This window comes from Pseudomonas sp. NPDC090203, assembly GCF_044746765.1.
Lineage (GTDB): Bacteria > Pseudomonadota > Gammaproteobacteria > Pseudomonadales > Pseudomonadaceae > Aquipseudomonas > Aquipseudomonas putida_AD.
The window spans coordinates 311,251-362,934 of sequence record NZ_JBIVCV010000007.1 but is presented as its reverse complement, the minus strand read 5'-3'; the positions used below and the strand labels follow the sequence as shown (position 1 = coordinate 362,934).

General features: G+C 61.1%; 49 protein-coding genes (1 of these 49 only partly in view). 28 read left to right on the top strand and 21 right to left on the bottom strand.

What is annotated here, in order from left to right; all coding sequences use genetic code 11:
• Positions 1-167: 167 nt before the first annotated feature.
• Together ACIPO9_RS15135 and ACIPO9_RS15130 are read right to left on the bottom strand one after the other, a co-directional pair.
• Positions 168-773, bottom strand: a complete 606-nt coding sequence (locus ACIPO9_RS15135) for a hypothetical protein (protein WP_274136510.1) — start codon at positions 771-773, stop codon at positions 168-170.
• Positions 774-845: 72 nt separating this feature from the next.
• Positions 846-1,301, bottom strand: coding sequence for a PAS domain S-box protein (locus ACIPO9_RS15130; RefSeq protein WP_400781777.1), 456 nt, complete (start codon positions 1,299-1,301; stop codon positions 846-848).
• Between the two features lie 105 nt (positions 1,302-1,406).
• On the opposite strand from ACIPO9_RS15130, the gene ACIPO9_RS15125 reads away from it, so the two are divergent.
• The 4 genes from ACIPO9_RS15125 (at position 1,407) to ACIPO9_RS15110 (ending at position 4,710) form a co-directional block, all read left to right on the top strand.
• A complete protein-coding gene (locus tag ACIPO9_RS15125; protein ID WP_274136512.1) occupies positions 1,407-1,862 on the top strand; it encodes a flavodoxin in 456 nt (151 codons plus the stop codon).
• A gap of 193 nt (positions 1,863-2,055) precedes the next feature.
• Entirely contained in the window at positions 2,056-3,030 is a 975-nt protein-coding gene (locus tag ACIPO9_RS15120; protein ID WP_400781775.1) for an alpha/beta fold hydrolase, read from the top strand.
• 55 nt (positions 3,031-3,085) lie between these two features.
• Complete coding sequence (locus tag ACIPO9_RS15115) at positions 3,086-3,997, top strand: SDR family oxidoreductase (RefSeq protein ID WP_400781772.1); 912 nt, start codon at positions 3,086-3,088, stop codon at positions 3,995-3,997.
• A gap of 188 nt (positions 3,998-4,185) precedes the next feature.
• Positions 4,186-4,710, top strand: a complete 525-nt coding sequence (locus ACIPO9_RS15110) for a hypothetical protein (RefSeq protein WP_400781770.1) — start codon at positions 4,186-4,188, stop codon at positions 4,708-4,710.
• A 214-nt stretch (positions 4,711-4,924) separates the two neighbouring features.
• On the opposite strand, the gene ACIPO9_RS15105 is transcribed toward ACIPO9_RS15110, so the two are convergent.
• Positions 4,925-5,107: a hypothetical protein gene (locus ACIPO9_RS15105; RefSeq protein WP_400781767.1), complete on the bottom strand. Its 183-nt coding sequence runs from the start codon at positions 5,105-5,107 to the stop codon at positions 4,925-4,927.
• Positions 5,108-5,191: 84 nt separating this feature from the next.
• Between ACIPO9_RS15105 and ACIPO9_RS15100 the strand changes: the two genes are divergently transcribed.
• A complete protein-coding gene (locus ACIPO9_RS15100) occupies positions 5,192-8,647 on the top strand; it encodes a dermonecrotic toxin domain-containing protein (RefSeq protein ID WP_400781765.1) in 3,456 nt (1,151 codons plus the stop codon).
• Here ACIPO9_RS15100 and ACIPO9_RS15095 read toward each other — a convergent pair.
• Positions 8,644-9,447, bottom strand: coding sequence for a SirB1 family protein (locus ACIPO9_RS15095; RefSeq protein ID WP_400781763.1), 804 nt, complete (start codon positions 9,445-9,447; stop codon positions 8,644-8,646). The two genes, ACIPO9_RS15100 and ACIPO9_RS15095, sit on opposite strands and share 4 nt — an antisense overlap.
• 205 nt (positions 9,448-9,652) lie before the next feature.
• Between ACIPO9_RS15095 and ACIPO9_RS15090 the strand changes: the two genes are divergently transcribed.
• The 4 genes from ACIPO9_RS15090 (at position 9,653) to ACIPO9_RS15075 (ending at position 14,010) form a co-directional block, all read left to right on the top strand.
• On the top strand, positions 9,653-10,675 hold the full coding sequence (locus ACIPO9_RS15090; RefSeq protein ID WP_400781760.1) for a Glu/Leu/Phe/Val dehydrogenase dimerization domain-containing protein: 1,023 nt from the start codon (positions 9,653-9,655) through the stop codon (positions 10,673-10,675).
• 97 nt (positions 10,676-10,772) lie between these two features.
• Positions 10,773-11,873 (top strand): pyruvate dehydrogenase (acetyl-transferring) E1 component subunit alpha, encoded by a 1,101-nt coding sequence (pdhA, locus tag ACIPO9_RS15085; protein WP_400781757.1) that lies wholly within the window; start codon positions 10,773-10,775, stop codon positions 11,871-11,873.
• A complete protein-coding gene (locus tag ACIPO9_RS15080) occupies positions 11,863-12,879 on the top strand; it encodes an alpha-ketoacid dehydrogenase subunit beta (RefSeq protein WP_400781755.1) in 1,017 nt (338 codons plus the stop codon). The genes pdhA and ACIPO9_RS15080 overlap by 11 nt, the downstream gene beginning before the upstream one ends.
• A gap of 18 nt (positions 12,880-12,897) precedes the next feature.
• Positions 12,898-14,010: a dihydrolipoamide acetyltransferase family protein gene (locus tag ACIPO9_RS15075; RefSeq protein WP_400781753.1), complete on the top strand. Its 1,113-nt coding sequence runs from the start codon at positions 12,898-12,900 to the stop codon at positions 14,008-14,010.
• A gap of 206 nt (positions 14,011-14,216) precedes the next feature.
• Here ACIPO9_RS15075 and ACIPO9_RS15070 read toward each other — a convergent pair whose 3' ends face one another.
• Positions 14,217-16,139: an acyltransferase family protein gene (locus ACIPO9_RS15070; protein WP_400781750.1), complete on the bottom strand. Its 1,923-nt coding sequence runs from the start codon at positions 16,137-16,139 to the stop codon at positions 14,217-14,219.
• Between the two features lie 538 nt (positions 16,140-16,677).
• On the opposite strand from ACIPO9_RS15070, the gene ACIPO9_RS15065 reads away from it, so the two are divergent.
• The 7 genes from ACIPO9_RS15065 (at position 16,678) to ACIPO9_RS15035 (ending at position 21,178) form a co-directional block, all read left to right on the top strand.
• Positions 16,678-16,953 (top strand): DUF2282 domain-containing protein, encoded by a 276-nt coding sequence (locus ACIPO9_RS15065; protein WP_274136522.1) that lies wholly within the window; start codon positions 16,678-16,680, stop codon positions 16,951-16,953.
• Positions 16,953-17,393 carry a DoxX family protein gene (locus ACIPO9_RS15060; protein ID WP_400781748.1) on the top strand — a complete coding sequence of 147 codons (441 nt, stop codon included), beginning with the start codon at positions 16,953-16,955 and terminating at the stop codon, positions 17,391-17,393. Before ACIPO9_RS15065 ends, ACIPO9_RS15060 begins: the two co-directional genes overlap by 1 nt.
• Positions 17,394-17,444: 51 nt before the next feature.
• Positions 17,445-18,221: an alpha/beta fold hydrolase gene (locus ACIPO9_RS15055; RefSeq protein WP_400781746.1), complete on the top strand. Its 777-nt coding sequence runs from the start codon at positions 17,445-17,447 to the stop codon at positions 18,219-18,221.
• A gap of 50 nt (positions 18,222-18,271) precedes the next feature.
• Positions 18,272-18,547, top strand: coding sequence for a hypothetical protein (locus ACIPO9_RS15050; protein ID WP_274136525.1), 276 nt, complete (start codon positions 18,272-18,274; stop codon positions 18,545-18,547).
• Positions 18,548-18,979: 432 nt separating this feature from the next.
• A complete protein-coding gene (locus tag ACIPO9_RS15045; RefSeq protein ID WP_400781743.1) occupies positions 18,980-19,822 on the top strand; it encodes a DUF692 domain-containing protein in 843 nt (280 codons plus the stop codon).
• Positions 19,819-20,562, top strand: coding sequence for a putative DNA-binding domain-containing protein (locus ACIPO9_RS15040; RefSeq protein ID WP_400781740.1), 744 nt, complete (start codon positions 19,819-19,821; stop codon positions 20,560-20,562). The genes ACIPO9_RS15045 and ACIPO9_RS15040 overlap by 4 nt, the downstream gene beginning before the upstream one ends.
• A 31-nt stretch (positions 20,563-20,593) precedes the next feature.
• Entirely contained in the window at positions 20,594-21,178 is a 585-nt protein-coding gene (locus tag ACIPO9_RS15035; protein WP_400781737.1) for an alpha/beta fold hydrolase, read from the top strand.
• Positions 21,179-21,310: 132 nt separating this feature from the next.
• Here the strand turns inward: ACIPO9_RS15035 and ACIPO9_RS15030 are convergent, their stop codons facing one another.
• Entirely contained in the window at positions 21,311-21,574 is a 264-nt protein-coding gene (locus ACIPO9_RS15030; protein WP_274136533.1) for a YebG family protein, read from the bottom strand.
• A 269-nt stretch (positions 21,575-21,843) separates the two neighbouring features.
• Between ACIPO9_RS15030 and ACIPO9_RS15025 the strand changes: the two genes are divergently transcribed.
• Positions 21,844-22,332, top strand: coding sequence for a phosphate-starvation-inducible protein PsiE (locus tag ACIPO9_RS15025; RefSeq protein WP_400781734.1), 489 nt, complete (start codon positions 21,844-21,846; stop codon positions 22,330-22,332).
• A gap of 107 nt (positions 22,333-22,439) precedes the next feature.
• Here the strand turns inward: ACIPO9_RS15025 and ACIPO9_RS15020 are convergent, their stop codons facing one another.
• The 5 genes from ACIPO9_RS15020 to ACIPO9_RS15000 form a co-directional block, all read right to left on the bottom strand.
• On the bottom strand, positions 22,440-22,760 hold the full coding sequence (locus ACIPO9_RS15020; RefSeq protein WP_274135451.1) for a DUF3509 domain-containing protein: 321 nt from the start codon (positions 22,758-22,760) through the stop codon (positions 22,440-22,442).
• Positions 22,761-23,171: 411 nt separating this feature from the next.
• Entirely contained in the window at positions 23,172-23,594 is a 423-nt protein-coding gene (locus ACIPO9_RS15015; RefSeq protein WP_274135452.1) for an HPF/RaiA family ribosome-associated protein, read from the bottom strand.
• Positions 23,595-23,862: 268 nt separating this feature from the next.
• The gene (gene fecA, locus ACIPO9_RS15010; protein ID WP_400781731.1) at positions 23,863-26,220 is read right to left on the bottom strand and encodes a TonB-dependent Fe(3+) dicitrate receptor FecA; all 2,358 of its coding nucleotides are present in this window, start codon (positions 26,218-26,220) and stop codon (positions 23,863-23,865) included.
• Between the two features lie 223 nt (positions 26,221-26,443).
• Complete coding sequence (locus ACIPO9_RS15005) at positions 26,444-27,400, bottom strand: FecR domain-containing protein (RefSeq protein ID WP_274135484.1); 957 nt, start codon at positions 27,398-27,400, stop codon at positions 26,444-26,446.
• Positions 27,401-27,432: 32 nt separating this feature from the next.
• Positions 27,433-27,936, bottom strand: a complete 504-nt coding sequence (locus ACIPO9_RS15000; protein WP_274135454.1) for a sigma-70 family RNA polymerase sigma factor — start codon at positions 27,934-27,936, stop codon at positions 27,433-27,435.
• Positions 27,937-28,147: 211 nt separating this feature from the next.
• Between ACIPO9_RS15000 and ACIPO9_RS14995 the strand changes: the two genes are divergently transcribed.
• The 6 genes from ACIPO9_RS14995 to ACIPO9_RS14970 all read left to right on the top strand — a co-directional run bounded on the left by ACIPO9_RS14995 (position 28,148) and on the right by ACIPO9_RS14970 (position 34,556).
• The gene (locus tag ACIPO9_RS14995; protein WP_400781729.1) at positions 28,148-28,513 is read left to right on the top strand and encodes a DUF3649 domain-containing protein; all 366 of its coding nucleotides are present in this window, start codon (positions 28,148-28,150) and stop codon (positions 28,511-28,513) included.
• The gene (locus ACIPO9_RS14990) at positions 28,510-30,156 is read left to right on the top strand and encodes a PepSY-associated TM helix domain-containing protein (protein WP_400781727.1); all 1,647 of its coding nucleotides are present in this window, start codon (positions 28,510-28,512) and stop codon (positions 30,154-30,156) included. Before ACIPO9_RS14995 ends, ACIPO9_RS14990 begins: the two co-directional genes overlap by 4 nt.
• Positions 30,156-30,488 (top strand): DUF3325 domain-containing protein, encoded by a 333-nt coding sequence (locus ACIPO9_RS14985; RefSeq protein ID WP_400604931.1) that lies wholly within the window; start codon positions 30,156-30,158, stop codon positions 30,486-30,488. The genes ACIPO9_RS14990 and ACIPO9_RS14985 overlap by 1 nt, the downstream gene beginning before the upstream one ends.
• 9 nt (positions 30,489-30,497) lie before the next feature.
• Positions 30,498-31,064 carry an RNA polymerase sigma factor gene (locus ACIPO9_RS14980; RefSeq protein ID WP_400781725.1) on the top strand — a complete coding sequence of 189 codons (567 nt, stop codon included), beginning with the start codon at positions 30,498-30,500 and terminating at the stop codon, positions 31,062-31,064.
• Positions 31,061-32,056: a FecR family protein gene (locus ACIPO9_RS14975; RefSeq protein WP_274135459.1), complete on the top strand. Its 996-nt coding sequence runs from the start codon at positions 31,061-31,063 to the stop codon at positions 32,054-32,056. The genes ACIPO9_RS14980 and ACIPO9_RS14975 overlap by 4 nt, the downstream gene beginning before the upstream one ends.
• 61 nt (positions 32,057-32,117) lie before the next feature.
• On the top strand, positions 32,118-34,556 hold the full coding sequence (locus ACIPO9_RS14970; RefSeq protein WP_400781722.1) for a TonB-dependent siderophore receptor: 2,439 nt from the start codon (positions 32,118-32,120) through the stop codon (positions 34,554-34,556).
• Between the two features lie 100 nt (positions 34,557-34,656).
• Here ACIPO9_RS14970 and ACIPO9_RS14965 read toward each other — a convergent pair whose 3' ends face one another.
• On the bottom strand, positions 34,657-35,529 hold the full coding sequence (locus tag ACIPO9_RS14965) for a helix-turn-helix domain-containing protein (protein WP_400781720.1): 873 nt from the start codon (positions 35,527-35,529) through the stop codon (positions 34,657-34,659).
• A gap of 216 nt (positions 35,530-35,745) precedes the next feature.
• On the opposite strand from ACIPO9_RS14965, the gene ACIPO9_RS14960 reads away from it, so the two are divergent.
• Positions 35,746-36,645, top strand: a complete 900-nt coding sequence (locus tag ACIPO9_RS14960) for a DMT family transporter (protein ID WP_400781718.1) — start codon at positions 35,746-35,748, stop codon at positions 36,643-36,645.
• Between the two features lie 113 nt (positions 36,646-36,758).
• On the opposite strand, the gene ACIPO9_RS14955 is transcribed toward ACIPO9_RS14960, so the two are convergent.
• Positions 36,759-37,733 (bottom strand): D-glycerate dehydrogenase, encoded by a 975-nt coding sequence (locus ACIPO9_RS14955; protein ID WP_274135462.1) that lies wholly within the window; start codon positions 37,731-37,733, stop codon positions 36,759-36,761.
• A 194-nt stretch (positions 37,734-37,927) separates the two neighbouring features.
• Positions 37,928-38,875, bottom strand: a complete 948-nt coding sequence (locus ACIPO9_RS14950; protein ID WP_274135463.1) for a LysR family transcriptional regulator — start codon at positions 38,873-38,875, stop codon at positions 37,928-37,930.
• A 181-nt stretch (positions 38,876-39,056) separates the two neighbouring features.
• Here ACIPO9_RS14950 and ACIPO9_RS14945 point away from each other — a divergent pair, with 181 nt between their 5' ends.
• The 4 genes from ACIPO9_RS14945 to ACIPO9_RS14930 all read left to right on the top strand — a co-directional run bounded on the left by ACIPO9_RS14945 (position 39,057) and on the right by ACIPO9_RS14930 (position 43,942).
• Positions 39,057-40,568: an efflux transporter outer membrane subunit gene (locus tag ACIPO9_RS14945; RefSeq protein WP_400781715.1), complete on the top strand. Its 1,512-nt coding sequence runs from the start codon at positions 39,057-39,059 to the stop codon at positions 40,566-40,568.
• Between the two features lie 132 nt (positions 40,569-40,700).
• Positions 40,701-42,881, top strand: a complete 2,181-nt coding sequence (locus tag ACIPO9_RS14940; RefSeq protein WP_400781712.1) for an FUSC family protein — start codon at positions 40,701-40,703, stop codon at positions 42,879-42,881.
• Positions 42,871-43,071: a DUF1656 domain-containing protein gene (locus tag ACIPO9_RS14935; protein WP_400604914.1), complete on the top strand. Its 201-nt coding sequence runs from the start codon at positions 42,871-42,873 to the stop codon at positions 43,069-43,071. Before ACIPO9_RS14940 ends, ACIPO9_RS14935 begins: the two co-directional genes overlap by 11 nt.
• Before the next feature lie 16 nt (positions 43,072-43,087).
• The gene (locus ACIPO9_RS14930; protein WP_400781709.1) at positions 43,088-43,942 is read left to right on the top strand and encodes an efflux RND transporter periplasmic adaptor subunit; all 855 of its coding nucleotides are present in this window, start codon (positions 43,088-43,090) and stop codon (positions 43,940-43,942) included.
• Positions 43,943-43,975: 33 nt separating this feature from the next.
• Here ACIPO9_RS14930 and ACIPO9_RS14925 read toward each other — a convergent pair whose 3' ends face one another.
• The 7 genes from ACIPO9_RS14925 to ACIPO9_RS14895 form a co-directional block, all read right to left on the bottom strand.
• A complete protein-coding gene (locus tag ACIPO9_RS14925; protein WP_400781707.1) occupies positions 43,976-45,394 on the bottom strand; it encodes a hypothetical protein in 1,419 nt (472 codons plus the stop codon).
• 176 nt (positions 45,395-45,570) lie between these two features.
• Positions 45,571-46,395 (bottom strand): SDR family oxidoreductase, encoded by an 825-nt coding sequence (locus ACIPO9_RS14920; RefSeq protein WP_400781704.1) that lies wholly within the window; start codon positions 46,393-46,395, stop codon positions 45,571-45,573.
• 29 nt (positions 46,396-46,424) lie between these two features.
• Positions 46,425-46,889, bottom strand: coding sequence for a multidrug transporter (locus ACIPO9_RS14915; RefSeq protein ID WP_400604906.1), 465 nt, complete (start codon positions 46,887-46,889; stop codon positions 46,425-46,427).
• Positions 46,890-47,059: 170 nt separating this feature from the next.
• Positions 47,060-48,514: a mannose-1-phosphate guanylyltransferase/mannose-6-phosphate isomerase gene (locus ACIPO9_RS14910; protein WP_274135471.1), complete on the bottom strand. Its 1,455-nt coding sequence runs from the start codon at positions 48,512-48,514 to the stop codon at positions 47,060-47,062.
• Positions 48,515-48,731: 217 nt separating this feature from the next.
• Positions 48,732-49,388, bottom strand: a complete 657-nt coding sequence (locus ACIPO9_RS14905; protein WP_400781796.1) for an alginate O-acetyltransferase AlgF — start codon at positions 49,386-49,388, stop codon at positions 48,732-48,734.
• A gap of 37 nt (positions 49,389-49,425) precedes the next feature.
• The gene (locus ACIPO9_RS14900) at positions 49,426-50,598 is read right to left on the bottom strand and encodes an alginate O-acetyltransferase (protein WP_400781701.1); all 1,173 of its coding nucleotides are present in this window, start codon (positions 50,596-50,598) and stop codon (positions 49,426-49,428) included.
• Positions 50,599-50,608: 10 nt separating this feature from the next.
• Positions 50,609-51,684, bottom strand: the 3' portion of a protein-coding gene (locus tag ACIPO9_RS14895; protein ID WP_400604902.1) for an MBOAT family O-acyltransferase. The gene runs 490 nt beyond the window's last position; 1,076 of the gene's 1,566 nt are visible here — the last part of the coding sequence; its start codon lies beyond the right edge, outside the window; the stop codon is at positions 50,609-50,611.

The following is a 51,684-nucleotide window of genomic DNA, read 5'->3' as shown; positions in this document are numbered from 1 at the left end:
GTGTTGGCAGGGGAAATGGCCGACATGGTTCAGGACGACATCATCGGCACGCCGATCGGTTGCCTGGGCAGCGCCGGTGCCGTGCTGCTACGGTGTGGTATTAATCTGTAGGAGCGCGCTTGCCCGCGATGACGATCTTGAGATCCCCATCGCAGGCAAGCGCGCTCCTACAGGTGCATCGAAGGATGAATCTTGCGGTGTTCCTGCAGGATGTACTGGCGCAGGCGCTCAGTGTCTTCCTTGCTGTTCTGGCTCAGGCGATAGGCGGCCAGGCCTTGCTCGGTCAGGCGTTCGAAGGTGCCGCGCAGCGCGATGGGGGCCAGGCCGTTGGGGGTGAACCAGGCCGAGAAATACTTGGGCGGTTTGGTCTGCTTGCGGATTTCCAGCAGGATGCCCTTGAACGATATTTCATGGACCCACAGCGCGGTCAGCGAGCCCTTCTCGGTTTCCAGTGCCACTGGCTGCGGCAGAATCAGGCGCCACGGACGAATCCGCGGGCCCTCTTCGAAAATGCTCGGCGCACCCAGTTCCAGGTGCAGCGCGTGAAACTCGTCTTCGACCAGATGCAGCGGAAAGGTCATCTGCTGATTGTCGAATTGCGCCTGAATCGTCACTTGCTCATGGGCGGCCAGTCGCGTCAGCAGGTCCTGAATCTGTACTCCACCATTAACCACCAGGCTGCGCGACTTGTCGTGCACATTCAGCTTGGGGTTGTGCTGCATGTTCTGGATGAAGTCCAGCTCATCCTGCGTGAGGATATTGTCGCGCTGCATGGTCAAGCTCGATTAACCGGTTATTGAAAAAAGAGACAATAAATTCGTTTTTTGGTTGCTGCCGTTCGTCAGTTACAGGATTTTGCGCTTCAACGCCTCTATCTCAAGGCGAGCTTGCGCCAGTTCGGCCTGCAATTCGACAATTTTTTCCTGAGCCAGCACCTGCTCGGTCACGTCCTTTTGTATGCCGAGGAAATACATCGAGTTCTCGGCATCGTTGAAAACCGGCGTGATCGACAGCTCATTCCAGAATGACGTCCCGTCCTTGCGATAGTTGCGCAGCACCTGACGGCAGGGCTCACCTGTTTCCAGGGCTTGGCGAATGACGCCTACCGCCGGCTGGTCGCGGTCCTCGGCCTGCAGAAAACGGCAGTCCTGATACAGGATTTCGTCGGCGCTGAAGCCCGTCAGGCGTTCGAACGCCTTGTTGGCATAGATGAGGATGTTATCGTCACCCTCGTGCTCGGCGACCACGATGCCGTCATTGGATACATCGACCATCAGCTGCATCAGTTTTGCGTTAATCATTACACGCTCCCGGGCAGCCATCGCAAAGCCAGCATTCTAAGACATTACGAGCGCCTCAGGCATAATGGCGCACTTTTTACTCAGCCATGGAATCAGGATTACAGCATGAAAGTCGCCATTGTTTCGGGCTCGGTGTACGGCTCGGCCGAAGAAGTTGCCCGACACGCTCAGCAGATCATCAAAGACGCCGGTCACGAGGTGTATTTCAATTCCCGCGCGACGCTGGCCGATCTGCAGGCCTTCGCGCCCGAGGCGTTGCTGGCCGTTACCTCGACGACGGGCCTGGGTGAGCTGCCCGACAACCTTCAACCGCTGTACTCGCAGATCCGCGATGTGCTGCCTGGCGCATGGCGCGGCCTGCCGGGTGGCGTGATTGCTCTGGGCGATGCCAGTTACGGCGACACCTTCTGCGGCGGTGGCGAGCAGATGCGGGAACTGTTTCTGGAACTGGGCGTGCGCGAGGTGCAGGACATGCTGCGCCTGGACGCCAGCGAGACCGTCACTCCTGAAACCGACGCCGAGCCCTGGCTTGCCGATTTCGTCCAGCAATTGAGCGCCTGAACACACGCCGGCCTGTGATGCCCGCGCCAGAGCGCTGCGCCACAGGCTGACTCGCCGGGCCACTAAGGTGGCTGCCAAGGCAAGTTTCGCTTTCCCCACGGCTGGCTAGACTGCTGAACCATGAGAGCAGAATAACCGCCGGAGGGACGCCGATCGTGAAAGCCGATTTTTGCAAACCAGGAACTGCGCTGTAATGAGCCTGGCGGAAATCCCGCTGTGCGTCTGGCGCACCCGTGGGCATGACTTCGCGTTCAGGGGCCGGAACATCCGCTACTGGGCGGCGGGGCAAGGTGAGCCGTTGCTGCTCATCCACGGCTTTCCGACCGCCAGTTGGGACTGGCATTACCTGTGGCAGCCTCTGTCACGCCGTTATCGGGTCATCGCTTGCGACATGCTCGGTTTCGGCGATTCGGACAAACCCCGCGATCATGACTACAGCCTCATCGAGCAGGCGGACCTTCAACAGGCGTTGCTCGATCATCTTCAGGTGTCGCAGCCGGTGCATGTACTGGCCCACGACTACGGCGACAGCGTTGCCCAAGAGTTGCTGGCCCGCCACGGCGAAAGCCGGTTCGACATGGCCAGTTGCGTATTTCTCAATGGCGGGTTGTTTCCGGAAACACACCGGGCGCTGTTCATCCAGAAGCTGCTGCTCAGCCCGCTGGGCTGGCTGATCGGCCGGATTTTTGACCGGTGCAGCCTGGACCGGGATTTCAGCCGCGTGTTCGGCCCCGATACCCGCCCCAGTGAAAGTGAGCTGGATGACTTCTGGAGCCTGATCGCCGCCGGCCAGGGGCATCACATTCTGTACCGCCTGGTCAGCTATATACCGGAGCGCCTTCGCCACCGGGAACGCTGGGTCCAGGCCATGCAGCACGGCCGGGTGCCGATGCGCTTCATCAATGGCGCAGGGGATCCGGTGTCCGGCCGGCACATGGTCGAACGTTATAGAGAGCTGGTGCCCGATCCTGACACCATCCTGATCCCGGCCATCGGCCGCTATCCGCACATCGAGGCGCCCAACCTGGTCCTGCGCCTGTATGAAGAATTTCGCAGCGGGCTTTACGGGCTGTTGCCGGTGGCCGCCACATCTCGGGTCGTGCAGGACAGTGCTCCGGCCAATCATCCCTTTGCGTTATCGACCACCATTCAGAACGGCTCGTGTTGATTGTGACCGGCCCGTGACTGACCGACACTCTCCTTCACAAAATGGGGGAGAGCACATGAGCGAATCTGTACGTTTCGAAGATAAAGTCGTGATCGTCACGGGTGCCGGTGGCGGACTGGGTCGTGCCCACGCCTTGCTGTTCGCCCGCCACGGTGCGCGTGTGGTGGTCAACGATCTGGGTGGCTCAGCCCATGGTGAAGGCGCCAACGCCTCGGCGGCCGACCGCGTAGTGGCCGAAATTCGCGAAGCCGGCGGACAGGCCGTTGCCAACCATGACTCGGTGACCGACGGCGACCGCATCGTGCAGCACGCGCTGGATGCGTTCGGTCGCATCGACGTGGTGGTCAACAATGCCGGGATCCTGCGTGACAAGAGCTTCGCAAAAATGGAGGACGCCGACTGGGACCTGGTCTACCGCGTTCACGTCGAAGGCGCCTACAAAGTCACCCGCGCCGCCTGGCCTCACCTGCGCGAACAGAACTATGGCCGGGTGATCTTCACCGCTTCCACGTCGGGCATCTACGGCAACTTCGGCCAGGCCAACTACGGCATGGCCAAGCTTGGGCTGTATGGCCTGACCCGCACCCTGGCGCTGGAAGGGCGCAAGAACAACATCCTGGTCAACGCCATCGCCCCCACGGGCGGCACCCGCATGACCGAAGGCCTGATCCCTGCCAGCGTTTTCGAGTTGCTCAAGCCGGAACTGGTCAGCCCGTTAGTGGTGTACCTGGGCAGCGAACAGTGCCAGGACAGCGCCGGGCTGTACGAAGTTGGCGGCGGCTGGGTCGGAAAAGTGCGCTGGGAACGTAGCCTGGGCGCGGGATTCGATCCCCACGCTGGATTCACCCCTGAAGATGTTGCGGCGCAGTGGGGCGCCATCGGCGACTTCACCGACGCTGTTCATCCGGCGGATAACGTCGAAGCGCTGAAAGAGATGATGGCTAATTTGCAGCGCTTTAACGGCTGACGGGTTTACCGCAGTTCGAGGCGGCCAGTTCGAGTGATCGGACTGGCCGTTTTTGTAGGATAGTTATTTGGCTGGTTGTAGGACTTGTCTCTAAATTAAGCAATGATCCCGTCTTCACGGATTTTGACTCAATACCGGTGATAACCGCCCGACACCTCAAAAGATGAATTCTGTCTTTTGGAGGTTTTATGATTGGTAATTTGAGTCAGGTGGAGAAGCGTCTGAAACTGTATCAGCCGCTTCCAGACAAGAAGTTTGAGGTCAAATCCGGACTTGCTCCACGCGAGGAGGCAATCAAGCAGCAAGTGCGGCAATACTGGTCGGACAAGACCATTGCCGATGTAAAAAAACTGGAAGGGCTCAATCTGGACCTGAGCGGTTTCGATCCCCGGCGCACGACAAATAGACAGTTGCTTGAGGTGACTGCTTTTTTAGCCGATCAGGGTTTGATCGACAGCGATCTTGCGCATTCCATATCCAGTATGGACATGCCGCTGGATGCACAGGGCAACCCCCTCACGCTGGACAGGGAAATTGACGCCTATGAATTCCTGACCGGCAAACTGGCGTCGTTGAACAGGGAGTCTTTCAAAGACAATGAGCTAGCCAAGGGCGAACGGATAGAAGTCAATGCGGCGCTTTCCGTTTTGTTGGCGCTGGAGGGGTACGCGAAAACACCAAGGGAAAAGCCGCTGGTCAATATTCGGGTTTGAGCTGAAGCGGCGGCACGCTTATATGGATATAAAAGCCATCATGCGCCGAGACAACTTTCAGTGATAAAAAAAGCCGCTGCAAAAGCAGCGGCTAAACAAGACGTAAGATCCAGGAGCTTGAAAATCCACGTCGGGAAACAGGGCAGGAGTCTGGAAACTGCCAGTCTCAGGAATCCTGTTTCCAGTTCGCGGCGAGGGCGGCCGCGAAGTGAGTTCATGGTAGGGGTTTGCTGCTGGTGAAAACATAGCGGTTTACGACATGCAGTATTGCTAGTGCGGTAACAATGCGCCGGGTATTCATACGGTGCCTGAATGTTTTTCCTACATGTTGCGTCGGCCCGAAAAACGCCATGCGATAAATATATACCGCATCCGTATCTTCAAGATGGCGTTTCATGACGGCTCATTTTCGTCGTTTGTCTGCTTTCCCGACCGGCTGGATGCCGCCAGGGGACGAACGACCTACCCTGGAGCTGTACCTATGAACGACATATCCATTGCCCTCCCACGATCCTCTGATCGACGCGACTGCATCACCCGTCAGATGGCTGATCTGACCCGCGCAAGTGCTTCTTCCAATGCGCTGCTGAGCCGACATCCCAGCCTGCGCGAGCGTGCTTGCGAGCTGCTTGTCGAGGCCCTGAAAGACGTTGACCTGAAACAGGCCTGTGGGGTTTCCAGCCCTCACGCGATCTTCTTCAACCAATTCGACAACAGTGGGCGTATTCACTCCGTCGCGATGTCGGACCTGCTGGTGGACGCCATGCGTCATGGCCACTCGGTGGTGGACATCGAGGGTGCAGGATTTTTCACCCGCCACGACAGCATAGGGCATCAATCCGCGGTTCCATACGATCTGAATCGTCAATTGCAAGATACGGTTACACGGTTTGCCCCTGTCTTGCCCGGCTACTACCGAGCGCGGCTCCTTGCCCCCTGGAACGTGCCGGATGCCAACCCACAGGATCCATCGGCCAAGCCCCGGACCCAGTCCGAGGCTTTGGTCGGGGAGCATCGGCGCGCACTGCAGTGCGAAGTCGCATTGCGCGGTTATTCGGGGATGCTGTCGGCCGATGAGCAGAAGCGCCTGGCCGATGTTCTCGACACCGCTCCGGCAAACGGAGTATTCAGCCTCGTGTGGACGACCACCGATGGCACTCGCGTGACCGTACCGTCGATCTATGTCGCCAGCCAGGCGGGACGTCAGGAGGCGCAGCCTTCGGGCGTGGTTTTCCTGATCATGCCCGCTCGCGGAATCGAGCGTTATGAATCCATCGACTTGTTGCGTGAGGCACTGAGCGGACCACTGGGGGATGTCGTGAAGGACTTTCTGTTGATCCGTGACCAGTTGCGTCTGCAAAGCCAGGCAACGATCGGACTGGATGCATGGCACTTCGAGCCAATGAGCGATGCGCTTATCGATGTCCATGTGCAGGCGGTGGAATACAAGCAGATGAAGGACTGCAACTTCCTTCTCACGCAAGACGGTAAGGATACCGACCGGTCGACATTCTATGCCGAGCTGGAGAGGGTACACACCTGTGCGCATCTGGACGATGCAATGGGGGATCGCTTCATCGCACTGACCGCGCAGATGACCGAGATCCTGCAACCGGATTGGCGCAAATATGCGGACGTCCAACAGAAAGACAGGCTGTTGCAGCTTGAGCAGGCAAATGATGAAAGCAAGAAGAACGTCGACGAACTGTTCAGCGCTGTTACATCACTCGAAGATTTTGCCTACCGGGAAATTACCCACTTCATCTCTCAACATCTGGGCCGTTTCGTTGATCCGAATCTTGTGCAGATTACCTTGCACGACTCCATCGAGTTGGGCGGCAATGAAACGTTGGCGGCTACTTGTCAGAAGTCGCTGATGGAGTTTGCGCTTCAAGGGCTGCCGGAAGGTGCGGGCAGCATGACCTTCAGCCCGTCTCCCGATCAGATCCATGTCGATTTCTCCGCCCGGTTCGTCACCGGGATGCTTAATATGCTCGACCTTCATCGACGTTACGAGCAGGAGCTGCATCGGATCGCGGCCGATGACGAGAGCCTTCGAGCCATGGCTCAGCATCGTGACTGTGCTATCGCTCTGGGTGCGTTCTCAGCCAGGATGCAAGGTCATTTGCTGCAAGATCGTAGCGTTGACCTCGTTCAGAATGTTCGCACTGACGCCGTCCGCAATGGAGTCGTTCACAGCATTGGCAGTCTTCATCTGGCGTTCCCTGATACCCGGTTCAAGGATGTGATTGTCATCGAGGAAAAAACGGCATCCGATGATCACTACGTCCTGTACGCCCCTGGATCTCCCAATGGACGCGACTTCTATGAGTTCGCCACATGGCGGCAGTTGAGTCATGAGGTCGGCGGCTGGCTGGCGGCTGAATCTGGAAGGAATTACGTAGGCCGTCAGTTGGCGGGGGCCAATCAGTCGGGAGTGATCTCCACGCTCAACAGTGTGCTGCTCAAGCCTTCGACCTGGGGCGTCGATAGCTGCAAGTTCGTTCGCAGCACTGAATCAGGCTATGAAAACTGCCTGCGTGCCCTGGTCCGTCAAAAAGCCTTGCGGGGATTATCTACACGCCACTTCGACCCACAGGTGGACCGTCGCGCCACCTATGTAACGCCATCGCAACAGGCGCTGGTGCAGGCTCGAATCGAAGCGCTGAATCACGAATACGCAAGAGTCTCTGCGAACATGATGCCGTTTCGAGATTATGTTCACGCAAAGGCTAAGGATATTCTGAACGCCTGGCTGTACGGTCTCGGTTATGAACAACATGTCGATCCGGACACGCTATACGTTAGCGAGGGTGTTCCTTACACCGATACGCCGAACTTTGGTGAGCTGCAATCTTTCAACGACTTATTGATGTATGGAAAAGCTTTTGCTCATAGTTATCCGCCCCAGATTCAAATGTACTCGTCCGTTGGGCAGAATGGCCGAGAATTTCCCCGTCATTTGATGTACCACCTGAATGGGGAAATCAGAAAAGCCGATGTTGGCGTTCAGTACATGAAATATTTGACTGCGGAGTTTATGAAGCCCACAAGCCCGAATTTCGAGAAGCGCCAAGCCCTATATGCTCAACGTCTCTCTTATGAGATGCTTCGTGGCGCGATGACGGAATTCGTGAAAGGGCATCTGGATCCAGCCCAATATTCATGGTTAAGCCAAATCATCACTCCGATTACCGGGGGGCCATCAAAACCCACGGCACGGGGAAGTCGAAATATTTCCCCATTCGTTATCGCAGGCTACCGGGTCGAAGGTGTCTACTGTTTCCGGGATGACAGTGCCAATGAACCTCGTCACGAGTTGCTGTACACCCCCGGAGCCCCAGATGGCCGGGATTTCCGACCGCTGACTGACTACGCACAGTTGCTGGACACTGCCGAGATGCAAAGCTATTACCTGGCTCGCGTTGCTCACGAGGGGCAGACGAATGTCGGCACCTTCATGGACACGCTCGACCGGGGCGGCAAATACAATCCGACAGTGATAAAAATCGTGTACTGGACCGACGAGCCAGTCAGGGACTTTCGTCAGCTCTACTCGCAGATGATCGATCGCATGATCAGGGATGTAGACAGTGCGACTGTCAGCATCGATGAGAGGCAACGTGCGGTGGCGTGGAAGGTCATCGATTGGACCGTCACTGTCCTGACGCTTCCATTCCCGCAGGCGAGTTTTGCGTGGTCAGTCCTCACCACTAGCCTAAAATTCGTGGAGGCGGCCAAAGCCTACGATTCGGGTGACCGGGGTACTGCTTTCAAGCTGTTTGCAGAAGGGGTTATCGGGTTGATTGGCATAGCCGATGAGGTCCGGGTGGCGGCAACAGGGGCGCAAAGCCTTAAGATGTATGTCGCATCGCCTGTGATTGATTGGGCCTGGAAAAAGCTTCAGAAGACCAGCGTCTACAGGATGTTGGCCTAATGGATCGCCCGACCCGACGGCAGTTGCACCAGCCGCTGGGTCAACCTGATCCGCTGTACCGGATCGTCACTCAGTAACAACGCGTGCTCCAGGTCGAATCGTTCGGCCTGCGGGCATTCCAGATGCTGGTACAGGCTGGCGCGGGCGAGGTAATCGCTTGTGTTGGCCTGGCCCAGTTCCAGTACCCGGTTGGCGTCCTTGAGGGAGGCCATGAAATCATCGTTGATCTGGTGCAGATGCCGCAGGTTGCGCGACAGGCGCTGGATCATCGCGACCGGCGTTGCCGTGACCATGTGCTCGGCCTTGAGCGCAATATCCGGGCCGAACTGGCGCAGCAGCAATTCCCGGCAGTCCTTGGGGTAGAGCCTGCGGCCATCGCAAGGATCAAGCGTGTGATCGGCTCCCGGCACGCGCAGCAGAAAATGCCCGGGAAAGTTCACCCCCTCCAGCGGAATCTCCAGGCGCCTGGCCAGCTCAAGCGCGACCAGTGCCAGCCCCAGTGGCTGACCGCGCCTGCGCTCGACGATCTTGTGCAACAGCGCGACCTGCGGTTTGGGCTGGGCCACGTCGTCCTGCTGAAAGCCGATCGTCGCCATCTGGCGCAGCAAGGGCTGGGCGAGCTCGGCAGCCGGGATCAGGGGCAGGGCGGCGCTGATGCGACGCTGCAGTTCTGCGAGCAGTTCCCGGGTTTGCCCCAGGTCCACCCCGGCGTCGTGTTCCAGAGATATCCACAGGGCAGCCTCGAACGTCGAGGGCGGGATGCGTTGCAGGCATTCGAGACAATGTTGGCGCGGGTTCATCGGCTTCTCCGGTCGGATCGGGCGTCTGACTTCAGGCTGACGATGCTCCCGTTTTAGCGCTGCGGGCAAGGTTCGTCCAGCGCCGATTGTTGCAGGGTGCGTTCTGCGTCGGCGTTGCAGGCAGGTTGTCAGGATCTGCCCAACGAAGCCGTCGATTTTTCTGCCAGCGCCTATACTCGCAGAACAAAAACCGGGAGCACTGCCTATGTTCGCTCTCATGCAAAGTTCACGTGTTCAATCGCTGCACCTGATCGTCGATTCGCACACCTGCCTCAAAGCCGTGATCGCGATTCACAGCAGCCAGAAAGGTCCGGCTCTGGGTGGCTGTCGCTATCTTTCCTATCCGAATGAAGAGAGCGCTATAGAAGACGCTATTCAGTTGGCCAGGAACATGAGCTACAAGGCCGTGCTGGCTGGCTTGTCGCTGGGCGGCGGGACGGCGGTCGTCCTGCGTCCGGCCCACGTGCCGGATCGCGCGGCGCTGTTCGAGGCATTCGGACGTTTCGTCGAAACCCTGGATGGCCGTTACATCACGGCCATGGACAGTGGCACCTCCATAGAAGACATGGACTGCATCGCCCAATACACCCAGCACGTCACCAGCACCACCAACACCGGCGATCCGGCAGCCCATACCGCGTTGGGACTGTATGCCGGGATTCGCGCCACGGCCATGGCCCGGCTGGGCAGCGACAATCTCGAAGGGCTGCGAGTGGCCATCCAGGGCCTGGGGCATGTGGGTTATGCCCTGGCCGAGCAACTGCATTCGGCAGGTGCAGAGTTGCTGGTGGCGGACCTGGACAGCGGCAAGGTGCAACTGGCCATGGAACAGATGGGCGCCAAGCCGGTTGCCAGTGAGGCCTTGCTCAGCACCGCTTGCGACATTCTCGCGCCTTGCGGGCTGGGCGGCGTGCTCAACAGCCACAGCGTGACCAAACTGCGTTGCGCGGCCGTGGCAGGCGGCGCCAACAACCAGTTGAGCTGCGCGGCCATCGCCGATCAGCTCGAAGCCCGCGGCATCCTCTACGCTCCCGATTACGTCATCAATTCAGGGGGATTGATCTACCTGGCGCTGCAACATCAAGGAGAAAACCAGAACACCATCACCGCACATCTGTCCCAGATAGGAACACGGCTGACTGAAGTATTTGCCCATGCCCAGGCCGAGAAGCGCTCACCCGCGCGGGTAGCCGATGCATTGGCAGAACGCCTGTTGAACCTCGAATAAGCGCCTTACCGGCGCGATTCGAACGAAGCTTTCGACCACAAGTCGCAAAGCCAAGACCATCACGCGCCACGACGAGGGCGCGTGTCAGGAGTGTGCAATGTCCAATAACAAGATCGATCTTGCGTACACCCGTTATCTGTCCCCGGACGGTCAACTGACCGGCGAGCTTCCCCAGTGGGCCGATGACTTCAACCTCCTCACCCGCCTTTACCGACAAATGGTCCTGACCCGGCTTTTCGACCAGAAAGCCGTGGCACTGCAACGCACCGGCCGCATCGGCACCTACGCACCCACCCTCGGCCAGGAAGCCATTGGTGTTGCCATCGGCAGCCTGATGCACCCAGACGACGTGCTGATTCCCTATTACCGCGACACTGCCGTGCAACTGATGCGCGGGGTGCGCATGGAAGAAATTCTCCTGTACTGGGGCGGCGACGAACGCGGCAGTGACTATGCCGAGCCTGCCGTGGCCCAGGACTTTCCGTTGTGCGTGCCCATTGCGACCCAGGCGCTGCATGCCTGCGGGGTGGCCAGTGCCTTCAAGATCCGGGGCGAGCATCGCGTGGCCGTGACCACCTGCGGCGACGGTGCGACCAGCAAGGGCGATTTTCTCGAAGCCCTGAACGTGGCGGGTGCCTGGCAATTGCCGGTGGTGTTCGTCATCAACAATAACCAGTGGGCGATCTCCGTGCCCCGGCGCATCCAGTGCGGCGCCCCAACCCTGGCGCAGAAGGCCGTCGGCGCGGGCTTTCATGGCGAGCAGGTGGACGGCAACGACATCCTTGCTGTGTATGACCGCATGCAGGTGGCGCTGGAACGTGCGCGCAAGGGCAAGGGCCCGGTGTTGCTGGAATGCATCAGCTATCGGCTGGGGGATCACACCACCGCCGACGACGCCACCCGTTATCGTCCCGCCGATGAGGTCAAGCAGGCCTGGCAGGAGGAGCCGATCAAACGGCTGCAGTCATTCATGGCTGCCCAGGGCGTGTGGGACGAGGGCCGGGAGCAGGCCTTGATCGCCGAATGCCAGGGCCTGGTCCAGCAGTCTGTGGATAACTTCGAGAACGCCGGCAACCAGGCGCCCGAGTCGGTCATCGACCATGTCTACGCGAAATGGCCGGCCCCGCTGGCCGATCAGCGCGAGTGGTTCCTTGAGCGTGTGGCCCGTCGTAATGGAGGTGCTGGTCATGGCGAATGATCTGTCCACGGACAAGCCTGCTGTAGATAAGAAAGTCAGCCTGCTCGAAGCGGTCAACCTGGCGATGCACCGCGCCATGAGCGAGGACGAGAATGTCGTGGTGCTGGGCGAGGACGTCGGTGTCAACGGCGGCGTGTTCCGCGCCACCCAGGGTTTGCGCGACACTTTTGGTTTCAAACGAGTGATCGACTCGCCACTGGCTGAAACAATGCTCGGCGGGCTGGCCATCGGCATGGCGGCCCAAGGGCTGAAACCTGTGGTGGAAATCCAGTTCATGGGCTTCATCTACGCCGCGATGGAACACCTGGTGTCCCACGCCGCACGCATGCGCAATCGCACCCGGGGGCGCCTGAGTTGCCCGATGGTCATGCGTTCGCCCATGGGCGCGGGGATTCGCGCGCCCGAACACCACAGCGAAAGTACCGAAGCGATGTTCGCCCATGTACCGGGGTTGCGCGTGGTGATTCCTTCCTCGCCGGCCCGCGCCTATGGCCTGCTGCTGGCAGCCATCGACGATCCTGACCCGGTGATCTTTCTCGAACCTACTCGCCTCTATCGCATGAACCCGCAAACCCTCGTCGACGATGGCAAACGCCTGCCGCTGGACACCTGCTTTACCCTGCGCGAAGGCAGTGACATCACCCTCATCAGTTGGGGCGCCAGCGTTCACGAAACCTTGCAGGCTGCCAACGCGCTTGCCGAGCATGGGGTGTCGGCGGAAGTGATCGACGTGGCCTGCGTCAAACCGCTGGACCTGGACACCCTCGAAGCGTCAGTGCGCAAGACCGGGCGCTGCGTGATCGTCCACGAAGCGCCACGCTCCGGCGGCCTGGGCGGGGAAATCGCCGCCAGCCTGTACGAACGTGCGCTGCTGGATTTGCAGGCGCCGATCCAGCGGGTCACCGCGCCGGACATTCCGCCGCCGCTCTATCGCCTGGAGCAGCTGTACATTCCCAGCGTCGAAGACATCCTTCACGCCTGTGACACTGCCCTGAATTACGCCTGACGGCCGAGGAGGCTTGCGATGAAATATTTCAAACTGCCCGACCTGGGCGAAGGCTTGCAGGAAGCGGAAATCGTCGAGTGGCACGTCAAGGCGGGGGATACGGTCAAGGCTGACCAGTTGGTGGTGTCGGTCGAGACGGCCAAGGCCATCGTCGACATTCCCGCACCCTATGACGGTGTGGTGGCGAAGGTCTACGGTGGCGATGGCGACATTCTTCACGTGGGCGAACCCTTGATGGCATTTGAAGGCGAGGGCGATGCGGGAACGGTCGTCGGACGTCTGGAAGGGGGAGGCAGCAGTCAGGACGATCAGTTTTTTGTCGGCGCTGCGCCGTCTACCCGCGAGCATCTCTCGACCCGCGCCACGCCTGCGGTACGGCAACTGGCCCGGCAACTGGGTGTCGACCTGAGCGCCTTGAGCGGTTCAGGCAGCGACGGCCTGATAACCCGCGCTGATGTGGAAAACGCCTCCCAAGCCGAGCGCGACAAGTTCGGCGGCGAAAAACTGCGTGGCGTGCGCCGCAGTATGGCGCTGAACATGGCCAAGTCCCACGCCGAAGTGGTGCCCGTGACGATTTTCGGCGATGCCGACCTGCATCGCTGGGGCGCCGCCCGGGATCCGCTGATTCGCATCGGCAAGGCCATGGCTGCGGCGTGCAGGGTCGAACCGGTGCTCAACAGCTGGTTCGACGGCAAGTCGCTGTCGATCAAACACCACGACAAGCTGGATCTGGGTATCGCCGTCGATACCCCGGACGGCCTGTTCGTGCCAGTGCTGCGCGACGTCGGAAATCGCCATGCAGCGGATTTGAAAGATGGCCTCAACTGCCTGCGCGCCGACGTCAAGGCCCGCTCGATTCCGCCCAAGGAAATGATGGGCGCCACCATCACCCTGTCCAACTTCGGCACCCTGTTCGGCCGCTACGCCAACCCCATCGTCGTACCGCCGCAAGTGGCGATCATAGGCGCAGGAGGCATTCGCCAGGAACCAGTGGCCATGGACGGGCAAGTGGTCATCCACCCGATCCTGCCGCTGTCATTGACCTTCGACCACAGGGCGGTGACAGGAGGCGAGGCCGCGCGGTTCTTCAAGGCGTTGGTGGAGGAGCTGGAAAAACCTGAATCCACCTGACTGAAACCCGATCCCTTGTAGGAGCGCGCTTGCCCGCGATGGCGGTGTGTCAGACGGCAATAGAGCGTCTGACACACCGCCATCGCGGGCAAGCGCGCTCCTACAGGGGCTGGGTCTGGACTTGAAGAAATGAGCGTCTCCGTTCGTCCCCTCGTTGGTAGATTCATTTAGTAAAACGCGCTGGCCTACGGTAGGGCCAGCGCTTTCTACCTTTCGGAAATTGCGAGGAGCAGTTCTTTTGCTGCAATTGAAGAGCCGTCGATGGAAAGATGATTGGTGTCGGAGTACAGGATCTTTCCATCTTTCACGGTGTGACAGACACCCTCGGTGCACAGTGCGGGTGCGGCATCGATGTAGAAGACATTTGGATGGCGATCTGCGAATCGCCGGATCACCTGATTCACGGCATAGGGTGACGAGTCTTCGAGTCTGAACTTCAACTGGGTTTCACAGCCTTGATCGATATACCTCGGGCGCAGGAGGCATGAAACGACGTTCATGTTTTCATATTTAAATGGCTGGCTTCCGACGATATAGAAAGGCCGATCGCCTATATCTTTTCTAGCTCTTTCGAGAAGGTCCTCTATGATTTGGAAGTAGTTCATGTCGCCTGAATGCTCAGGATTATTTCCATCTGGATCGGCGATGATATTGCTGTACCCATCCCAGCTGTGTGCGAGGATGAATGGGGTGTCGTTATTGTTTAATAGCTCCAGCGCCTCAAGATAGGCTTCTCTGCAGTCTGTCCGGGGTGTGTTGTTCAGCAAGCGTGTGTAGTGTTTTGAAAACAGGCACCCGTGCATAAATACGCCGTCGATGGATGCCCGCTGCTTATTCAGTTCCTCGTCCAGCCCGCTGGCGTATTGAAGCGCGAAGCTGTCGCCGGCCATGACCGCTAATGGTTTTGCATTTCTATCACCGAGTCGGGTAGAAAGATCGTAACCGTGGCCACCATAATTGTTGATATGGAAGTTCACCGGGTCGGACGCAAAGGCCAGGTATTGCGATGGGACCCGGGATGGCAGTCCACCCTGCTCAACAACCAGCAGTGAAAGGCCGACCAGAAGGGCTACCGATGCTGGCGCAGCAACCGCAGCGGTCATTCTGGAGCGTGCATCGATACCCATGAAGCGCCGTTCAATGTAGCGGTACAGGATTGCCCCCAGAATGAAAGAGGCGGTGAGCAATCCGATTTTTTCACTGAGCGTTATTGGCCTGTAGACATAGTATTTATAGAAGACGATGACAGGCCAGTGCACCAGATACAGTGAGTAAGACACCAGTCCGATCCAGAGGGCGGGTCGAAGGCGCAGCACCGAAACCCATGGCGACTGCCCGGCGTAGATGCAGGCAGCTGCCCCTAGGCAGGGTGCGAGTGCAAACAGCCCCGGAAACGCCGAGCCTGAATCCAGATAGAATGCGGATGCCAGTATGAGCAGCAGTCCTGAAATCGCGAGGATGCCTTCAATGGTTTTTCCAGCGCGCCTCCTGGAGGCAAAAACCATCAGTGCTCCAATCGACAGTTCAAAGCCCCGAAACGGCATCATGAAATAGGCAGCCGATGCGTCACGGTTCAACATCACCTGGCTCATGATCATCGAAGTCAGGGTCAGGAAGGCCAGCACCACGAGAAGGCATCGGTCAGAGACCTTGACAGACATCCATACAATGAGCGGCCAGACGAGATAAAACTGCCATTCCACCGCGAGTGACCAAGTATGTAGCAGGGGCTGACTTGCAGCGGAGGTGTCGAAGTATCCTTGTTGGGACCAGAAGTAAAAGTTGGAAGATGCAAATATGGAGTAGTTCGCAGCGGTTGCAAGTCTGGGGTATGTCCCAGGATCAAGCAATACAAAACCTGCCGCCAGGCATCCCGCAACTGTCACAAGCAGCGCAGGATGTAATCGCATTAATCGTCTGGTGTAAAAGCCGATCGGTGAAAATGTTCCCCTGGCGAGGGAGTTTTTGATGATTGTGGTAATCAGATATCCCGAGATGACGAAGAATACGTCAACACCTACAAAACCACCCGGTACTCCGAGGTCGAAGTGAAACAGCAGCACCAGCATGACTGCGAGTGCTCGTAATCTGTCTATGTCTTGCCTGTAGTCAGTGTGTGCGCTGTGCATGATTTCCCTTTCGTAAATACCTACTCCAATACCGGCTATGCGGCGATCTGGATTCTACAGGTGATTTATTCCTGTGTCAGGAGTTGTGCATGAGAGGAAAGAGGGGATTGGGGGTGCTCAGGTTGTTTTCGTCAAAGTGTATATTTAATAGAGTGCAAAGATGTTATTTCCTACACTTAGATGTCTTAAGTCCTACATGTAGCTATGTCCGCCGCCTGTAGGAGCGCGCTTGCCCGCGATGGCGGTGTGTCAGACGGTAATAGAGCGTCTGACACACCGCCGTCGCGGGCAAGCGCGCTCCTACAGGTTCCGGGTGCACCCTGAGCGTCGCTTTTTTTCAGAATCGGTTTTATTCCATTCGAATTTGTATCGGACTGTGTACAGGTCCACTCGAGATACATCTGCTAAGGCTTCTGCCCAAACCGCGACACAGACCAGATACAGCCCCACGTTTAAATCTGCTCACCGAAACGCAACACCGGTTTGAACCTCAAGGGTGCCGGTTCGGACCCCTTTTTCGATGAGCAGGAGATAAACGATGAACACCAAATACGCCGCCCTCGCTGCAACCCTGGCCCTGTCGCTGACCGCTCTGGCGGGCACTGCTTCGGCTGCCGACCAGGCAACCCCAAAAGAGAAATGCTACGGCGTGGCCCTGGCCGGTCAGAACGATTGTGCCGCAGGCCCGGGCACTTCGTGCGCCGCGACGTCCAGCGCTGACTATCAGGGCAATGCCTGGGTGCTGGTCGATAAAGGCACCTGCACCACCATCAAGACGCCCAAGGGCTTCGGCTCGCTGACGGAACAGAAGTGATGCGCGGCGCGATTCTGGCGCCTGCGCTGCGGGCGGCCATGCCCAGCTTCCTGTTGCTGGTCGCGCGGTTGGGCATCGCTTCGGTGTTCTTCCTGTCGGGCCGCACCAAGGTCACGGGGCTGCTGACACTCAAGCCATCGACCTTTCAGTTGTTCCAGTACGAGTACGCGTTACCGGTGTTGCCGACGGATCTTGCGGCTTACCTGGCCACGTACGCAGAGCACCTGTTTCCGGTTCTGCTGGTGCTGGGGCTCGTCACCCGGCCCGCTGCGGCGGCGCTGTTGGGCATGACGGCGGTGATCGAGATTTTCGTTTACCCCGATGCCTGGCCGACGCACCTGACCTGGGCGGCTCTGCTGCTGCCGCTGGTGGTGTACGGCGCCGGTCGCTGGTCGCTGGATGAAGTGTTTTTTGGACGGTTTCGCACGGTCCTTCGCTGAACAACAACCCTGAAACATGAGCGGGGCCACACAGGCCCCTGGAGAGTCAACATGCGTACAGTTTCCAAACTCGCCCTGGGCATCATGGCGGTGGCTGCCCCTCTGCTGGTGTCTGCGCAGGCCTCTGCCGCTGCACCGGTTGCGCCGACCGGCGCGAAAAACATCGTGATCGTGCACGGCTCGTTCGTGGACGGTTCGGGCTGGCGAGTGGTGCACGATATCCTCATTCACAAGGGCTACAAGGTCACCGTGGTGCAGCAGCCTGCGACCAATCTGGATGCCGACGTGGCCGCGACCCGGGAAATTCTCGACCAGCAGGTCGGCCCGGTGGTGCTGGTCGGGCACAGCTCCGGTGGTGGCGTGATCAGCGCAGCCGGTGTGCGTGACAAGGTCAAGGCGCTGGTTTACGTCGCCGCGTTGCAGCCGGAAGTGGGCGAAAGCATGGGCCAGTTGATCGCGTCGATGCCGTCGCCAAGCGATGACATTCGTCCGACCCGCGACGGTCACCTGTTCTTCGACCGCGCCAAGTTCGCCACCGATTTTGCCGGTGACCTGACCACCAATCGCACCGATTTCATGGCCGCGTCCCAGCCTGCCGCCACCACCGCCACCTTTGGCGTTCAGGCCTGGGCCGCTGCCTGGCACAACAAGCCGACTTACGCAATTGTCGCCACCGAAGACCACGCCCTGAGCCCTGACCTGCAGCGCTGGATGTACAAGCGCGCCGGCTCCAAGGTCACCGAAATCAAGGCCAGCCACGCGGTGTACATCTCGCAGCCTGAGGCCGTGGCCCAGGTCATCGAAGACGCGGCCCTGTCCGTCAAATAACCCTTAGCTAACAACCTTTTGATTCATCCCGACCGCACCTGGAGAACACCATGAACGTATCCACCAAATCCCGTTTCAGCATTGCCACCGCCGCCGCCCTGATCGCTCTGGCTTCGGCTTCCTTCAGCGTTGGCGCTTCGGCTGCCGATGCCAGCGCCGAGAAACCAGGCCGTTGCTACGGCGTGAACAACTGCAAGGGCGAAAGCCTGTGCGCCACCGCCAAGAACGACTGCAAAGGCCTGAACAGCTGCAAGGGCCAGGGCGTGATCGTCAAGACCCCGTCCGAATGCCTGAAAGCAGGCGGCACGTTGACCGAGCCTAAATAAGCCCGATCAACCAGGCCCGCCCTCCCGTTGCAAAGCGGGAGGGCGGGCTTTTTTGCGTTGTGAACAATGAGGCGAGACGCCCGTCTTGGGACCTCCCACGCCCCGTAGCAGCCGGGCTTGCCCGCGGGTCGATCTCAAGGCCGCCCCCGCCGGCAAGCCGGACTGCTACGGGGCTGCGGTGAAACGTACATTCTGCGAACACACAGGTCCCGTAGCAGTCCGGCTCGCCGGCGTCGGCGGCCTTGAAATCGCTGACGCCGGCAAGCCGGACTGCTACATCGGGATGAGATGAATGAGGTTGGGTTTTGTATCGGAATGTATATCGCCCCGGCGCAGATACATCGGGCCACGCTTCATTCGCCGCGCGACACAGAGGAGATACAGCAGGGCGGTTAAATCTGCCCATCGAGACATTTCAGCGGAGAACGCAAAATGACAGCAGCTTTTTCAGGTTACGGGCTGGGCCTGCGTCGGGAGCACTACAAGGATTTTCTGGAAAGCGACGTGCCGGTGGATTTCGTCGAAGTCATTTCCGAAAACTTCATGGTCGATGGCGGTCAGCCACGGGATATCCTGCGTCGGGTGCGCGAGCGTCATCCGGTCGTCCTGCATGGTGTTTCCATGTCCATCGGCTCGGCTGACGGCCTGAATCCGGCCTACCTCAAGCGCCTGCGCAATCTGGTGGATGAGGTACAACCGCTGTTCGTCTCCGATCACCTGAGCTGGTCACGCATTGGCGGTTTCAACTCCCATGACCTGCTGCCGGTGCCCTACACCCACGAAGCGCTGGATCGCGTGTGCGCGAACATATCCCAGGCCCAGGAAGCGCTTGGCCGGACCATGCTGTTCGAAAACCCGTCCAGCTACCTGAGCTTCCCCGACGCGGCCATGACCGAGTGGGAATTCATCGCCGAGATGTCCCGGCGCACCGGCTGCGAACTGCTGCTGGACGTCAATAACGTGTTCGTCAGTGCCAGCAACCACGGCTTCGATGCGCTGGCGTTTCTCGATGGTATTCCCGCCGAGCGCGTGCGGCAGATTCATCTGGCTGGCCACACCCAGGGCCCGGACCTGTTGATCGACACCCACGACAGCCCGGTCTGCCCGGATGTCTGGCAGTTGTACGCCAAGGCCATTTCGCTACTGGGTCCGGTCGCCACCATGATCGAGCGCGATGATGACATTCCTCCCCTGGCCGAACTGCTTGATGAGTTGTCCATAGCACGCCAGCTGGGTACTGCAGAAGCTCGCCGCCGTCCAGGAGAAGTCGCATGAAGCTTGCCGACCTGCAGCGCGATTTCCAGTCCTGGCTGGTGAACGCCTCGGAAGATGCAGCGGATCGCTTGAGCGTGCATGCCGCCGCAGGCCTTGCGGTCTACCAGAACAACTACCGCACTCAACTCGTCAATTGCCTGAAACACAGCTTCCCGCTGTTGCAGAAATGGCTGGGTGAAGAAGAGTTTCGCAACGCTGCCATCGCCCACATCGAGAAATATCCGCCCCATGCCTGGACGCTCGATGCCTACGCCGAGGACTTCGAACAGACGTTGCGCGAACGCTTCCCCGACAACCCGGACATCCATGAACTGGCCTGGATCGAGCTGGCACTGGGTGAGGCGTTCGTCGCACGGGATGCCCAGCCCCTGACGCTGGATGCCCTGGCGACCGTCGATTGGGATAACGCCAGCCTGCGTTTCACGCCGTCACTGCGCGTGCATGTGATGACCACCAACGTCGAAGCGATCTGGAGTGCCTTGTGCGAGGAGCGCACGCCGCCTGAGAGCGAAATGCTTGCCGAGGCGGGTGGACTGCTGGTCTGGCGTCGGCAGTTCACCTCAAGGTTGCGTGAAATCGACGGGCTGGAATACGCCGCGCTCGCTCAGCTTCAGCGCAATGGCAGTTTCGCGGATCTGTGCGAAATGCTGGTGGCGCGGCTGGGCGAACAGGACGGCGTGGCGAAGGTCGGCGGCCTGCTGGCCGGCTGGCTTGGCAGCGAGCTGATTGTCGGCGTCTGACCCTTTTTACAATCCCGGGAGTGCATTAACCATGTCTGGATTCACACTCAATCGTCGGCACTTTCTGACTTATTCTGCGGCGAGTGTCGCAGCCTTGGCACTCACTGATCTTACGCCCGTGTTTGCTGCGTCCGAGCCCGCTGTCTCTGGCAGCACTCTGGGGCCGGTTCAGCAGGTCAGTACTGACGTGCTCGACATCGGCTACGTCGAAGCCGGGCCGGAAGATGGTCGGGCGGTGATTCTGCTGCACGGGGCGGCCTACGACATTCAAAGCTATGCCGAGGTGGTGCCGCTTCTGGTTGCACAGGGAATGCGGGTGGTGGCGCCGTATCTGCGTGGTCACGGCAGTACCAGAGTGCTGGAGGAGCAGGCGCCCGGCACTGAGGAGCAGAATGCCCTGGGCCAGGACGTGATCGACTTGATGAACGCCTTGCACATTCCCGAAGCGGTACTGGCCGGCTTTCAGGAAGGCGGTCGGGCGGCAAGCCTGGCCGAGGTGCTCAAGCCCACCCGCTGCGTGGGACTGATGGCGGCCAACTACCTGCCCCAGGAAAAGCCCCGGGCGTTCGCCGAGATTGTGGCGAGCCTGGTGCAGAACGGACGCTGGCGCACGTAACGTAGCAGTACGGAACCGAGGTCATACATGGATCCCGCAAACACTAAAAACCCGTAGCAGCCGGGCTTGCCCGCGGGTCGATCCTGAGGACGCCCCCGCCGGCAAGCCGTGCTGCTACGGAATTTGCGCGATTCACTCTGTGGCGTCACCGCTCAGCAATTCATTCAGCGCATCTGGCTGATTCTTGAACGCGCGGGCGAAGACGTCGCGGTTCTTGGCCATGTAGATACCCGCTTCCTCAACCTGGGTTTCGGACAGCGAAGGCACTGCCTTGCTCAGGACACTGGACAACAACTCGGCGAGTTCGAGCATCTTGTCATGACGATCAGCTTCGGCTTTATCCATGAACAGACGCTCCAGATCCCGGCTGCTGCGGTATACCACTTCGACGGCCATTTACCACCTCATATGCCTTCAAGAAAGTAACCTTTGATAGCTACTGTGTTTATATACAGTGCAAAGCATAAGGCAATCGCCGCTGCCTGAATAGTGGCTATTCACATTCATTTACAGCTTCCCTGCGCTGCCTTGCGACAACCGGTCGCGTTCTCAACCATAGCCCATGGCCCCTTTAATGCTTGGGTTTTGCGCAGGCAACGTTGCGCAAACAAAAGCGTCACCCGTGTGCGGCATCATTCTTTTCGGGCTATTCAAGGAAGTACATCGTGAAAATCAACTGGGCCGAGTCCCTGCGTCAGCGCGTCCACACCTGCGCCGAGTCTCTGGGCAACCTGTTCGTCGAGACCTTCCACTACCTGGCGCTGTTCGCCATCGGTGCCGTGACGGCATGGGCGGCGGTGATGGCGTTCCTGGGGATGCTGGAGAAAGGACACATCACGGTGGATGACATCCTGCTGCTGTTCATCTACCTGGAATTGGGCGCGATGGTGGGGATCTACTTCAAGACCAACCACATGCCGGTGCGCTTCCTGATCTACGTGGCGATCACCGCACTGACCCGCTTGCTGATCTCCGACGTGTCGCACCATGTGCCGCCGGACCTGGGCGTGGTGTACCTCAGCGGTGCGATTCTGCTGCTGGCGTTCGCGATTCTGGTGGTGCGTTACGCCTCGTCACAATTTCCTTCGGTAAAGGTGCCGGATCCGCATAGCAGCAGGAAGGGTGCGGTGATGGAGGAGAAGGGCGAGATTTAAGCGAATTTCATCACGACACATATCCGTAGCAGCACGGCTTGCCGGCGGGGGCGTCTTTGAAATCGCCCCCGCCGGCAAGCCGGACTGCTACGAAGACGAGGTGTGTATCAGATACCCACGTTGAGCTGCGGGCGATTGGAGAAATGATTGCGCGGGGTCAACTGCTTGAGGTCGCCGTCGGTCATTGCCGTGAGGATCTTCACGGCGCTGTGGCCCTGCTCGATGGCGATACCGAACTGCACGCTCTCGATCAGGCGGCGCAGGCGTTTGGGTGAGTTTCGCTGCTCGGTGCTGATCAGGCGCTTGGCGACCACGCCCGACTCGTTGGACAGCGTCAGCATGATGGTGCCGTCCAGATCCTGGATGCTCAGGTTGACCCGATAGTCTGGGTGAAATGCATCGGTGATCTGTTGAAAAGGGTTATCCATGAGCGGTTACCTGATGATCGGTCTGCGTTAGTTGACTTGGGGTCGGTGCGTTTAGTTCTCGACGCTGGATCAACGGTTGGAGAAAACGCACCCGGGTCCCAAGACATTCAACTGCCGTCGAGCCAGAGAAAATGGGGCTTGCAGAGGGTGGAGGCTCGATAATCAGGAACTTGCAGGGTTCGGGCCATTCAGGACGAACGGCATTATCAGCCGCTCGATTAAACCTTTCAGCGATAACAACGTGAACGGGTTCACCGTTATTCATTAATACTTAAGTACTGGCCAATTGCTTCGTAAGTTGCAGGCAAGCACCACTTGTGCGCGGCCTGCCTGCTTTGAGTGCATATAAAAAGGGCGGGCCTGTTTTCACAGGCCTGCCCCCTCCATTGATCGATTTATGAAGCCGCTGTCTTAGCCGTGTAGGGCTTCGTCTTTTTCCAGAAATTCTTCCTGCAACAGGGCGTCAGGGTTCTCCAGATCGTCTTTGTTGCGCGCGCTGTCGATGGACGTTACACCGCCACGTTTGCTGCGCAGTTTGCCAAACAGATGCCCCAATGCGTGTTCGAGTTTGACGGCGGCGCCGTCCACGGCCTGATCGAGGGAATCGGCCTTGTGGGTGACGGACACGGGTTGGTGGCCTTTGGGCCGGGCTTCCATCTGGCAGCGGATGTCATGCGGGCCAGGTTTGTCGCCGTTCTCGTCGCGGATGTGGACTTCGATGCGGGTGAGGTCTTCTTCGTAGCGGTCGAGCGTGCTTTCAACGGTGGTTCGTACCCACTCCTCCAGTCGGATGCTGCTTTCGATGTGGTTATCGCTATTGACCTGGATTTGCATAGTTCTTCCCTTACTTTGGCTTGCTCGGGAGAGTCTCGACGAGGATGAATTTCGTCTGCCCTCACTCACAGTGTTGGCGCCGAACGAAGAACAATTCAACCCCCAAAACGAAAGAAATATTTCATTGCAGAAATAACTTTGCAGCTTTGCAAGCGAGCTTGTAGGAGCGCGCTTGCCCGCGATTGCGATATGCCTGGACACGATTTGGGACTGACACACCGCGTCGCGGGCAAGCGCGCTCCTACAGCTCATTGCTCAACTTTCGGGATCAAAATGCCAAAGACGTCTGCACGTACAACGTCCGTGGTTCGCCTACGTATTTGCCCTTGTTGTTGTCGTCGAACGAGCGGGTGAAGTATTCGTGGTTGAAGATATTTTTCACCCCGACCGCGACGCTCAGGTCAGACATCTGCGGGCCGAAATCGTAGGCTGCGCGGCTGCTGAACAGCATGTAGCCGGGGATGCGGCCGGTGCTGCCGTCCGCGCTTTCGGTGGAGGTGTTGGCGTTGTCGGCGAACTGGCTGCTCTGGTACGAACTGTCCATGTTCAGCTTCCACGGGCCGTCGGTGTAACTCACGCCCAGAGTGCCTTTGTGTTTCGACGAGAACGGCACACGATTGCCCTTGTTCGGACCATCTTCGCGGATGGTCGCATCCACATAGGCATAGGTGGCGTAAACGTCGAAACCTGACAGCATCGGGCTCAGGCCGTCGAGTGCGTAGTTGAGGCTGGTCTCGATGCCCTGGTGGCGAGTCTCACCGCGCGCAATGACAGTGTCATTGGTCTGGTTGCTCTCGTACTGGTTATCGAAGTTGATGAGAAACGCGCCGATCTCCGCCCGCAGGTTGCCATTGTCGTAGCGGGTGCCCAGCTCCCAGGTTCGCGCCTTTTCCGGTTTCACCTCGCCGCCAGCCACCCGGTTAGGCATCTGGCTGTACTGTACCGAGCCGAACGAACCCTCGGTGTTGGCGTACAGGTTCCAGTTCTCGGTCATGTGATACAGCACGTTCAGCGCGGGCAGGGCGGTGTTGTAATCGCCCTGATATTTGACGTGGGTCAGGTTGTTGGATTGGGCCGAATCGATCATCTCGTAACGAATGCCGGGCGTGAACGTCCACTTGCCGATATCGATGCGATCGTCGATGAAAAACGCATGAGCTTCAGTGGATCCTCGGGTATCGCGATCATTGCGGCTGTCGGTGCTTGGCAGCAGGTTGAGCGCGGTGTTTTCGCGATAGCGCAGTTCGTGGCCGGCTTCGTTGATGTAGCGATAACCCACACCGATTTCATGCTGCGTGCTTCCCAAGCCGAAGCCTTGGGCGAATCGGGTTTCCAGGCCGCGGACCCAGTATTCCCGTGGCGACAGCGAGACGAATGAGCCCTGGTCCAGATAGCCGCTGCGCAGGGTCTTGGTGAAGAAGCTGTTGACGGTGAATTCCCGGGCATCTTCCTGATAGCGATAGCCGATGTTGAACATGGTGCGGCGGCCCCAGAATTTGTCCTTGAGGCGCGTGGACTGATACGGATCGGCGTCGTAATCGGCCACACTCAGGCCGCCCGGCATGTCGGCTTCGCCTTCGTAATACTGGGCTTCGGCGTTCAGGCTGTTGGCTTCATCGATCTGGTATTTACCCTTCAGGATCAAGTCGTCGATCTGGGTGTCGCTGTGCTCGCGCCAGTCGCCGCCGCGCACGCCTGAGTACAGAATCGCGCCGCCCAGGCCATTGTCGGCGGTGCCGCCCGCCAAGAGGTTGCCAGTGGTCTTGAAGCCGTCGTGGCTGGAAGACGGGCTGGTTTCGGTCTGGATGCCGCCTTTGACGGTCGGGGCGTCGGGGATGGCGCGGGTCACGAAGTTGACGATGCCGCCCACGTTCTGCGGGCCGTAGCGCACCGCGCCGCCGCCGCGCACCACGTCCACGGCGTCCATGTTGCCCATGCTGATCGGCGCAAAAGACAGTTGCGGCTGGCCGTAGGGTGCGAACGGCACGGGAATCCCGTCCATCAATACGGTCGAGCGTGCCGCCAGGCGAGGGTTCAGGCCACGTATGCCGAAGTTGAGCGCCATGTCGTGGCTGCCGGTGCCGTTGTTTTCCGGAGCGTTGACGCCGGGGATGCGGTTGAGCACTTCCCGGGCCGACGTCGCGCCAGCACGTTCGAACTCTTCGCGGCGAATCACATCCCGCGCGCCCGGGTGTTCGAAGACATTGATCTGCTGCGCTTCACCCAGCCAGTCGCCGACGACGCTCGAGGCGCCCAGTTCAATCTGGCCACTGGGCTGTTCGGTGTTGGCCGCCTGCAAGGTAAAGCCTCCCTGGCCGTCACCCTTGGCTTGCAGGCCGGTGCCTTCGAGCAGGGCGGCCAACGCCTGTTCGGTGGTGTAGTTGCCTTCCAGGCCGCGAGTCTTCAGGCCGCTGGTGACGTTCGAGCCGTAGGAAATCAGCACCCCGGCTTCACGGCCAAACTGGTTCAGCGCGGTTTCCAGGGCCGTGGGCGCGATGTGGTACGCCTTGGCGGGGGCATCTTCGGCAAAGGCCATGGAGCCTGCCGTGATCGAAAGGCTGGCGCCGAACAGCACATGGCGCAGGGTGCGCGTCAGGGGCGAGAGAGTGGTCGGTCGGGATGACATGCAGGAGTCCTTTGGCGAGACGAATAAAGGGGGCTTTTCCTGTCTGTCACGCGAGGGTTGGAAAACAGCTCACCGGGTTTGAAATATTTTTCCAACAGATCGCAAGCTTCTGTAGGAGCGCGCTTGCCCGCGATTGCGGTGTGTCAGCCAACATAGGTGTGTCTGATACGCCGCCGTCGTCCGAATGCGGCCCAGACCAAGCGCGCTCCTACAGGGGATGTGTTCACGCCCGGCTTTGGACGTTCACCCAATACCGCGTGAACCGCTGCACCTTCACCGGCAGCGCCACTTCGAGCATGTCGAGAATCCGTTCGCTGTCGTTGAGCGGGTAACTTCCCGAGATCAGCAGGTCGGCCACTTTCTCGTCGCACTTCAGGTGCCCGCGACGGTAGCGGGAGAGTTCGCCCAGAAAGTCAGCCAGGCGCATGTGCGAGGCCACCAGCATGCCGTCGGCCCAGGCGCCGCTGCTGCTGTCCACCGGGCGCACCGGGTCCCAGTGCCGGCGGTTGAACACCACCTGTTGCGAAGCCTTGACCAGCAGCATCGATTCGGTCCGTTCAAACGGGCTCAGTTCGACGCTGCCTGCGAACACGGCCAGTTGCGTGCGTCCGGCCAGCTGCCGCAGATTCAACCGCGTACCGCTGGCTGCAGCGCGCAGGCTGCCTTCGGCGGTGAGCAGGTGCAGCGGTCTTGGGTCGTTGGCGACGGTCAGCATGATTTCGCCTTCGAGCAATTTGATGAGTCGCTGACCGTTGTCGAAACGCACGTCCAGCGCGGTGCCGGTGTTCAACTGCAACTGGCTGCCATCGGCCAGTGCCAGTTTGCGGCGCTCACCGATGCTGCTGCGGTAGTCGGCCAGCATTGGCGGCAGATCGATCCTGTCGCGCATGCTCCAGGCAGCCACCGAACCTGCGCCCAGCAACAGCAGCAACTTGAGCGCCTGGCGTCGGCTGCTGGAGGCTGGCGCGTTGATCGCTGCGTGAGCCAAAGGCGAGGAGAGGCCGTGCAGGCGCTGATTGACCCGCTGGATATGCGCCCACGCGCGCTGGTGATCGCTGTGTCCGTTCAGCCACGCCTGCCAGGCCTGCTGGCGGCCGGCGTCCAGATGGCCGCTCTGCATCTCGATCAGCCAGTTGACCGCCTGCTCGGCGACTTGCGGGGAGATTTCCGGGCGGTTCATCGAGTCGCCGCCCAGCCCCTGGGCACGCGCGTTCACAGGGCGAAGTAGCAGCGCATGGCTGCCTTGGTCAGATGGCGTTTCACAGTGGCCACCGAGATGCCCAGCCGTGCGGCGATTTCGCCGTGGGTCAGGCCATCGACCTGAGCCAGCAGGAAGGCGCGCTTGACCAGCACCGGCAGGCCGTCGAGCAACTGATCAAGCTCTACCAGCGTTTCCAGAATGATCGCCCGTTCTTCCTCGGACGGCGCCAGCGCTTCGGGCAATTCGGCCAGCGCCTGATAGTAGGCGCGCTCCAGTTCCTGGCGGCGATAGTGATTGCACAGCACGCGCTTGGCGATGGTGGTCAGAAAGGCGCGAGGCTCGACCAATTGCAGCGTTTCCCGGGCCAGCAATACCTTGACGAACGTGTCCTGGGCCAGGTCCGCCGCGTTGTGCGGGCAGCCCAATCGCCGCCGCAACCAGCCCGTAAGCCAGGTGTGATGGGCGTTATAAAGACCTTCAACGGTTGGGTTCAGGGCAGAAGGGGCGGTGGACATGGACAGCGGCGATCCGGGATTGGGCCAGTAAAGGCGGCGATTCTGTCAGACTCTTTTGCATATGAGAATATTTATCATTAATATTGCGTTCTTTTGTACGCCGCCCTGGAGCGGTGTATTTTCGTGCGGTCGATTTCAGGAAGATCACGTCGATGACCCTTCACATTCAATGCCCTTCAGGCATCTGCGCTTTCATCGGAGTTGACGGCTGATGGACGCTGCGATGGCCCCTGCGCCCGTGCCTGAAAAGCGCCCACGCGCGCCGAAGAAAAGCGCCGCAGGCGAAGTCTCCATGCGCTGGCGGCTGGCAGTGGCCTCCCGAGTGCTGGCGGCGGTCATCGGTGGCTATCTGCTGGCGTCGCTTGCCAGTGTGTGCCTGGCGTATTTCCTGCCGCTGCTGTTTCAGTCTTCCCGGGCCGAGGCGGCGGTGCTGTCCATGACCCTTTCCTTCCTGTTCTACCTGCCGGCTGTGCTCTGGTGTTTTGCCTGTCGGACCGCCTTGCGCGCCTGGCTTGGGCTGCTGGTGCCGAGCGCGGTTTTGGGGGCTGTCTACGCCTGCGCACGGTGGCTTGTGTGAAAGAGGGTTTTCGTCAGGCGATGGCCTGGTTGCATACCTGGGCGGGGCTGGTGTTTGGCTGGTTGCTGTTCGCCATTTTCCTGACCGGCACGCTTTCGTACTTCAAGGAAGAGATCACCCAGTGGACCCAGCCGGAAATCGTCCCCCACGAAGTCTCCGATGCAGTCGCTGCCGAGCGTGCCCAGCAATGGCTGCAAGCCAACGCCCCGGATGCCAAACGCTGGTTCATCCGCCTGCCTGACGAGCGCAATCCGGACATCGCCTTGACCTTCAACCCGGCCAAGGGCGGCTTCGAACAGAAATCCCTGGATTCTGTCAGCGGCCAGCCGGTGCAGGCCCGCGAAAGCATGGGTGGCGAGTTCTTCTATCGCTTCCATTTCCAGTTGCAGATGCCCCACCCATGGGGGCGCTGGCTGGCGTCGGTGGCGGCGATGGTGATGTTCGTCGCGCTGATCAGCGGGATCATCACCCACAAGAAAATCTTCAAGGAGTTCTTCACTTTCCGCCCGCGCAAGGGCCAGCGCACCTGGCTGGACGGGCATAACGCGGTGGCCGTGCTGATCCTGCCGTTCCACCTGATGATTACCTACAGCAGCCTGGTCATCTTCATGACCATGGTCATGCCGGCCAGTATCCTGACCACCTACGGCAGCAACACCAGCGCATTCTTCGACGACCTGTTTCCGGCGTTCAAGTCAGCCCCGCCGGTCTCTGAAGCCGCGCCGCTGGCGTCCATCGTGCCCATGCTCGATGTCGCGGCGGACAAGTGGGACGGCGCCCGGGTCGGACTGATCACCGTCAACAACCCAGGCAAGGCCAACGCAACCGTGGCTCTGGGCAGCAATGGCGCCGATCACATTCCTCACGAGCCGGGCACGGCGCTGATGTTCAACGGCGTCACCGGCGAGCTGACCCAGCAGAGCAGCATGACAGCTGCGTCTCTGCTGCTGGCCGGCGGCATGTACGGGTTGCACATGGGCCACTTCGCCGGGCCGTTGCTGCGCTGGCTGTATTTCCTCGCCGGCATCGGAGGCACGGCGATGATTGCGACCGGGCTGGTGATCTGGCTCGGCAAACGTCGGCTCAAGCACGCTAAGTCTGGCGTTTTGCCGTTCGAGTTGAAGCTGGTGGAGATGCTCAACGTGGCGAGCATGTCCGGCCTGATGCTGGCGGTGGTGAGCTTCTTCTGGGCCAACCGTCTGTTGCCGGTGAGCTTCGCCGCACGCAGTGACTGGGAAGTGAAGACGTTTTTCTGCGTCTGGGGTCTGGCGTTGCTGCACGCCTTTGGCCGGGTGTTTTTCCGGGACGGACGCACGGCCTGGCGTGAGCAACTGACCCTGGCGGCGGCCTTGTACTGCCTGTTGCCGGTGCTGGATATGGTCACGGCGGGCAGTTATCTTTGGGCCTCGCTCAAGCAGGGGCAGTGGACGCTGGCAGCGCTGGACCTGACTGCGTTGGCCACCGGAGTGTTCCTGGCGTGGGGAGCCTTGAGGTTTCGCGGTGAGGGGCAGAGCGTGATCGCGAGCAAGCTCACTCCTACAGGTTCGAGTCGTAAGCAGGATTCTCGCCAGACACTGACCGGTGGGAGCGAGCTTGCTCGCGAAGGCGTCAGTGAAGGCACCTCCGTACAGGAGGCCCGCTGATGCTCCTGACCACCTTGCTCTGCTACGTCGGTTTCACTGCGCTGTGCCTGTCCATGAACCGCCACGCCGAGGATCTGCTCGGCGCTTCGCTTTCATTTGCACGCAGCCGGGCGGCGAGGTGGCTGGGCTGGGGCGTGCTGGCCTTGTCATTGTGGGTCGCTCTGGTTTCGCTCAGCGTGGGGCAGGCGTTGGTGCAATGGTTTGCCGCGCTCATGGGCAGCGCGTTTGTTCTGGTTTTCGTGATGTCTTATTGGCCAAGGCTGGCCGTGTCGTTGGCGGCAATCGGTGCAGTGCTCTGCCCGGTGGCTGCCTGCTTTCAACTTCTGGCCTGAGCCCTTTCAATGATCGACCTCACCCCGCCGCCTGGTGCGGCTCCCACTGATGCCGATCAGGACGCCCCGCAGGCGGCTCGCGCCCATTTTCTGAAAGTCTTCCTGTCCCAGCGCCCGCAGATGGAGGCGCTGGTAAGCCGGCGGGTCGGTTGCCGAGCCACCGCCGCCGATCTGGTGCAGGACCTGTTCGTGCGTTTCTGGCGTCGGCCACTGGTGCAGGTCGAGGAACTCAACACCTATCTGTTGCGTTGCGCGGGCAACATCGCCATCGATCATTTGCGCACCGAAGGCACGCGGGCGCGGATCAACGAAGGGCTGATCCCCGACGAGCAGCAATTGCGCAACGACGAGCCCCAGGCTGCGCTGGAGGCCAGCAACGACCTGCGCCACATCGAAGCGGCCCTGCGTGGCCTGCCGGACAAGACCCGGCAGATATTCCTGCTCAACCGCATCCATGGGCGCAAATACGCCGAAATCGCCAAGGCCATGGGGCTTTCGCAAAGTGCCGTGGAAAAACATATGATGCGCGCCTTGCAAGCCTGCAAGGCGAGCCTGGATCAGGACGCTCGTCGATGAAAGCGCCCCTGGAATCCACCGCCATGATCACCCCCGAACAACAGGACGCGGCGTTGAGCTGGCTGAGCCTGTTGCACAACCAGCCGACGGCTGCGGACCAGGCGCGGTTCAGCCGCTGGTTGCAAGCCGACCCCGCGCACGCCCAGGCCTATGCTCAGGCGCAGGTCGTCTGGGAGATGAGCGAGGAACCCGCCGCGACACTGGCCCGGGAAGACGACGCGGCATTGCAGGCGCTGCTGGCGGCCATGGATGCACCCCCGCGCCGTTCTCGGTCGTACTGGGGCGCATCGCTGGCAATGGCGGCGTGCCTGCTGCTAATGGTCAGCATGGGCCTGGGCTGGCAGCCGCAGCGCTGGGCCGACGATTTCGGCGCCGATTATGTGTCTGCGCCGGGGCAGGTGCGCACCGTGACGCTGGCCGATCAGTCGCAGGTGACCCTCGATGCCGACAGCGCCATCGCCGTGCATTTCACAGGCGGCGAGCGCCACGTGCAGTTGCGTCGGGGCGCGGCGTTCTTTCAAGTGACTCACACCGGCGAGCCGTTCGTGGTCGATGGCCGCCAGGGCGAAACCCGTGTGCTGGGCACGCAGTTCGAGGTGCGGCTTCAGCCTGCCGGTGCGCAGGTGACGGTGCTGTCCGGGCGGGTGGGCGTGAAAGCGGCCAGCGACCTGCCCCAGCAGATACTCACGGCAGGGCAGCGGGTTGCCTACGATCAGACGCACACCACCGACCCGCAAGCGGTGGACAGCGAAAACCAACTGGCCTGGCGCCAGGGTTGGCTCAACTACTACCGCACCCCGCTGGCCGACGTGCTCAACGACCTGAGCCGCTATTACCCCGGTCGCATCATCGTGCTCAACGATCAACTGGCGGCGAAGAAAGTCAGTGGCAGCTTCCCCAGCAACGACCCGGTGGCGGTGTTGACGGCGTTGAAGTCGGTCGTCGGGTTCGAGCAGTACGAAGCCTTGGGGCGGGTGATTGTGATCCGGTGATGGAGCGTTTGTAGGAGCGCGCTTGCCCGCGATTGCGGTGTGTCTGTGACATCTTCAGCGCATGACACAGCGCGATCGCGGGCAAGCGCGCTCCTACAGTGAATGCTTCGGGTCTTACGAGAGGCACATCTGCTTGAAAATCTGGTTCGGCATTTCTCTGCTTACCGCCTGGAGCACCTGCATCCAGGCGGCGCAGCCTGCCTATGATTTTTCAATCCCGGCCAGGCCCTTGCCCCAGGCGCTCAGCGATTTCAGCCGCGTCACGGGGCAGGGCGTCATTTACACCCAGGACACGCCCTACGGCCTCGATGCACCCGCCATCAGCGGTTCCATGAGCGCCGAGCAGGCCCTCCAGCGGTTGCTCGGCGGAACCGGCCTGACCTTTCGCCGCGTTACGGCCGACACCTTCACCCTGGAGCCCATTGCCAGTGATGGCGCGCTTACCCTGGGCCTGACCCGGATCGACTCGCGCCGCAACGCAGCCGAAAGTTATCAGCTCCCGGTCAGCACCTCGGTGATGCGCTCATCCGCGTCACGGCTGGAAACCCCGCAGACTATCAGCGTGGTTCCTGCGCAGGTGTTGCGCGATCAGGCGCCGCGCAATCTTGACGATGCGCTGAGCAACGTCAGCGGCGTGACCCAGGGCAACACGCTGGGCAGCACCCAGGACACCTTGATGAAACGCGGCTTCGGCGACAACCGCGACGGCGCGATCATCCGCGACGGCATGCCGGTGGTGCAGGGTCGCAGCCTCAATGCCACTGCCGAGCGCATCGAAGTGCTCAAGGGCCCGGCGTCGCTGCTGTACGGCATTCAGGATCCTGGCGGCGTCATCAACGTGGTCAGCAAGCGCCCGCAGTTGCAGGCCTACAACGCACTGACCGCACGGGGCTCGACCTACGGTTCGGGCAAGAATGGCAGCGGCGGCACGCTGGACAGCACAGGTCCCTTGGGGCAGAGCGGGCTGGCCTATCGCATGATCGTCGATCATGAAGACGAAGATTATTGGCGCAACTACGGCGTGCATCGCGAGTCGCTGATAGCACCTTCGCTGGCCTGGTACGGCGAAGACACCCAGTTGCTGGCCGCATATGAGCATCGCGAATTCCTCTCGCCCTTCGACCGGGGCACGGCCATCGACCCACGCACCAACCGTCCGCTGGACATCCCCGCGACACGCCGTCTGGATGAGCCGTTCAACAACATGGAAGGGCGCTCGGACCTCTACCATTTCGAGGCCGATCACCAGTTCGACGATAAATGGCAGGGACACCTGGGCTACAGCTACAACCGCGAAACCTACGACGCCAGCCAGGTGCGCATCACGGCGGTGAACCCGGCCAATGGCACGCTGACACGCTCGATGGACGGCACCGGCGATGCCTTGAGCACTGATCGCTTCACCACCCTGACCCTCAACGGCAATGTCAGCCTGGCGGGCATGCAGCATGACCTGCTGTTTGGGCTCGACGACGAGTACCGCAAAATCTATCGCGGGGAACTGATCCGGCAAAGGAGCCTCAATGCCTTCAGCTATCTGAACCCTGTCTACGGCCAGGAAGTGGAGGGCACTCAGGTCAGCGTGGCGGACAGCAATCAGGTGGATATCCTGCGCAGCGACTCTCTGTTTTTTCAGGATTCGATGCACCTCACCGATCAATGGATCCTGGTGGCCGGCGCCCGCTATCAGGTGTTCGATCAGCAGGCGGGGAAGGGCACGCCCTTTACCCGCAATACCGATCTGAATGGCCAGAAGTGGATTCCCCGCGCAGGGCTGGTGTACCGCTACACCGATGAGCTGTCGTTCTATGGCAGCTACACCGAGTCGTTCAAGCCCAACTCCAGCATCGCCGCGCTGGCCGGCGGCACGGTGCTGGACTCGGCCACGCTGCCCGAGCAATCTCGGGCCTGGGAGCTGGGCGCCAAGTGGGATTCGGACGACGGCATCAGCGCGAGCCTCGCGCTGTTCGACATCAAGAAGCGCAATGTGCTGGTGGCCAATTTCGATTCACTGACGGCCAACACGGTGTACACCACCGCAGGTGAGGTCCGCTCCCGAGGCGTCGAACTGGACCTGAGCGGGCAGCTTTCGGAGCGCTGGAGCCTGATCGGCGGCTATGCCTTCACCGACGCATGGGTGGTGAAGGATCCGACGCTGGCTGGCAATCGCTTGCAGAACGTGCCCCGGCACAGCGGCTCGCTGTCGGCGGTGTATGACTTCGGTTCGGTGCTGGGCGGCGACCGGTTGCGGGCAGGCGCCGGGGCGCATTACGTGGGCGAGCGCGCCGGTAATCCGGACAACGAATTCGACTTGCCCGGTTACACCGTCGCCGATGCCTTCGCCACCTATGAAACGCGGCTGGACGGGCAGAAGGTCAAGTTTCAGCTCAACGTGAAGAACCTGTTCGACCGCACCTATTACAGCTCGGCGGTGAGCCGGTTCTTCGTGTCGATGGGGGATTCGCGGCAGGTAATCCTGGCCACAACGCTCGAATTCTGAAACACGTCCCGTAGCAGCACGGCTTGCCGGCGGGGGCGTCTTCGAAATCGCTCCCGCCGGCAAGCCGTGCTGCTACGGGGGGATCGACTCAAATACGCCTTTATTGAAACGCCAACCGATATTCCCCGGCCGTCGCGCCCATTGCCTGCCTGAACTTATTGCTGAAATGGCTGGCGCTGGCAAAGCCACATTCCAGCGCAATCTCGCCAAAGGCCATTCGCGTTGCACGCAGCAGTTCCCGGGCGCGGTTCATGCGGCGGGCCAGCAGGTACTGGTGTGGCGGCAGGCCGAAGCTTTCGCGGAACATGCGGGCGAAGTGGTATTCGGACAGCGCGCACATCGAGGCCAGTTGCCCGAGGCTCAAGGGCTCGGCCAGGTTCTGTTCGATGAACTCCACCAGTTGCCGACGCAGGTGCGGTGCCAGCCCGCCTTTCAGGCGCAGGCCATCGCGTAGCCCGACCTGGCCCAGAATCATGTGGTCGAGCAGTTCGTGGGCCAGGCTGCTGGTCTGCAGGCGCTCTCCCGGCTCGCTCCAGTTCATGCCGATCAGGCGATGAAAGCGCGCAGCCTGCTGCGGATCGTCGATGAAGGTGTTTTCCCGCAGCATCATCTCCCGTGGTTCGCGGTCCAGCAGGGTGACGCAGTTGAGGGCGAACTGTTCGGGGCTGATGTAGAGGTGGGCCAGGCGGATGTCGCCGTTGATCACCCATGAGGACTGATGCCCGGCCGGCAGCACGCAGAGTTTGTCCGGCGCGCCCTTGAGGCGCGGCTGGTCGCGACGGTAGGTGCCGGTGCCGCCCGCGATGTAGCAGGACAGGGTGTGGTGACTCGGCGCGTGATAATCCTGGGAATCGTGCCGGTTGTTCCACAGCGCCGCCACCACGCCATCGCCCAGGGCAGCACTCTGCTCCAACTGCGCGTGGGGCGAGCTGTTGAGCGACTGAAACACCTGGATCTGATCGAGTGACGACATGCCGGTTCTCGTAGCATCTGGCGATAAACATCCCGTAGCAGCACGGCTTGCCGGCGGGAGCGATCTCAAGGCCGCCCCCGCCGGCAAGCCGTGCTGCTACGAAGGGATAGCGTACCGCTTAGCGTTGCATCGTACCCCCTGGACGCGATCAAAAGCGCAAGATTTTGCAAATGCCCGCCCGCGACAACCCTCAGACTCAAGCTTGAGGAGCCCGTCATGAACATCTCGTTGTACCTGCTGACCGTCCTGATCTGGGGCACCACCTGGATCGCCCTGAAACTGCAACTGGGTGAGGTGGCGATTCCGGTATCCATCGTTTACCGCTTCGGCCTGGCGGCGCTGATTCTGTTCGCCATGCTGCTGGTCAGCGGCAAGCTACAGAAGGTCAACCGTCGCGGACAATTGATCTGCCTGGCCCAGGGCTTGTGCCTGTTCTGCGTCAATTTCATGTGCTTTCTGCACGCTAGCCAGTGGATTCCTAGTGGCCTGGTGGCCGTGGTGTTCTCGACCTCGACCTTGTGGAACGCGCTCAATGCACGGGTGTTCTTCAAGCAGAAGATCGCCCGCAACGTGCTGACCGGCGGCGCGCTTGGCTTGTTGGGATTGGGCTGTCTGTTCTGGCCTGAACTGTCGGGGCACAGCGCCAGCCGCGAAACCCTGATCGGACTGGGCCTGGCGCTGCTCGGCACCCTGTGTTTCTCGGCGGGCAACATGCTGTCCAGCCTGCAACAGAAAGCCGGCCTGCGCCCGCTGACCACCAACGCCTACGGGATGCTGTATGGCGCGGCGATGCTGAGCGTGTATTGCCTGGTAAGCGGCACGCCGTTCGCGTTCGAGTGGAATGCGCGCTACATCGGCTCGCTGTTGTATCTGGTGATTCCGGGCTCGGTGATTGGCTTCACGGCCTACCTGACGCTGGTCGGCCGCATGGGCCCAGAGCGCGCGGCCTATTGCACGGTATTGTTTCCGGTGGTGGCGCTCAACGTTTCGGCGTATGCCGAAGGCTACCAATGGACCCTGCCCGCGCTGATGGGGCTGGTGCTGGTGATGGTGGGCAACGTGCTGGTGTTCAGGAAGCCCAAGGCGGTGGTGCCGGTGGGGGCGAAGCTGGCTTGAGATCGAATTGCCTGTACCGACGCTGTCGCGGGCAAGCGCGCTCCTACAGAGGGTTGCGTTCTCTTGTAGGAGCGCGCTTGCCCGCGACGGGGTTTATCAGACGCTGAAGGACTTCAACCCTTCCACACCTGCTGATTCACCAGATCCTGTGGCTTCTCGCCCAGCAACGCCGCGCGCAGGTTGGCGTAGGCGCGGTCGGCCATGGCCTGGCGGGTTTCGTGGGTGGCCGAGCCGATGTGCGGCAGGGTCACGGCGTTGCTCAACTGGAACAGCGGCGATTCGGCCAGAGGCTCCTTCTCGTACACATCCAGCCCCGCGCCGCGAATGGTGCCGTTCTGCAAGGCTTCGATCAGCGCAGGCTCGTCGACGATCGGGCCGCGGGCGATGTTCACCAGGATCGCGCTCTTCTTCATCAGGCCCAGTTCGCGGGTGCTGATCAGGTGTTTGGTCTTCTCGCTCAGCGGCACCACCAGGCAGACGAAATCCGCCTCGGCCAGCAGTTGATCCAGGGTGCGGAATTGCGCGCCCAGTTCCTGCTCGACCGCCGTCTTGCGGCTGTTGCCGCTGTAGATGATCGGCATGTTGAAGCCCAGGCGACCGCGACGAGCCACGGCCGCACCGATGTTACCCATGCCGACGATACCCAGTGTCTTGCCGTAGACATCGGTGCCGAAATGCGGCGCTTCGATGCTGCGTTTCCAGTTGCCGGCCTTGGTGTAGGCATCCAGCTCGGCGACGCGGCGGGCGCTGCTCATGATCAGCGAGAAGCCGAGGTCAGCGGTGCTTTCGGTCAGCACGTCCGGGGTGTTGGTCAGCATGATGCCGCGTTCGGTGAGGTAGCTGACGTCGTAGTTGTCGTAACCCACCGAGATGCTTGAAACCACTTCCAGCTGCTTTGCGCTTTCCAGTTGCTCGCGACCCAGCTTGCGGCCCGCACCGATCATGCCGTGGCTGTGGGGCAGCGCTTCGTTGAACTGTTCGTTCAAATCACCCTTTTTCGGGTCCGGGATGATCACGTTGAAGTCTTGCTGCAGGCGCTCGGCCATTTCCGGGGACACGCGGCTGAAGGCAAGGACGGTCTTTTTCATCGGATAGCTTCTCTCGGGCGGTTCAGATGGGAAGTGCGTAGCACGCTAACATTCTTGCGACGGGATTGGCAGGGCTGCGGCGGTTGACTGTAGGAGCGCGCTTGCCCGCGACCGCATGGTGCCAGACATCGACGGCGCGTCTGATACGCCGCCGTCGCGGGCAAGCGCGCTCCTACAAAAGCGGGCGTGATCCGTTACACCATCTCCGGCAACACATGGGTCTGCAGATCCGCCTCATGGGCTGCCATGATTTCCGGCAGCGAGCCGCGCAGGTACTCGACCCAGGTCTTGATCTTGGCATCCAGGTACTGGCGCGACGGGTAGATGGCGTACAGGTTCAACTCGTGGGAGCGATAGTGCGGCAGCACGCGAACCAGCGAGCCGTTGCGCAAACCTTCGATGGCCGAGTAGATCGGCAGAATTCCGATACCCATGCCGCTGCTGATCGCCGCCTTCATCGCATCGGCCGAGTTCACCAGGAACGGCGAGCTGGCGATGGTCACGGTTTCCTGGCCTTCGGGGCCGTCGAACGCCCATTTTTCCAGCGGGAACACGGGGCTGACCAAACGCAGGCACGCGTGGTTGAGCAGGTCCGCCGGCTTGTGGGCCATGCCGAATGCCTTGATGTAGGCGGGGGAGGCACACACGATGCTGTAGGTGATGCCCAGGCGCTGCGACACGAACCCTGAGTCCGGCAGCTCGCTGGCCAGCACGATGGACACGTCGTAGCCTTCTTCGAGCAGGTCCGGCACGCGGTTGGTCATGGTCAGGTCGAACGACACGTCCGGGTGGTTGCGCCGGTAGCGGGCGATGGCGTCGATCACGTAATGCTGGCCGACACCAGTCATCGAATGCACCTTCAGTTGCCCGGCCGGGCGCGCGTGGGCGTCGCTGGCTTCGGCTTCCGCTTCCTCGACATAGCCGAGAATCTGCTCGCAGCGCAGCAGGTAGCGCTTGCCGGCTTCAGTCAGGGCGATGCGTCGGGTGGTGCGGTTCAGGAGTCGGGTTTGCAGGTGCGCTTCGAGATTGGAAACGGCACGGGAAACGTTGGCGGTGGTGGTGTCCAGTTGAGCCGCGGCAGCCGTGAAGCTGCCCGCCTGTGCCACGCAACTGAAAGCGCGCATGTTTTGCAGAGTGTCCATGGGCCGTTCTCTGGTGAGATGGCAAATTGTGACATGAAGTTACTGATCCATGTCAGCTATACCAATGGATTATCTTCCGTTCGGTAACAAAGATTCACAGAAGTCCCGGCTTATCGCCGTATCAGGCGCATCCTAGAATCGCGGCTCGAATCATTCCTCCTCCATTCGGGTAATTGCAGCTGTGCCGCGTCGCATCCTCAGAGGGCTCAAGCCCCTCAGTGTCTGGGCTTTAACGTTACTCATCAGCGGCTGCATTGGAACCGGCGGAATCGCCCCCCAAGACACCTCGATGTCGCCTGATTCGCTGGCGACGGACGAGGCGATCAAGGAGGCCGCCAAGGACGCCCACTGGCCAGATGCCCAATGGTGGCGCGCCTATGGCGACGATCAGCTCAACCACTGGATCGACCTCGCAGCCCTGGGCAGCCCGAGCCTGGCGATGGCCGCTGCCCGCGTGCGGCAGGCCAAGGCCATGGCCGGGATTGCCGAGTCTGCCGAATCCCTGCACATCAACGGCGACAGCACGCTCAAGCGGCATAACTGGCCTACCGACCAGTTCTACGGCCCGGGCGAGCTGTCCAACACCAGCACCTGGGACAACAACGCCTCCATCGGCCTGAGCTATTCCCTGGACCTGTGGGGCCGGGAAAGCAACAACACCGAGCAGGCGCTGGACCTGGCGCACATGAGCGCGGCCCAGGAGCGCCAGGCGCAACTGGAATTGCAGGACAACATCGTACGTGCCTACATCCAGCTGTCGTTGAACTACGCCCAGCGCGACATCGTCGAGGCGACCCTGGCCCAGCAGCAACAGATTCTGGAACTGGCGCAGCGTCGCCTCAAAGGCGGCATCGGCACCCATTTCGAAGTCAGCCAGGCGGAAACGCCGCTGCCGGAAACCCATCGCCAGATCGACTCCCTGGATGAAGCCATCGCCCTGAGCCGCAACCAGATCGCTGCGCTCGCAGGGAAAGGGCCGGGTGAAGGCGCCTCGATCCAGCGTCCGGGCCTGTCGTTGAAGACAGCACTCAAGCTGCCATCGGCGTTGCCGGCGCAACTGCTCGGCCAGCGTCCGGACGTGGTCGCCAGCCGCTGGCGCGTGGCCGCACAGGCACGGGGCATCGACGTCGCCCACGCCGGGTTCTATCCCAACGTGGACTTGATGGGCAGCCTGGGTTACATGGCCACCGGTGGCGGCATGCTGGAATTCCTGACCGGCAAGAAATTCAACTACAGCGTCGGCCCGGCCATCAGCCTGCCGATCTTCGACGGTGGCCGTCTGCGCTCTGAACTGGGTGTGGCCTCGGCCGGTTATGACGCGGCGGTGGCGCAATACAACGAAACCCTGGTGACCGCGCTCAAGAGCATTTCCGATCAGTTGATTCGTCGTGAGTCGATGAACAAGCAGCAGGTGTTCGCCGACCAGTCGGTGGCCGCAGCGCAGAAAACCTATGACATCGCCATGGTTGCGTACCAGCGCGGGCTGACGGATTACCTCAATGTGCTGAACGCGCAGACCCTGCTGTTTCATCAGGAGCAGGTGCAGCAGCAGGTCCAGGCCGCACGCCTGACCGTGCACGCCGAGCTGGTGGTGGCGTTGGGTGGTGGGTTGATGGCGGGCAATGATTCGCCTGCCGCAGACAAGATCGCCGCGCCGAAAACCCCGGCGTTGTTGAACGCGTTGGGGCGGTGAGGCAGATGATTGTGTGCCCGTCATACCGGCCCCTTCGCGGGCAAGCCCGCTCCCACAGCGGAGCGTGGCCGCCAGTAGGAGCGCGCTTGCCCGCGACTGCGATCTGCCTGCCAACACAGGTCCTGAACTGAAATGGTCCTGACCTGGTTCAAATCCCTGGAATGGCGCCGTGAGCTCAATGGTTGGGCGCGCAGCGACGGGGTGACGTGGATCTACATCGCCAAGGTGCTGCTCGCGGCATTCCTGACCTACTGGGTCGCGATGCGCCTGGAACTGCCGCAACCGCGCACGGCGATGATTACCGTGTTCATCGTCATGCAGCCGCAGAGCGGGCATGTGTTCGCCAAGAGTTTCTATCGCCTGTTGGGCACCCTGGCGGGCTCCGTGGTGATGGTCACCCTGATGGCGTTGTTCGCCCAGAACAGCGAACTGTTCCTGGGCAGCCTGGCGATCTGGGTCGGCTTCTGCTGCGCGGGGGCTGCGCGCTATCGCAACTTTCGCGCCTACGGTTTCGTGCTCGCCGGCTACACCGCGGCGATGACTGGCCTGCCAGCCCTGGCCCATCCGGAAACCGCGTTCATGGCGGCCATGTGGCGGGTGCTGGAGATTTCCCTGGGGATCGTCTGCTCGACCCTGGTCACTGCCGCGATCCTGCCCCAAAGCTCGGGCGCCGCCATGCGTAATGCGCTGTATCAGCGCTTCGGCGTTTTTGCGCGATTCGTGGTCAGCGGGCTGCGCGGCGAGACTGACCCGGCAGCGACCGAGGCCAGCAACGTGCGTTTCATTGCCGATGCCGTGGGGCTGGAAGGCCTGCGCGCGGTCACGGTTTTCGAAGACCCGCACATGCGTCGGCGCAACGGCCGCCTGAACCGCTTGAACAGCGAATTCATGAGCATCACCACGCGCTTCAACGCATTGCATCAGTTGCTTGAGCGTCTGCGACGTCGCGGCGAGACACCAGCGATACAGGCCATCGAACCCGGCCTGCGAACCCTTGCCGAATTGCTCGAACACTTCGCCGGACGCGCCCTGACCGATGCCGATGCCGCCTCGCTCGCCGCGCGCCTGAGCGTCTACAAGAGCGAGCTGCCGAGCCAGGTTCGCAGCCTGCGCGCCGAGTTCGTCAAGACCGACCCGACTGACGACGAGTTGCTGGATTTTCACACCGCCTTCGAGCTGCTCTACCGCTTCGTCGACGACATGCACGATTACGCGCAAACCCACGCCTCGCTGGCCGATCACAGCCACGAGCGGGAGAAGTGGGTCGAGCCGTTCGTCAACACCACCAACTGGATGCTGTCGCTGGCCTCGGGCCTGCGCGCCACGGTGATTCTGGGCGTGATGTCGGCGTATTGGGTCGCCACTGCCTGGCCCAGTGGCGCGACCATGACCCTGGTGTCGGCGGCGACCATCGCCCTGTCGGCCACCACGCCTAACCCGCGCCGAATGGCGTTTCAGATGGGTTGCGGCACGGCCTTGGGCGCACTCTTGGGCTTCTTCGAAACCTTTTTCGTGTTCCCACAGATCGACGGTTTTCCGCTGTTGTGCATGGTGCTGGCGCCGGTGTTCGCCTTCGGCGCGTTCCTGACCACGAGGCCGCAGTGGGTGGGCGTCGGGCTGGGGCTGCTGATCTTTTTCAGCATCGGTTCGGCGCCGGACAACCTGACCGTCTACAACCCCTACAGCTTCATCAACGACTACATCGCCATGGTCATCGGCATGCTGCTGTGCGCGGCGGCGGGGGCGATCATCATGCCGCCCAACAGCCGCTGGTTCTGGCGCAGGCTGGAGGGTGATCTGCGCCAGCAGGTGAGTTTCGCCATCAGCGCGCCGCTCAAGGGCATCCGTTCGAATTTCGAGAGCCGCACCCGCGACATCATGCATCAGGCCTACGGGTTGGCCGCTGGCAAACCCGAGGTGCAGCGCAACCTGTTGCGCTGGATGTTCGTGGTGCAGGAGATCGGCCACGCGATCATCGAACTGCGCCGCGAGCAGGACGCCTTACCGGTGCACCCAAGCTACGCCGAATCCCAGGCCTGGCGCCAGGCGATCCGCGCGATGGGCCGTTCGCTGGTACGGCTGTTCATAGCTCCCGATCGCCACAACCTGGCGCGCAGCCTGTACGCGGTGGACCACGCGATCATCTGCGTGCAGAACACCGACGAGCCGTTCGCCCCGCACTTCGATACCTCGGCACTGCGGCGGGTCAAGAGCTACCTGCACTTCATCCGCACCTGCCTGCTCGACCCGCAATCGCCACTGGCCGCCTACGCGCCGGCCCAAGCCGCGCAAGGACTTCCCCATGCCTCGTGAAATCGCCTTCCACGGCGTTTACATGCCCACCGTGACCGTCATGTTCCTGGTGGCCATGGTGCTCGCCTGGGCCCTGGACCGCTTCATGTCCGGGTTCGATCTGTACCGTTTCTTCTGGCATCCGGCGCTGCTGCGTCTGAGCCTGTTCAGCTGCATTTTCGGCGCGATGGCGCTCACTGTTTACCATTGAGGTGCATGGTTCAAAGATGAAAAAGCTTTTCAGCCTGATCGCCACATTGTTGATCCTGGCCCTGGCCATCTGGATCGGCCGACTGCTGTGGATTCACTACATGGACACCCCCTGGACCCGTGACGGGCGTGTGCGCGCGGACGTGATCAACGTGGCGGCCGATGTCAGCGGCGTGGTGGTCGATGTGCCGGTCAAGGACAACCAGCCGGTGAAAAAGGGCGACCTGCTGATGCAGATTGACCCCGAGCATTACCAGTTGGCGGTCAAGCAGGCCGAGGCGATGGTGGCTTCACGCAAGGCCACCTGGGAGATGCGCAAGGTCAACGCGGCGCGCCGCAAGGACATGGACGCGCTGGTGATTTCCGCGGAAAACCGCGAAGACGCCTCCAACGTTGCCAACTCGGCCCAGGCGGATTACCAACTGGCGGTGGCGCAACTGGAAGCGGCGCAGTTGAACCTGCAACGCACCAAGGTGCTGGCGGCGGTGGATGGCTACGTCACCAACCTCAATGTGCATCGCGGCGACTATGCGCGCATCGGTGAGGCGAAGATGGCTGTGGTGGACCGCAACTCGTTCTGGGTCTACGGCTTCTTCGAAGAAACCAAGCTGCCCCACGTCAAGATCGGCGACCCGGCGGACATGCAGTTGATGAGCGGCGAAGTGATGAAAGGCCACGTCGAGAGCATCGCCCGGGCCATCTACGACCGCGACAACCCGGAAAGCCGCGAACTGATCGCCGACGTCAACCCGACCTTCAACTGGGTGCGCCTGGCCCAGCGCGTACCGGTACGCATCCATCTGGATAACGTCCCGGACAGCCTGGTGCTGGCCGCGGGGATTACCTGCACGGTGATCGTCAATCCGCAGTAATCATGTGTTGATGCTGCCGGTTGAACGCTAGCCTCAGGTTTTATTGAGCGCCTTCAAGGGGTGGAAGGGGTAAGGGCGCAGGTGCTTGAGCTGCGCGAGTACCTTGCTGGCCACCTGATGTTGTGACACCAGGGAATAACTCTTGCCCAGAAGCTTGCGGGCCAGCGGCCCGACTATTTCCACAAGGGCCGCCAGCAGGGCCGTATCGTAATGTTCTGCGGCTTCCTGGGGCGTGTCGGCTTGAGCGCCTCGTACCACTTGCAGCGCCGCTGAGGTCTGGCCCAGCAGAAAGGACACCAACATACGTGCCGCCACGTGTGTTCCGCCGGTCAAGGGGAGCGTGGCGGCGAGGGAGAGTGCCTGAAGCATGAACACGCCGACCGTCAGCAATTGGTCGGTCAACCGTTCGCTGTCGGTGGACACCAGCGTGTCGATATCCGAGAGCATCCGCTGGATCCGCAGCGCGTGGAGCGCCTCGAAGGGCTCGTTTACCTTGTAGAACCACAGGGGCGGCAACTCCGCAAAGCTGCGGTTGCCCGACACACTGACGAATCTGAGTTGGTCGTGGCCTGGCTTGATCTGCTGGTAAAGAGGCATGCGCTGCAGAACCAGACGACGCAGTTTCGGCGATGTGGTGACGAAGTGGTAATGACTGATGAACTCGGCGGGCAATGGCACGACTGCGTCGGCTTCATCGGCACCAAGGAATATCATCAGGCTGTCGGCTGAGCGGTCATTCTGCCAGCGCAGTTGCAGGCATTGCGTCACGTCCACGCGGGTGTGGCGGGACTGGTAACGCACCAGCTCCAGAACCGTTGCGCTGCCGCCATATGCATTGGCCAGTTTCTTATGAGCTGCGCTGATGCCAGCCCGCCTGGCGAACCGTTCCAGTCGCTGGCGGACCTCTGCCCTGGCCTGCAGTGTGAGCAGGAACTTCGCGTTGGGCGTGCCGAGCCGGGTGCGCACGCTGGCCTGATAGCTCGTCTGCAGGTTTGCCGACTCAAGGGCCTTCGTCAGGTCCGGCGGGTAGTTTTTGGGCCAGTTGATCTCTACATCGGTGAATGCAGCAAGATCCTTTTGGTAGGCATCGGTGACGATCTCGTCGAGCGGGAAACTCTTGCGCTCCCGTCGCGATGTGACCGTGCCGCTTCCCGTCAGGCCCAGATTGGAATGACGCTGACGAAAGCTGACCGAGATTTGGGTGGTGGCGTTGATCTGTTCCTTGAGGGCCGGGGGTGTCGTGGAGCGATCGATCAGCTTGCGTATCGCACCGTGGATGTATTGCACAGGGTCCAGAAGCGCCGGGTCGTAGACGTCATCGATGAGGGCGATCATCTCATCGGTGAGCTGGTTCAGTTCCGCGTCGCTGAGTTCAGGTTCGAGTTGCCGGGTCGATGCCTCGGGTTCGGCGGCACGAGCGCTTTTATCGGCAGGTGGAGGAGGAGATTTCATGGTGTCTTCCTTGACAGTTGCCAGCCTCACGGAGAGGCCTTTTGGATAAGCCCGTTTTCAGGGCGACTGAAGGAAGTATCGGATCATGGCGGGCTATTTTCTGTAGCCCGTTTCTTCAAGTTCATGGGTATTCGGCGTCAGCCTAGATACCCTGATTCGCCGGGTGGGATTGCTTCTCAAAGAGGGCCTTGAAGCTTGAAACGCTTGCTCAGAATCCGTTCCAGCACGGCCTTGGGCAGCAGGCGTGCCATCAGCGGCAGTGCCCGGCTACCGTTGCCGGAGCGCAGCAGGCGCGGCGGGTTGGGCTTGCTGACTGCGGCGAGCACGTCGCGGGCGAAGTCGCTGGCGGGAGTGGGGTTGGTTTGCGAGGCGTTGGCGCGGGCGCGGATGCCTTCGCGCAGGGGCCACCAGGGTGAGCCTTCCTGGATGACCTGTTCGGCTTCATGGCTGGCGTTTTTCGCGAACTGGGTGTCGATGGCGCCGGGCTGCACTTCCATGACCCTTATGCCGAATGGCGCAAGCTCCATGCGCAGGGCGTCGCTCATGGCCCCCACGGCGGCTTTCGATGCGCAGTAGGCGCCGCCGAACGGCGTGACCAGCACCCCGGACACGCTGCCGATGTTGACCACTAGCCCCTTGTTTTTACGAAGCAGACCAAACAGCGCGCGGGTGACGCCGACGATGGAAAACACGTTGGTCTCGAACTGCCTGCGCATGGCCTCCACACCGCCGTCGAGCAGCGGGCCGATGCCGCCGTAGCCGGCGTTGTTGATCAGTACGTCCAGCCCTTTGCCATGTGCTTCCAGTTGCTCGGTCAGGCGGGCGAGGGCAGCGCTGTCGTTGACGTCCACTTGCACGGCGGTGAAGCCGGCAGCGGCCAGCATCTGGACATCCGCCGGCTTGCGCGCTGTCGCCCAGACCTCATAGCCCGCAGCCTTGAAGGTGTCAGCCATGGCGCGGCCGATGCCGCTGGAGCAACCGGTAATCAATACGACGGGCATGGGATTCGTTCCTTGAACAATGAGAGGGCTCAGCCGGAGAAAGTGCCTTGCAGGCGCTCGGCACGAAACTCCAGGGTCTGCGCGCGATAGCCGTTGCGCAGCGGCGGCAGCGGGAGGCAATCCTGCCACTGGCTGCCGGGCAGCAGTTCACCCGGGCCACGGTAGCGTGGGGCGGTGTAGGTGTCGTCGGCCAGGTTCACGGTGTCGCCGGCTGCGTAGGCGGCGACTTTCCAGCGCAGTTCCTGCAGGGGGACGTCGTTGCCGTTATCGATCAGCACCAGCAGGGGGCGGCCGACCGGGCATTGTTGCGGCGCGTAGCTGATGCGCAACTGCAAACGCTCCAGACGCTGGGCGTCGCGTTTGTCCTGCCAGACCACGATACCGGCCACGATGGCCAGGCAGACCGCTGCCGCCAGGGAAACCGGCAACGCCTTGGCCGGGTAGCGCAGCAGCAGGACCAGCCAGGTGAGGATCAGTACGGCGCCGATGATCATGTGTTCGGTCTCGCGAATGCAGATAGAAGCATCCTACCGAAAGGTGGGCCGGGTATCGAGGGGCCGTGCTGCTACGGGAGGGTGGGGCAAAAAAAAGCCCCGGCCCACCTTCTGCGGATGGGGATACGCAGGAGGCGGGCTGGGGCGTTGCAAAGGGTGTTACAAGAACATCAACGCGCGATGGTCTGGGTTCTCACACCTGCTTCGATGCCAGGGGTGGAACGGCCGTAAACGTCTTCGAAACGCTCGATGTCGTCTTCGCCCAGGTAGCTGCCGGACTGCACTTCGATGATTTCCAGCGGGATCTTGCCCGGGTTGCGCAGGCGGTGAACCGAGGCGATCGGGATGTAGGTCGACTGGTTTTCGGTCAGCAGGAACACGTTTTCGTCGCAGGTGACCTGAGCGGTACCCGACACCACGATCCAGTGTTCGGCGCGGTGGTGGTGCATCTGCAACGACAGGCTCGCGCCCGGCTTGACCGAGATGCGCTTGACCTGGAAGCGGCCGCCCATGTCCACCGAGTCGTACGAGCCCCACGGGCGATAGACTTCCAGGTGGTTCTGGGTTTCGCTGCGGCCCTGCTCGTTGAGGGTGTTGACCATCTGCTTGACGCCCTGAACCTTGTCCTTGTGGGCGATCATCATGGCGTCCTTGGTCTCGACCACCACGATGTTGTCCAGGCCGATCACGGTGACCAGTTTGCCGTTGCCCTGAATCATGCAGTTGCGGCTGTCCTGGATGACCACGTCGCCTTTGGTGACGTTGCCGTTATCGTCCTTGTCATGCACTTCCCACAGCGACGACCAGCAGCCGACATCGCTCCAGCCCGCATCGAGCGGCACCACGCAGGCGCGCTGGGTTTTTTCCATGACTGCGTAGTCGATGGAGTTGTCCGGGCAGCAGGCGAAACTGGCCTGGTCCAGCTCGATGTTGTCACCGTCGTGCTTGCTGCGCTCAAGGGTCAGCAGGCAGTTGTCGTAGATGTCCGGATCGTGCTTTTTCAGCTCTTCGAGGTAGCGGCTGGCGCGGAACAGGAACATGCCGCTGTTCCAGTAGTAACCGCCGGCCTCGACGAATTCCTGGGCGCGTTTTTCGTCGGGCTTCTCGACGAATTGTGCGACGCGGCTAACGCCTTCTGGCAGCAGGGCGTCGGCGGTGGACTTGATGTAGCCGTAGCCGGTTTCAGGCTTGGTGGCCGGGATGCCGAACAGCACCATTTCGCCACGCTCGGCGGCAACGGTGGCCAGGGCCAGTGCGCGTTGCAGGGATTTCTGGTCATCGATGACGTGGTCGGCCGGCAGTACCAGCATCAACTCGTCACGGCCTTCGTTGGCCAGCATCATGGCGGTGATCGCCACGGCAGGTGCGGTGTTGCGACCGAACGGCTCCATGATGATCGCCTGGGTGTCCAGGCCCAGGCCGTCCAGTTGCTCGCCGACGATGAAACGGTGGTCCTTGTTGCACACCACGACCGGGTGCTGCATGCCTTCGAACTGCAGACGCTCGAGGGTCTGCTGGAAGAGCGTGTGTTCGCCGGTCAGTGCCAGGAACTGTTTCGGAAACTGTTTACGCGAAAGAGGCCAGAGTCGGGAACCGCTGCCACCTGACAAGATCACTGGAATCATTTTGTTTCTCCAAAATTTCGATAGCGTTTGTTTGGGCTATACGTCGGTTATGTCTGTCGTTTCGGGTTTTTCTAGTTGTTGGGAGCCTGTAGGAGCGCGCTTGCCCGCGAAGGCGTTTTGTCTGCGACATTGATGTGTCTGGTCCATCTCAATCGCGGGCAAGCGCGCTCCTACGGCCTTCGGCCAGAATCAAAAGCCGAAGGCGGTGTTCTCGGTATTACTGCGTCGAAGTCGGGCGCTTGACCCAGACTGGCGACAGGTTGCTGCCGTTGCCGGTGACGTACAGCACTGCGGCTTCACCGCGCTCCAGCGCCACTGGCTTCAGGTCGCTGACTTTCTTGTCGCCGTCGAACAGCGCGAAGCTGACCTTGACCGGGTTGATTTCACGCTCACCGGTGCCCTTGGCTTTGACCGAATCGACCACGGCGGTCTTGCCGTCGGCGGTTTTCAGGGTCAGGGGCTTGTCGCTCAGGTTCTGCACGCGCACCAGGGACTTCTGCTTGTTCTTGAACGGCGGCTCTTCAACCAGTTGCGGTGCGCCGGAGGTGTTGTTGACGATGGTGTAGTAGTGATCGCTCGCCAGTTTCACCGGCAGGGTGTTGCTGCCGATCTTGGCGCTGTAGTCGCCCTGAGGCATGAAGCTGAAATCACTGCTGGCCAGCGGGCCGATTTCGTTGAGGCTGGTGTTGCCCACGCTTGCGCTGATTTCGGCGTTGCTGGCGTTGTAGACACGCACGAAGGTCGAGCCTTTCGGTGCGGTCGGGCCGTACAGGGCAGCGTCGCCACCGGCGAAGGCGGAGAGGGAGACGAAGCCCAGGCTTGCGGCCAGGACGCAGGTTTTCAGCAGGCCGGACTTAGTGGAACGGGTAGGCATGTGAGTGGTGGTCTGCATAGTCATGTGAGGATTCCTCTCAGTTTTGCGCCCGGTTGGGCGATTCGTTGTTGGCGTTTTGAGCCAGATTTTGTTGTGGGTCACGAGCCTTCTTGAGTTCGGCGATCCACTGCGGATCGAACTCGGTCAGGTCGTTGTGAGCGGGCAGGTAGCGCTCCGGGAATTCCCAGATGAGCACCTGCGGCGGGCTGCTCTTGAAGGCGTCGGTCTGCAGATACTTGAGCATCGGCAGGATCGGGCCATGGCCGTCTTCGGCGTAATTCACCACGTCGCTGTGCAAGGCCTGTTTCAGGGCGCCGGCAAAGTTCCAGTTGGGGTTGGCGCTGTAGCTGGTGCCGACCAGGCCGACTGCCACCGAGTTGTCGGCGAACAACGCATCGCCACCGTCACCCTCGGATTGCGCCGGGTTGGTGCTGCGCTGTTGCAGATCGTCCGGCTTGGGCAGCAGGTTGCTGAACAGCGGATCGAGCGGCAGGAAGTTGGTCAGGTCGCCCTTGTACGGCGCGCTGGATTTGGCTTCGGTGACGAAGGTCTGTGGGTCGCCGCTCAGCGGGGTCTGTTTGGAGATCGCCTCGCCCAGTTGCTGTGCCACGACTTCGGCGCCCATCGGCGTCCAGTGGGTATCAGTGCGCAGGAACACCTGGCCCTTGTCCTTGGCGCTTTGCAGCGGCGCCAGCAGGTCAGGGGCGAAGATGCCGGCCTGATTCACCTGGGCGTGGAACTGCTGGTACAGGTCGGTGTGCAGCGCGGACGGCTTGGTGTCGCCGAGGTGTTCCGGGTACAGACGGGTCTTGGCCGGAACGATGGCCAGCACCAGTTGCGTGCCGTGGGCCTTGAGGGTGTCGCGCACGCCCTGGATCAGCGCCAGGTTGTCCGCTTCGTTCTGCTCGCCGTTGGCTACCGCGTCGAACTCTTCGTCGGTGTACAGCCACTGGTCCTTGCCCAGGATCACGCCCGGACGGCCTTCGTTGAAGACCTTGTAGTCCAGCGCTGCCCAGAGGTTGGTGCCCAGGCGCTTGATCGGGAACTCGTCGTCGTAGTGGGTTTCCACGGCCTTGGTCCAGTGACCGTTGAGCACCGTGGTTTCCTTGGACGTCGAGAAGCCGACGAAGCTGCGCAGCGACCACAGGCCCAGTGCCAGCAGGATGGCCAGGAACAGGAAGATGTAGAGGAAGCGTAATGAACGGGTCATGTCAGGTTCCTCAGAACTGGAAGTACAGGAACGGCGAGAAGCTGGCCGCCGAGAGTTTGAGAATCGAGGCCACGAACATCAGCAGGATCAGGGCGCGCATGGCGTAGCGCGACCAGTCGGCGGTCCAGTAGGCAGGCTGCACCTGTGCATCGGTACCGACGATGTAGCCCGGCTGATGAATGCTGCCCGGCTTGTCACCCGGTACGGCCTTGATCAAGCCAGGCACTGCCGAAGCAGGGCCGTCGGTTTGAGCCGGCGTGTCACCTTTAGGTTTCTCCGGTGCACGATTGCGGTAGAAATCACGCAGGCCAAAGAACGCCAGGGTGATGTAGGCCACGATCAGGGTCGCAACCTGCAGGCCGGTGAGGCTGGCGCGGTTGAGGTCCGACAGCTGCCATTCGCTGAAGCTGAACATTGCGCCGTACATGCGGGCGGCAACGTGCAGGTTCTCGGCGCGGAAGATCACCCAGCCCATCACTACCAGCAGGAAGGTGAAGGCCCAGCGCACCACGTTGAACGTCTTGGGCGCGGTGTTGATGCCCAGCGCCTTTTCAATCGCCAGCCACACACCGTGCCAGGCACCCCAGACGATGTAGGTGATGTTGGCGCCGTGCCACAGGCCGCCCAGCAGCATGGTCAGGAACAGGTTGCGGTAGGTCGCGACCTTGCCGCCGCGGTTGCCGCCCAGGGTGATGTACAGGTAGTCACGCAGCCAGGTGGAGAGGCTGATGTGCCAGCGACGCCAGAACTCGGTGATCGACTGGCTGACGTAAGGCTGCTTGAAGTTTTCCATGAAGCGGAAACCCATCATCAGGCCCAGGCCGATGGCCATGTCGCTGTAACCGGAGAAGTCGAAATACAGCTGCGCGGTGTAGGCCAGTGCGCCAAGCCAGGCATCGCCCGTGGTCGGGTTCTGCAGCGCGAAGCAGTGGTCGGCCACCACGGCCAGGGTGTCGGCAATGAAGACTTTCTTGATGAAACCCTGCATGAACCGCGTGCAGCCTTCGCTGAACTTGTCCAGCGTGTGGGTGCGGTTGTTGAATTGGTCGACCAGGTCGCGGAAGCGCAGTACCGGACCTGCAATGA

Bases quoted from the DNA above. Each gene is read 5' to 3' on its own strand.
- ACIPO9_RS15135 (WP_274136510.1), bottom strand. From the start codon at position 773: ATGCAGCGCGACAATATCCTCACGCAGGATGAGCTGGACTTCATCCAG.
- ACIPO9_RS15130 (WP_400781777.1), bottom strand. From the start codon at position 1,301: ATGATTAACGCAAAACTGATGCAGCTGATGGTCGATGTATCCAATGAC.
- ACIPO9_RS15125 (WP_274136512.1), top strand. From the start codon at position 1,407: ATGAAAGTCGCCATTGTTTCGGGCTCGGTGTACGGCTCGGCCGAAGAA.
- ACIPO9_RS15120 (WP_400781775.1), top strand. From the start codon at position 2,056: ATGAGCCTGGCGGAAATCCCGCTGTGCGTCTGGCGCACCCGTGGGCAT.
- ACIPO9_RS15115 (WP_400781772.1), top strand. From the start codon at position 3,086: ATGAGCGAATCTGTACGTTTCGAAGATAAAGTCGTGATCGTCACGGGT.
- ACIPO9_RS15110 (WP_400781770.1), top strand. From the start codon at position 4,186: ATGATTGGTAATTTGAGTCAGGTGGAGAAGCGTCTGAAACTGTATCAG.
- ACIPO9_RS15105 (WP_400781767.1), bottom strand. From the start codon at position 5,107: ATGAAACGCCATCTTGAAGATACGGATGCGGTATATATTTATCGCATG.
- ACIPO9_RS15100 (WP_400781765.1), top strand. From the start codon at position 5,192: ATGAACGACATATCCATTGCCCTCCCACGATCCTCTGATCGACGCGAC.
- ACIPO9_RS15095 (WP_400781763.1), bottom strand. From the start codon at position 9,447: ATGAACCCGCGCCAACATTGTCTCGAATGCCTGCAACGCATCCCGCCC.
- ACIPO9_RS15090 (WP_400781760.1), top strand. From the start codon at position 9,653: ATGTTCGCTCTCATGCAAAGTTCACGTGTTCAATCGCTGCACCTGATC.
- pdhA (WP_400781757.1), top strand. From the start codon at position 10,773: ATGTCCAATAACAAGATCGATCTTGCGTACACCCGTTATCTGTCCCCG.
- ACIPO9_RS15080 (WP_400781755.1), top strand. From the start codon at position 11,863: ATGGCGAATGATCTGTCCACGGACAAGCCTGCTGTAGATAAGAAAGTC.
- ACIPO9_RS15075 (WP_400781753.1), top strand. From the start codon at position 12,898: ATGAAATATTTCAAACTGCCCGACCTGGGCGAAGGCTTGCAGGAAGCG.
- ACIPO9_RS15070 (WP_400781750.1), bottom strand. From the start codon at position 16,139: ATGCACAGCGCACACACTGACTACAGGCAAGACATAGACAGATTACGA.
- ACIPO9_RS15065 (WP_274136522.1), top strand. From the start codon at position 16,678: ATGAACACCAAATACGCCGCCCTCGCTGCAACCCTGGCCCTGTCGCTG.
- ACIPO9_RS15060 (WP_400781748.1), top strand. From the start codon at position 16,953: ATGCGCGGCGCGATTCTGGCGCCTGCGCTGCGGGCGGCCATGCCCAGC.
- ACIPO9_RS15055 (WP_400781746.1), top strand. From the start codon at position 17,445: ATGCGTACAGTTTCCAAACTCGCCCTGGGCATCATGGCGGTGGCTGCC.
- ACIPO9_RS15050 (WP_274136525.1), top strand. From the start codon at position 18,272: ATGAACGTATCCACCAAATCCCGTTTCAGCATTGCCACCGCCGCCGCC.
- ACIPO9_RS15045 (WP_400781743.1), top strand. From the start codon at position 18,980: ATGACAGCAGCTTTTTCAGGTTACGGGCTGGGCCTGCGTCGGGAGCAC.
- ACIPO9_RS15040 (WP_400781740.1), top strand. From the start codon at position 19,819: ATGAAGCTTGCCGACCTGCAGCGCGATTTCCAGTCCTGGCTGGTGAAC.
- ACIPO9_RS15035 (WP_400781737.1), top strand. From the start codon at position 20,594: ATGTCTGGATTCACACTCAATCGTCGGCACTTTCTGACTTATTCTGCG.
- ACIPO9_RS15030 (WP_274136533.1), bottom strand. From the start codon at position 21,574: ATGGCCGTCGAAGTGGTATACCGCAGCAGCCGGGATCTGGAGCGTCTG.
- ACIPO9_RS15020 (WP_274135451.1), bottom strand. From the start codon at position 22,760: ATGGATAACCCTTTTCAACAGATCACCGATGCATTTCACCCAGACTAT.
- ACIPO9_RS15015 (WP_274135452.1), bottom strand. From the start codon at position 23,594: ATGCAAATCCAGGTCAATAGCGATAACCACATCGAAAGCAGCATCCGA.
- fecA (WP_400781731.1), bottom strand. From the start codon at position 26,220: ATGTCATCCCGACCGACCACTCTCTCGCCCCTGACGCGCACCCTGCGC.
- ACIPO9_RS15005 (WP_274135484.1), bottom strand. From the start codon at position 27,400: ATGAACCGCCCGGAAATCTCCCCGCAAGTCGCCGAGCAGGCGGTCAAC.
- ACIPO9_RS15000 (WP_274135454.1), bottom strand. From the start codon at position 27,936: ATGTCCACCGCCCCTTCTGCCCTGAACCCAACCGTTGAAGGTCTTTAT.
- ACIPO9_RS14995 (WP_400781729.1), top strand. From the start codon at position 28,148: ATGGACGCTGCGATGGCCCCTGCGCCCGTGCCTGAAAAGCGCCCACGC.
- ACIPO9_RS14985 (WP_400604931.1), top strand. From the start codon at position 30,156: ATGCTCCTGACCACCTTGCTCTGCTACGTCGGTTTCACTGCGCTGTGC.
- ACIPO9_RS14980 (WP_400781725.1), top strand. From the start codon at position 30,498: ATGATCGACCTCACCCCGCCGCCTGGTGCGGCTCCCACTGATGCCGAT.
- ACIPO9_RS14975 (WP_274135459.1), top strand. From the start codon at position 31,061: ATGAAAGCGCCCCTGGAATCCACCGCCATGATCACCCCCGAACAACAG.
- ACIPO9_RS14970 (WP_400781722.1), top strand. From the start codon at position 32,118: ATGACACAGCGCGATCGCGGGCAAGCGCGCTCCTACAGTGAATGCTTC.
- ACIPO9_RS14965 (WP_400781720.1), bottom strand. From the start codon at position 35,529: ATGTCGTCACTCGATCAGATCCAGGTGTTTCAGTCGCTCAACAGCTCG.
- ACIPO9_RS14960 (WP_400781718.1), top strand. From the start codon at position 35,746: ATGAACATCTCGTTGTACCTGCTGACCGTCCTGATCTGGGGCACCACC.
- ACIPO9_RS14955 (WP_274135462.1), bottom strand. From the start codon at position 37,733: ATGAAAAAGACCGTCCTTGCCTTCAGCCGCGTGTCCCCGGAAATGGCC.
- ACIPO9_RS14950 (WP_274135463.1), bottom strand. From the start codon at position 38,875: ATGGACACTCTGCAAAACATGCGCGCTTTCAGTTGCGTGGCACAGGCG.
- ACIPO9_RS14940 (WP_400781712.1), top strand. From the start codon at position 40,701: ATGGTCCTGACCTGGTTCAAATCCCTGGAATGGCGCCGTGAGCTCAAT.
- ACIPO9_RS14935 (WP_400604914.1), top strand. From the start codon at position 42,871: ATGCCTCGTGAAATCGCCTTCCACGGCGTTTACATGCCCACCGTGACC.
- ACIPO9_RS14930 (WP_400781709.1), top strand. From the start codon at position 43,088: ATGAAAAAGCTTTTCAGCCTGATCGCCACATTGTTGATCCTGGCCCTG.
- ACIPO9_RS14925 (WP_400781707.1), bottom strand. From the start codon at position 45,394: ATGAAATCTCCTCCTCCACCTGCCGATAAAAGCGCTCGTGCCGCCGAA.
- ACIPO9_RS14920 (WP_400781704.1), bottom strand. From the start codon at position 46,395: ATGCCCGTCGTATTGATTACCGGTTGCTCCAGCGGCATCGGCCGCGCC.
- ACIPO9_RS14915 (WP_400604906.1), bottom strand. From the start codon at position 46,889: ATGATCATCGGCGCCGTACTGATCCTCACCTGGCTGGTCCTGCTGCTG.
- ACIPO9_RS14910 (WP_274135471.1), bottom strand. From the start codon at position 48,514: ATGATTCCAGTGATCTTGTCAGGTGGCAGCGGTTCCCGACTCTGGCCT.
- ACIPO9_RS14905 (WP_400781796.1), bottom strand. From the start codon at position 49,388: ATGCCTACCCGTTCCACTAAGTCCGGCCTGCTGAAAACCTGCGTCCTG.
- ACIPO9_RS14900 (WP_400781701.1), bottom strand. From the start codon at position 50,598: ATGACCCGTTCATTACGCTTCCTCTACATCTTCCTGTTCCTGGCCATC.